This is a genomic window from Nocardia fodinahabitans, from assembly GCF_052983615.1.
Genome location: NZ_JBRJJC010000001.1, coordinates 4226521 through 4284191, shown reverse-complemented (window position 1 = coordinate 4284191; position 57671 = coordinate 4226521). Strand labels below are relative to the sequence as shown.

Annotated in this window: 50 protein-coding genes and 1 pseudogene (1 of these 51 running past the window's edge); 23 read left to right on the top strand and 28 right to left on the bottom strand. The window is 70.5% G+C overall.

The genetic code is table 11. From position 1 onward, the window contains the following. Window positions 1-25: 25 nt before the first annotated feature. The 4 genes from NV348_RS20015 to pdxH all read right to left on the bottom strand — a co-directional run bounded on the left by NV348_RS20015 (window position 26) and on the right by pdxH (window position 4049). Window positions 26-385: an FKBP-type peptidyl-prolyl cis-trans isomerase gene (locus tag NV348_RS20015; RefSeq protein WP_447148269.1), complete on the bottom strand. Its 360-nt coding sequence runs from the start codon at window positions 383-385 to the stop codon at window positions 26-28. A 32-nt stretch (window positions 386-417) separates the two neighbouring features. Next, entirely contained in the window at window positions 418-1731 is a 1314-nt protein-coding gene (locus tag NV348_RS20010; RefSeq protein ID WP_218716908.1) for a citrate synthase, read from the bottom strand. A 270-nt stretch (window positions 1732-2001) separates the two neighbouring features. Then, window positions 2002-3285 (bottom strand): MFS transporter, encoded by a 1284-nt coding sequence (locus NV348_RS20005; protein WP_447148268.1) that lies wholly within the window; start codon window positions 3283-3285, stop codon window positions 2002-2004. Between the two features lie 68 nt (window positions 3286-3353). Continuing rightward, on the bottom strand, window positions 3354-4049 hold the full coding sequence (gene pdxH / locus NV348_RS20000; protein WP_447148267.1) for a pyridoxamine 5'-phosphate oxidase: 696 nt from the start codon (window positions 4047-4049) through the stop codon (window positions 3354-3356). Between the two features lie 128 nt (window positions 4050-4177). On the opposite strand from pdxH, the gene NV348_RS19995 reads away from it, so the two are divergent. Together NV348_RS19995 and NV348_RS19990 are read left to right on the top strand one after the other, a co-directional pair. Then, window positions 4178-5278, top strand: a complete 1101-nt coding sequence (locus NV348_RS19995; protein ID WP_447148266.1) for a citrate synthase 2 — start codon at window positions 4178-4180, stop codon at window positions 5276-5278. Between the two features lie 402 nt (window positions 5279-5680). Further along, on the top strand, window positions 5681-6412 hold the full coding sequence (locus tag NV348_RS19990; protein WP_447148265.1) for a polysaccharide deacetylase family protein: 732 nt from the start codon (window positions 5681-5683) through the stop codon (window positions 6410-6412). A gap of 81 nt (window positions 6413-6493) precedes the next feature. Here NV348_RS19990 and NV348_RS19985 read toward each other — a convergent pair whose 3' ends face one another. Next, window positions 6494-7129 carry a hypothetical protein gene (locus NV348_RS19985; RefSeq protein ID WP_447148264.1) on the bottom strand — a complete coding sequence of 212 codons (636 nt, stop codon included), beginning with the start codon at window positions 7127-7129 and terminating at the stop codon, window positions 6494-6496. A 292-nt stretch (window positions 7130-7421) separates the two neighbouring features. On the opposite strand from NV348_RS19985, the gene serC reads away from it, so the two are divergent. The 3 genes from serC (at window position 7422) to NV348_RS19970 (ending at window position 10747) form a co-directional block, all read left to right on the top strand. Then, entirely contained in the window at window positions 7422-8543 is a 1122-nt protein-coding gene (gene serC / locus NV348_RS19980; protein ID WP_447148263.1) for a phosphoserine transaminase, read from the top strand. Between the two features lie 313 nt (window positions 8544-8856). After that, entirely contained in the window at window positions 8857-9846 is a 990-nt protein-coding gene (gene sepH / locus NV348_RS19975) for a septation protein SepH (protein WP_447148262.1), read from the top strand. Between the two features lie 160 nt (window positions 9847-10006). Next, window positions 10007-10747, top strand: coding sequence for a DUF6928 family protein (locus NV348_RS19970; protein ID WP_447148261.1), 741 nt, complete (start codon window positions 10007-10009; stop codon window positions 10745-10747). 6 nt (window positions 10748-10753) lie between these two features. On the opposite strand, the gene NV348_RS19965 is transcribed toward NV348_RS19970, so the two are convergent. Then, on the bottom strand, window positions 10754-11053 hold the full coding sequence (locus NV348_RS19965; protein ID WP_447148260.1) for a DUF2537 domain-containing protein: 300 nt from the start codon (window positions 11051-11053) through the stop codon (window positions 10754-10756). Continuing rightward, window positions 11050-11853, bottom strand: a complete 804-nt coding sequence (locus NV348_RS19960) for a TrmH family RNA methyltransferase (RefSeq protein ID WP_447148259.1) — start codon at window positions 11851-11853, stop codon at window positions 11050-11052. Before NV348_RS19960 ends, NV348_RS19965 begins: the two co-directional genes overlap by 4 nt. Before the next feature lie 25 nt (window positions 11854-11878). Between NV348_RS19960 and NV348_RS19955 the strand changes: the two genes are divergently transcribed. After that, window positions 11879-12271: a YccF domain-containing protein gene (locus NV348_RS19955; protein WP_447148258.1), complete on the top strand. Its 393-nt coding sequence runs from the start codon at window positions 11879-11881 to the stop codon at window positions 12269-12271. Here NV348_RS19955 and NV348_RS19950 read toward each other — a convergent pair whose 3' ends face one another. Next, a complete protein-coding gene (locus NV348_RS19950; protein WP_447148257.1) occupies window positions 12272-12709 on the bottom strand; it encodes a MarR family winged helix-turn-helix transcriptional regulator in 438 nt (145 codons plus the stop codon). 62 nt (window positions 12710-12771) lie between these two features. Here NV348_RS19950 and NV348_RS19945 point away from each other — a divergent pair, with 62 nt between their 5' ends. Further along, a complete protein-coding gene (locus tag NV348_RS19945; RefSeq protein ID WP_447148256.1) occupies window positions 12772-13032 on the top strand; it encodes a DUF2530 domain-containing protein in 261 nt (86 codons plus the stop codon). On the opposite strand, the gene NV348_RS19940 is transcribed toward NV348_RS19945, so the two are convergent. Further along, window positions 13029-13502: an SRPBCC family protein gene (locus NV348_RS19940; protein WP_447148255.1), complete on the bottom strand. Its 474-nt coding sequence runs from the start codon at window positions 13500-13502 to the stop codon at window positions 13029-13031. The two genes, NV348_RS19945 and NV348_RS19940, sit on opposite strands and share 4 nt — an antisense overlap. Before the next feature lie 136 nt (window positions 13503-13638). Next, the gene (locus tag NV348_RS19935) at window positions 13639-15702 is read right to left on the bottom strand and encodes a neutral/alkaline ceramidase (RefSeq protein WP_447148254.1); all 2064 of its coding nucleotides are present in this window, start codon (window positions 15700-15702) and stop codon (window positions 13639-13641) included. 119 nt (window positions 15703-15821) lie between these two features. Between NV348_RS19935 and NV348_RS19930 the strand changes: the two genes are divergently transcribed. Next, a complete protein-coding gene (locus NV348_RS19930; protein WP_447148253.1) occupies window positions 15822-16448 on the top strand; it encodes a TetR/AcrR family transcriptional regulator in 627 nt (208 codons plus the stop codon). Here the strand turns inward: NV348_RS19930 and NV348_RS19925 are convergent. Next, on the bottom strand, window positions 16445-19300 hold the full coding sequence (locus NV348_RS19925; RefSeq protein WP_447148252.1) for a sacsin N-terminal ATP-binding-like domain-containing protein: 2856 nt from the start codon (window positions 19298-19300) through the stop codon (window positions 16445-16447). The genes NV348_RS19930 and NV348_RS19925 overlap by 4 nt on opposite strands. A gap of 743 nt (window positions 19301-20043) precedes the next feature. Next, window positions 20044-20790 (bottom strand): annotated as a pseudogene (locus tag NV348_RS19920) (DUF3027 domain-containing protein); the annotation flags it as partial. Window positions 20791-20798: 8 nt separating this feature from the next. On the opposite strand from NV348_RS19920, the gene NV348_RS19915 reads away from it, so the two are divergent. The 3 genes from NV348_RS19915 to NV348_RS19905 all read left to right on the top strand — a co-directional run bounded on the left by NV348_RS19915 (window position 20799) and on the right by NV348_RS19905 (window position 23973). Further along, window positions 20799-21575: a glutaminyl-peptide cyclotransferase gene (locus tag NV348_RS19915; protein ID WP_447148251.1), complete on the top strand. Its 777-nt coding sequence runs from the start codon at window positions 20799-20801 to the stop codon at window positions 21573-21575. 68 nt (window positions 21576-21643) lie between these two features. Next, window positions 21644-23461 (top strand): MFS transporter, encoded by a 1818-nt coding sequence (locus tag NV348_RS19910; protein WP_447148250.1) that lies wholly within the window; start codon window positions 21644-21646, stop codon window positions 23459-23461. Beyond that, entirely contained in the window at window positions 23458-23973 is a 516-nt protein-coding gene (locus tag NV348_RS19905) for a DUF2771 domain-containing protein (protein ID WP_447148249.1), read from the top strand. The genes NV348_RS19910 and NV348_RS19905 overlap by 4 nt, the downstream gene beginning before the upstream one ends. 293 nt (window positions 23974-24266) lie before the next feature. On the opposite strand, the gene NV348_RS19900 is transcribed toward NV348_RS19905, so the two are convergent. Then, on the bottom strand, window positions 24267-24686 hold the full coding sequence (locus NV348_RS19900) for a cold-shock protein (RefSeq protein WP_447151099.1): 420 nt from the start codon (window positions 24684-24686) through the stop codon (window positions 24267-24269). A 158-nt stretch (window positions 24687-24844) separates the two neighbouring features. Between NV348_RS19900 and NV348_RS19895 the strand changes: the two genes are divergently transcribed. Together NV348_RS19895 and NV348_RS19890 are read left to right on the top strand one after the other, a co-directional pair. Then, complete coding sequence (locus tag NV348_RS19895) at window positions 24845-25093, top strand: hypothetical protein (protein WP_447148248.1); 249 nt, start codon at window positions 24845-24847, stop codon at window positions 25091-25093. A gap of 373 nt (window positions 25094-25466) precedes the next feature. Further along, on the top strand, window positions 25467-26075 hold the full coding sequence (locus NV348_RS19890; protein WP_447148247.1) for a resuscitation-promoting factor Rpf1 domain-containing protein: 609 nt from the start codon (window positions 25467-25469) through the stop codon (window positions 26073-26075). A gap of 65 nt (window positions 26076-26140) precedes the next feature. Here NV348_RS19890 and NV348_RS19885 read toward each other — a convergent pair whose 3' ends face one another. After that, the gene (locus NV348_RS19885; RefSeq protein ID WP_447148246.1) at window positions 26141-26332 is read right to left on the bottom strand and encodes a hypothetical protein; all 192 of its coding nucleotides are present in this window, start codon (window positions 26330-26332) and stop codon (window positions 26141-26143) included. Between the two features lie 83 nt (window positions 26333-26415). Here NV348_RS19885 and NV348_RS19880 point away from each other — a divergent pair, with 83 nt between their 5' ends. Further along, entirely contained in the window at window positions 26416-28716 is a 2301-nt protein-coding gene (locus tag NV348_RS19880; RefSeq protein WP_447148245.1) for a helicase-associated domain-containing protein, read from the top strand. Window positions 28717-28949: 233 nt separating this feature from the next. Here the strand turns inward: NV348_RS19880 and NV348_RS19875 are convergent, their stop codons facing one another. Continuing rightward, on the bottom strand, window positions 28950-29411 hold the full coding sequence (locus NV348_RS19875) for an LppU/SCO3897 family protein (RefSeq protein ID WP_447148244.1): 462 nt from the start codon (window positions 29409-29411) through the stop codon (window positions 28950-28952). Window positions 29412-29567: 156 nt separating this feature from the next. On the opposite strand from NV348_RS19875, the gene NV348_RS19870 reads away from it, so the two are divergent. Continuing rightward, a complete protein-coding gene (locus NV348_RS19870) occupies window positions 29568-30425 on the top strand; it encodes a hypothetical protein (protein WP_447148243.1) in 858 nt (285 codons plus the stop codon). A 39-nt stretch (window positions 30426-30464) separates the two neighbouring features. Here NV348_RS19870 and NV348_RS19865 read toward each other — a convergent pair whose 3' ends face one another. From NV348_RS19865 to NV348_RS19855, 3 genes are all read right to left on the bottom strand, one after another. Further along, a complete protein-coding gene (locus tag NV348_RS19865) occupies window positions 30465-31856 on the bottom strand; it encodes a M1 family metallopeptidase (RefSeq protein ID WP_447148242.1) in 1392 nt (463 codons plus the stop codon). A gap of 110 nt (window positions 31857-31966) precedes the next feature. After that, window positions 31967-32632 carry a DUF3239 domain-containing protein gene (locus NV348_RS19860; RefSeq protein ID WP_447148241.1) on the bottom strand — a complete coding sequence of 222 codons (666 nt, stop codon included), beginning with the start codon at window positions 32630-32632 and terminating at the stop codon, window positions 31967-31969. 94 nt (window positions 32633-32726) lie between these two features. Next, window positions 32727-34394 (bottom strand): DNA repair helicase XPB, encoded by a 1668-nt coding sequence (locus tag NV348_RS19855; protein WP_447148240.1) that lies wholly within the window; start codon window positions 34392-34394, stop codon window positions 32727-32729. 328 nt (window positions 34395-34722) lie between these two features. Here NV348_RS19855 and NV348_RS19850 point away from each other — a divergent pair, with 328 nt between their 5' ends. Both NV348_RS19850 and NV348_RS19845 read left to right on the top strand, forming a co-directional pair. Next, window positions 34723-35364 (top strand): LysE family translocator, encoded by a 642-nt coding sequence (locus NV348_RS19850; protein WP_447151098.1) that lies wholly within the window; start codon window positions 34723-34725, stop codon window positions 35362-35364. A gap of 263 nt (window positions 35365-35627) precedes the next feature. Continuing rightward, on the top strand, window positions 35628-36221 hold the full coding sequence (locus NV348_RS19845) for a trimeric intracellular cation channel family protein (RefSeq protein WP_447151097.1): 594 nt from the start codon (window positions 35628-35630) through the stop codon (window positions 36219-36221). An 8-nt stretch (window positions 36222-36229) separates the two neighbouring features. On the opposite strand, the gene NV348_RS19840 is transcribed toward NV348_RS19845, so the two are convergent. Next, entirely contained in the window at window positions 36230-37408 is a 1179-nt protein-coding gene (locus NV348_RS19840; protein ID WP_447148239.1) for a pyridoxal phosphate-dependent aminotransferase, read from the bottom strand. A 261-nt stretch (window positions 37409-37669) separates the two neighbouring features. Between NV348_RS19840 and NV348_RS19835 the strand changes: the two genes are divergently transcribed. Beyond that, entirely contained in the window at window positions 37670-37798 is a 129-nt protein-coding gene (locus NV348_RS19835) for a hypothetical protein (protein ID WP_365010348.1), read from the top strand. Between the two features lie 48 nt (window positions 37799-37846). Here the strand turns inward: NV348_RS19835 and sigJ are convergent, their stop codons facing one another. After that, entirely contained in the window at window positions 37847-38740 is an 894-nt protein-coding gene (gene sigJ, locus NV348_RS19830; RefSeq protein WP_447148238.1) for an RNA polymerase sigma factor SigJ, read from the bottom strand. 67 nt (window positions 38741-38807) lie between these two features. On the opposite strand from sigJ, the gene NV348_RS19825 reads away from it, so the two are divergent. Continuing rightward, on the top strand, window positions 38808-39386 hold the full coding sequence (locus tag NV348_RS19825) for a GNAT family N-acetyltransferase (RefSeq protein WP_447148237.1): 579 nt from the start codon (window positions 38808-38810) through the stop codon (window positions 39384-39386). Between the two features lie 116 nt (window positions 39387-39502). Further along, window positions 39503-40042 (top strand): SAM-dependent methyltransferase, encoded by a 540-nt coding sequence (locus NV348_RS19820; protein WP_447148236.1) that lies wholly within the window; start codon window positions 39503-39505, stop codon window positions 40040-40042. A 105-nt stretch (window positions 40043-40147) separates the two neighbouring features. Here NV348_RS19820 and NV348_RS19815 read toward each other — a convergent pair whose 3' ends face one another. The 7 genes from NV348_RS19815 to NV348_RS19785 form a co-directional block, all read right to left on the bottom strand. After that, window positions 40148-40516, bottom strand: a complete 369-nt coding sequence (locus NV348_RS19815) for an ATP-dependent helicase C-terminal domain-containing protein (RefSeq protein ID WP_447148235.1) — start codon at window positions 40514-40516, stop codon at window positions 40148-40150. Next, complete coding sequence (locus NV348_RS19810) at window positions 40405-42957, bottom strand: ATP-dependent RNA helicase (protein ID WP_447148234.1); 2553 nt, start codon at window positions 42955-42957, stop codon at window positions 40405-40407. The genes NV348_RS19815 and NV348_RS19810 overlap by 112 nt, the downstream gene beginning before the upstream one ends. Window positions 42958-43041: 84 nt before the next feature. Then, window positions 43042-44034, bottom strand: coding sequence for an Rpn family recombination-promoting nuclease/putative transposase (locus tag NV348_RS19805; protein ID WP_447148233.1), 993 nt, complete (start codon window positions 44032-44034; stop codon window positions 43042-43044). 57 nt (window positions 44035-44091) lie between these two features. Continuing rightward, window positions 44092-45180 (bottom strand): 3-deoxy-7-phosphoheptulonate synthase, encoded by a 1089-nt coding sequence (locus NV348_RS19800; protein ID WP_447148232.1) that lies wholly within the window; start codon window positions 45178-45180, stop codon window positions 44092-44094. A 319-nt stretch (window positions 45181-45499) separates the two neighbouring features. Further along, window positions 45500-45970, bottom strand: coding sequence for a carboxymuconolactone decarboxylase family protein (locus NV348_RS19795; RefSeq protein ID WP_447148231.1), 471 nt, complete (start codon window positions 45968-45970; stop codon window positions 45500-45502). A gap of 94 nt (window positions 45971-46064) precedes the next feature. Continuing rightward, complete coding sequence (locus NV348_RS19790; protein WP_447148230.1) at window positions 46065-46928, bottom strand: oxidoreductase; 864 nt, start codon at window positions 46926-46928, stop codon at window positions 46065-46067. A gap of 75 nt (window positions 46929-47003) precedes the next feature. Continuing rightward, window positions 47004-50684 (bottom strand): non-ribosomal peptide synthetase, encoded by a 3681-nt coding sequence (locus tag NV348_RS19785; RefSeq protein WP_447148229.1) that lies wholly within the window; start codon window positions 50682-50684, stop codon window positions 47004-47006. A gap of 160 nt (window positions 50685-50844) precedes the next feature. Here NV348_RS19785 and NV348_RS19780 point away from each other — a divergent pair, with 160 nt between their 5' ends. Beyond that, window positions 50845-52464, top strand: a complete 1620-nt coding sequence (locus NV348_RS19780; protein WP_447148228.1) for a (2,3-dihydroxybenzoyl)adenylate synthase — start codon at window positions 50845-50847, stop codon at window positions 52462-52464. A gap of 173 nt (window positions 52465-52637) precedes the next feature. Here the strand turns inward: NV348_RS19780 and NV348_RS19775 are convergent, their stop codons facing one another. Beyond that, window positions 52638-53894 (bottom strand): salicylate synthase, encoded by a 1257-nt coding sequence (locus NV348_RS19775; protein ID WP_447148227.1) that lies wholly within the window; start codon window positions 53892-53894, stop codon window positions 52638-52640. Window positions 53895-54118: 224 nt separating this feature from the next. Here NV348_RS19775 and NV348_RS19770 point away from each other — a divergent pair, with 224 nt between their 5' ends. Together NV348_RS19770 and NV348_RS19765 are read left to right on the top strand one after the other, a co-directional pair. Continuing rightward, complete coding sequence (locus NV348_RS19770) at window positions 54119-56548, top strand: glycerol-3-phosphate 1-O-acyltransferase (RefSeq protein ID WP_447148226.1); 2430 nt, start codon at window positions 54119-54121, stop codon at window positions 56546-56548. Then, window positions 56548-57671, top strand: the 5' portion of a protein-coding gene (locus tag NV348_RS19765; protein ID WP_447148225.1) for an HAD-IB family hydrolase. The gene runs 295 nt beyond the window's last position; 1124 of the gene's 1419 nt are visible here — the first part of the coding sequence; the start codon lies at window positions 56548-56550; its stop codon lies off the right edge, out of view. The genes NV348_RS19770 and NV348_RS19765 overlap by 1 nt, the downstream gene beginning before the upstream one ends.

Sequence of the window (57671 nt, the reverse complement as noted above, 5' to 3'; positions counted from 1 at the left end):
CGGCCACAGTGTGTTGTTCAGCTGGTCAGTTCGCGTTGAGCAGGTCGATCACGAAGACCAGGGTCTTGCCGGAGAGGTGGTGGCCCGCGCCGGCGGGGCCGTAGGCGAGCTCCGGCGGGATGGTCAGCTGGCGGCGGCCGCCGACCTTCATGCCGGGGATACCTTCCTGCCAGCCCTGGATCAGGCCGCGCAGCGGGAAGGTGATGGACTCGCCACGGTCCCACGAAGAGTCGAACTGCTCGCCGCTGGTGAACTCGACGCCGACGTAGTGCACCTCGACGGTGCCACCGGGCACCGCTTCCTTGCCTTCGCCCTCGACGAGGTCCTTGATCACGAGCTCGGTGGGCGCGGGGCCCTCCTGGAATTCGATCTCCGGCTTGGTCATTCGGCTATCCCCTTCGATAGTTTCAGTTCGGACTAACGGCCAGCGATGTCGCGGTAGTCACGCTCACCGTAGCCGGTGTAGATCTGGCGCGGACGGCCGATCTTGAGCGGCTCGGAGTGCATCTCGCGCCAGTGGGCGATCCAGCCGGGCAGGCGGCCCATGGCGAAGAGCACGGTGAACATGCGGGTCGGGAAGCCCATGGCCCGGTAGATGACGCCGGTGTAGAAGTCGACGTTCGGGTACAGGCGACGCGAGACGAAGTAGTCGTCGGTGAGGGCGGCCTCTTCGAGCTGCTTGGCGATGTCGAGCAGCTGGTCGTCGCCACCGATCTTCGACAGGATCTTGTCGGCGGCCTGCTTGACCAGGGTGGCGCGCGGGTCGTAGTTGCGGTAGACGCGGTGCCCGAAGCCCATGAGCTTCACGCCGTCTTCCTTGTTCTTGACCTTGCGGATGAACTCCTTGACGTCACCGCCGTTGGCCTTGATCTCGTCGAGCATCTCGAGCACGGCCTGGTTGGCGCCGCCGTGCAGCGGGCCCCACAGCGCGTTGATGCCACCGGACACCGAGGTGAACAGGTTGGCGTCCGAGGAGCCGACGAGGCGCACGGTCGAGGTGGAGCAGTTCTGCTCGTGGTCGGCGTGCAGGATCAGCAGCATGTCGAGCGCGGCGGCGATCTCGGGGTCGACCTCGTAGGGCTCGGCCGGGAAGCCGAAGGTCATCCGCAGGAAGTTCTCCACCAGCGACAGCGAGTTGTCCGGGTAGAGGAACGGCTGGCCGACCGACTTCTTGTACGAGTAGGCCGCGATGGTGGGCAGCTTGGCCAGCAGGCGGATGGTGGACAGCTCGACCTGCTCGGGGTCGCGCGGGTCCAGCGAGTCCTGGTAGTACGCCGACAGCGCGTTCACCGCGGACGACAGCACCGGCATCGGGTGCGCGTTGCGCGGGAAGCCGTCGAAGAACCGCTTCAGGTCCTCGTGCAGCAGGGTGTGGCGGCGGATGCGATCGGTGAAGTCGTCGAGCTGGGCCTGGGTCGGCAGCTCGCCGTAGATGAGCAGGTAGCTGACCTCGATGAAGGTCGAGCGGCCCGCCAGCTGGTCGATCGGGTAGCCGCGGTAACGCAGGATGCCCGCTTCACCGTCGATGTAGGTGATGGCCGACTTGGTCGACGCGGTGTTCATGAAACCGGGGTCGTAGGTGACGTAACCGGTGCTGGCCAGCAGCTTGCCCAAGTCGAGTCCGTCGTTGCCCTCTGCGGCCTTGGTGACCGAAATCGGGAACTCGCCACCGGGGTACTGCAGTACCGCCTTGGCGTCATCGGCGACGTTGGTGATGTTCTCAGCGGGCACGGAAGGATCCCTCTCAGGCTAGAACCGTAGGCACCGATGCGGTCGGCACGCGGTGCACTTGCGCTAACGCTAGCTGTTGTTCGGTCGAGACGAGCAATCAGGGTTGTCCTGCGCCGTTCTCACACCGGAGCCGATCGGCGGTGAGGTCGGCGCATACCTGCCGACCTGCGCCGATCCCAGTTCGCCGACGTCGCGGACCGGTGCCGCGCACGGCGGCGGCGACCCGGTCACACGGATCGGCGATGACCATGTATTCCCTTCTCGCACAACTCAATCGACCAGCGAATCGGAGTGCGCGCGGGTCACCCGGTAGCGGACGAAGGCGGGGAAGGCCAGTGCGGCGAGCACCACCCCGATGACGACCAGAACACCGCCACCCGCGGCAGCTACAGCGGTACCCAGGCTCGCCGCGGCGAAACCGTGGGCAACATCACCGATCCGCGGCCCACCTGCGACAACCACGATGAACACGCCCTGCAGCCGGCCACGCATCTCGTCGGTGGAGACGTTGAGCAACATCGCCGTGCGCAGCGCCGCCGAGATCATGTCGACCGCGCCGCCCAGGGCCAGGAAGGCCACCGCGATCCACAGCCACACCCCCAGCCCGAACAGGTGCCCGGCCAGCCCCACCGCCAGTCCGAACCCGATCATCGCCACACCCCAGATCACGATGCAGACGATCACCGCCAGGCCCTGTCTGCGGATGCGCGGCACCCAGCCGGAGAACACCCCACCCAGCACCGCGCCCGCCGAGATGGCCGCGAACAGCAGGCCGAGCGCGACACCGCCCTCGACCGGGTCGTGGAAGGTCTCGTGCGCGATCTGCGGGAACAGCGCGCGCGGCATGCCGAACACCATCGCGATGATGTCGACGACGAACGAGGCGAGCAGGATGCGCTGCCCGGTCAGGTAGCGGAAACCGTCGACAACCGCGCGCAGCCCGGCCCGGCGCTGATCGCCGGTCGGCGGGAAGGCGGGTAGTTTCCACACCGCCCACACCGTCGCGAGCAGGGCGATCGCGTCGATCAGGTACAGCGTCGGCAAGCCGAGCACCGGGATGAGCAGGCCTGCCAGCACCGGGCCCGCGATCATGCCGACGTTCTGCACCGTCATGCTCAGCGAGCTGGCCGCGGCGATCTGCTCCGGCGGCAGCAGCCGGGCGATGGCCGCGCCACGGGTGGGCTGATTGACCGCGAAGAACGCCTGCTGGGCGGCGAACAGGCCGAGCACCAGCCACACGTTGTTCATCCCGAGCGCGGCCTGCGCCCAGAACGCCACCGCCGTCACCCCGGTGCCCGCCGTGGTGATGATCAGCAACGTGCGCCGGTCCATGACGTCGGCCAGCGCGCCGCCCCACAGCCCGAACACGATCAGCGGGATCAGACCGAACAGTCCGGCCAGGCCGACGTACCCGGAGCTGCCGGTGATCTGGAAGATCTGCTGCGGAACCGCGACCACCGAGAGCTGCGCACCGATGACGGTGACGATGTTGGTGGTCCAGAGCCTGCGGTAATCGGGATGACGCAGCGGTTCGGTGTCGGCGAGCAGCTTCACTCGCCGCAGGTTAGCCAGTGCCGAGCGATGGGAGAACGGATGCGCTCGGTGACATTGCCCACCGCTCGTTAGGGCTGCAAACGTTCCACGGTTGTGCCTGCTTCCCCGATCCGCATGACGATCCGGTTGTGCAGCCGGCCCCGCCTGCCCTGCCAGAACTCCACCTCGTCGGGCCGCAGCAGATACCCGCCCCAGAACGGCGGGACCGGGATGTCGTCGACGTCGGCGAAGCGAGCCGTGGTCTCGGCCAGCGACCGATCCACCTCGGCGCGCGAGGCGGCGGGGCGCGACTGCTGGGAGGCCCACGCGCCCAGCCGCGAGTCGCGCGGGCGGCTGTGCCAGTAGGCCTCGGTCACCTCGGCCGGCACCCGCTCGGCGATCCCGCGCAGGTGGACCTGCCGGGCCAGCGCGGGCCAGACGAAGGTCGCCGCGGCGTACGGGTCGGCGGCGAGCTGATTGCCCTTGGCCGATTCGTAGTTCGAGTAGAAGGAGACGCCCTCGGGCGAGAGTCCCTTGCACAGGACGGTGCGCGTGACCGGGCGCGGAGCCGGGCCGGTCAGCGACACCGTGGCCAGCACCATCGCGTTGGGTTCGGCGATGCCGAGACCGCGCGCCTGCTCGATCCAGCGGCGCAGCAACGGTTCCCAGCCGCCGGCCACCCAGGTCTCGTCGAGATCGGTTTCCTCCGGTACCGACAGCGGGTCGCCGTAGTCGACGCGCATGGCGGCGAGGTCGGCCGCGGTAGCGGGTTCGTGGTCAACCATGAGGACAGACGGTACGCCGGGGCGCGGGCCGGGACAGGGTCCAGGTCTGGTCAGGGGCGACGTTACTACCCGGTATCCCCAGGGCTATGGTTCAGAAAGATCGGCATGCCCCTGCAAGGAGAGTCACCATGACTACCAGCTCGGTACCACAGGATTTCGTCAGCGGATTGGAAGGCGTGGTGGCCTTCACCACCGACATCGCCGAGCCGGACAAGGATGGTGGCGCGCTCCGTTATCGCGGCGTCGACATCGAGGATCTGGTCGCCAATCGAGTCACCTTCGGTGACGTGTGGGCTCTGCTGGTCGACGGCCAGTTCGGCCGCGGCCTCCCGCCCGCCGAACCGTTCCCGCTGCCGGTGCACACCGGCGACGTGCGCGTCGACGTGCAGGCCGGCCTGGCCATGCTCGCCCCGATCTGGGGCTACGAGCCGCTGCTCGACATCGACGACGAGACCGCCCGCGAGAACCTGGCCCGCGCCTCGGTGATGGCGCTGTCCTACGTGGCGCAGTCCGCCCGCGGCATCTATCAGCCCGCCGTTCCGCAGCGCAAGATCGACGAGTGCACCACGGTCACCGAGCGATTCATGACCCGTTGGAAGGGCGACCCGGACCCGCGCCACACCGAGGCGATCGACGCCTACTGGGTGTCGGCGGCCGAGCACGGCATGAACGCCTCCACCTTCACCGCCCGCGTCATCGCCTCCACCGGCGCCGACGTGGCGGCGTCGCTGTCGGGCGCGATCGGCGCCATGTCCGGCCCGCTGCACGGTGGCGCGCCCGCCCGCGTGCTCCCGATGATCGAGGCCGTCGAGCAGAGCGGCGACGCCCGCGCGCTGGTCAAGGGCATCCTGGACCGCAAAGAGAAGCTGATGGGCTTCGGTCACCGCGTCTACCGTGCCGAGGACCCGCGCGCCCGCGTGCTGCGCGCCACCGCCGAGCGCCTCGGCGCCCCGCGCTTCGAGGTCGCCGCCGCACTGGAACAGGCCGCCCTCGCCGAACTCCGCGAGCGCCGCCCCGACCGCGCCATCGAGACCAATGTCGAGTTCTGGGCCGCGGTCATCCTCGACTTCGCCGAGGTCCCCGCGCACATGATGCCCGCCATGTTCACCTGCGGCCGGACCGCCGGCTGGTGCGCGCACATCCTGGAGCAGAAGCAGCTCGGCAAGCTCGTCCGCCCGGCCGCCATCTACACCGGCCCCGGCCCCCGCACCCCCGAAGAGGTCGCTTAGCTGGTCCACCATCGCCGGCTGACCCACCCCGCATCGCCCGACCGGGCGTCGACGGCCACCCCGGCCGCCGACGCCCGGTCGTTTCGGATCTACCGGCTGTTCTTCGACGCGCAACCCGGCGCCGACATGATCGGCTCGCGGAACGTGGCAGGTAGACGGCCTGTTCGGCACGGTGGATGTGCTCGGCGGCGGTAATGTTCAGCCGACCTGAACGACAAGGGTGGGCTGTGCGGAACGAGGGTTTCTCCCGGCGTGGGCTTTTCGGCGCGGGGGCCGCGTTGGCGGCGAGTGTGCTTGCCGAACGGCTGTGCTGCCGCGCAGGGTGATTCGGCCGCGCCCGAGGTGGCAGGCGGTTCGTCCGGTGCGGCGCCGATTGCCGGCAGTCCGTCCAGCGCCGCGCCGGTGTCCGCGCGACCGATCTCGACTGTGCTCGCGCCGCCCGCGGTCTCCCCCGCCGCCGTCGCCGCCCGGCACGCGGGCGCGCGGCCACACGCGTGGGGTGTCGATCTGCCGGGCATCACCAGCGGTTTCCCGGCTGCGGGCAAGCAGCTGGCGCTCACCTTCGACGCCTGCGGCGGACCGGGCAACAGCGACATCGACCAGGCGCTGATCGACGTGCTGGTCGCCGAACGGATTCCGGCGACGCTGTTTCTCAACAAACGCTGGATCGACGCCGATCCAGGCAGGGTGCAGCGGCTGGCCGCGAACCCGCTGTTCGAGCTGGCCAGCCACGGTGTCGCGCACAAACCGCTCTCGATGACCGGGCGGGCGGCCTACAACATCGCGGGCACCGCGTCAGCGGACGAAGCGGTGCACGAGGTGTGGGCCAATCACGAACGCCTGCTCGAGCTGACCGGACGGGCGCCGCGATTCTTCCGCGCGGGCACCGCCCACTACGACGATGTCGCGGTCGCCATCGTCAACGAGCTGGGCGAGACCCCGCTGGGGTTCACGGTCAACGCCGACTTCGGCGCCACCGCGTCGGCGGCCCAGGTGCAGCGCGCCATGAGCGCGGCCGCACCGGGCGGCATCGTGCTCGCCCATATGCACCGGCCGAAGTCGGGCACCGCGGCGGGCATGGCCGCCGCGATTCCGGCACTGCGCGCGTCCGGGTTCACCTTCGTCCACCTGTAGTCGCGGCGCCGATCGGGAGACGACACGCACTCGGTGTGGACCGAGCGCGGGGCACAGCCCGGCGCGGTAGGCCCGGGCGATTCAGGTCAGGCTGGTGAAGTCGATGGCGACGGACGCGCCGCGATCGACGGTGAAGAAGGCGGCGTCGAGGCGGGTGCCGAGCTCGATGAGACCGACCGCGGCCAGGGGGACCGGCTGGATCAGGCGGACCCGCCACGGGGTGGGCTCGTCCCAGGCGCGCAGCTCCAGGTCGAGGCGCAGGACCGGGTCGTCGCGGCCGGTGTAGTCGGCGGCGACCGGGGCGACGGCGAGGACCGTGGCCTCGGCGCGGCGGCCGTTGGCCAGGATCTTGGCGGCCGCGCTGCGGCCCGACTGGGGCACCTCGGGGACGAACAGCACCACGCGTTCGCGGTCGCCCGGATCGACCCGGCAGCCGACGGCGTCGCCGGGCTGCATCCATTCCAGGTCCTGGCTACGGACCCGCTGCCGGACCCGCGCGTCGTAGGCCAGCTCGCCGGGCAGCTGCACCCGCACCGAGAATCGGTAGCCGCCCTCCCCCCGCCGGGACCGCGCCGACAGCACGGTGGCGGTCGCGGGCAACCCCCTGATCAGCAGTTCCCGCCGGGAACTCTCGGCCAGCAATCCCGGCCGCCGCCCGAACGCCCAGGCAAACCGGTCGAGCAGGGTCCGACCCGAGTCGGCCACGGCGAGGCTCATAGCAGAAGAGTAATGCGAACTACCTTCCGGCAGGGGCAAATTCCCCGCACCCGCCCGGCCCGCGCCGTCTGCGCCCGATGACGTCCCGGCGAGGACGAGATCGAGATGCCGTCGCCTCGGGGCGATGGTCAGCCCGAGCGACCCGCGCGCGTTCGGCTCGACCGACTTCCCCGGCCCCATCTCCTGAGCGAGCGTCCAGCCGACCGCGCACCCGAGTGGGCCGCCTCACAGCCGCTTCGCGACCCCGCCCCCGTGCGCGTTCGACCATCGGCGGACCACTAAACTCGCCCCCATGACCAGTGCGTTCCCGACCATTCCCGCCGACCTCAAGCCCGCCGACGGACGGTTCGGCTGCGGCCCGTCCAAGGTCCGCCCGGAGCAGCTGCAGTCCCTGGTGACTGTCGGCGCCTCGGTGTTCGGCACCTCGCATCGCCAGAAGCCGGTCAAGGACGTCGTGGCGCGGGTGCGCAACGGCCTGCGCGAGCTGTTCTCCCTGCCCGAGGGCTACGAAGTGGTGCTCGGCAACGGTGGCACCACCGCGTTCTGGGACGCCGCCGCCTTCGGCCTGATCCGCGAGCGCTCGCTGCACCTGACCAACGGCGAGTTCTCCTCGAAGTTCGCCTCGGTCGCCAAGGGCAACCCGTTCATCGGTGACCCGATCGTCGTGTCGTCGGAGCCGGGCAGCGCGCCCGAGCCCGTCTCGGACCCCTCGGTCGACCTCATCGGCTGGGCCCACAACGAGACCTCGACCGGTGTGTCCATCCCGGTGTCGCGTCCGGTCGGCTCGGAGAACGCCCTGATCGCCATCGACGCCACCTCCGGCGCGGGTGGTCTGCCGGTGAACATCGCCGACTCCGACGTGTACTACTTCGCCCCGCAGAAGTGCTTCGCCGCCGACGGTGGCCTGTGGATCGCGATCATGAGCCCGGCCGCGCTGGCCCGCGTCGAGGAGATCAAGGCCTCGGGCCGCTGGACCCCGGAGTTCCTGTCGCTGCCGATCGCGATCGACAACTCCACCAAGGACCAGACCTACAACACCCCGGCGCTGGCCACCCTGCTGCTGTTCGCCGACCAGATCGAGTGGATGAACGCCAACGGCGGCCTGGACTGGACCGTCAAGCGCACCCTGGACTCGTCCTCGCGCCTGTACTCGTGGGCCGAGTCGAGCTCCTTCGCCACCCCGTACGTCGCCGAGCCGGCGCACCGTTCGCAGGTCGTGGGCACCATCGACTTCGACGACGCGGTCGACGCCGCCCAGGTCGCGAAGATCCTGCGGGCCAACGGCATCGTCGACACCGAGCCGTACCGGAAGCTGGGCCGTAACCAGCTCCGCGTCGGCATGTTCCCGGCGATCGATCCGGACGACGTTTCGCAGCTGACCCGCTCGATCGACTGGGTCGTCGGTCAGCTCTGAGATAAGACCGCAATCAGGGCCGGTGCCCGGTGAACCATTTCCGGTTCATCGAGCACCGGCCCTTTGCATTGGTTCTCCACGGGTTCGCAACATTTGCATTCCGGCACACCCCCGCGGGCCGGTATTTGATGTTGATCAATCACCAAACTCCCTGCACACGACCAGGATTCGTGTGGTGAGCCGATCAGATTAGCGGGACCTGGGGCCCGGGTGCGCGATTTCGGTCGTGCGTGTCTGCTGCCGCGGGCAAGTAATGTGCACTACTGTCTAGGAAAGTGGGCGGTGTCGTAGCCGACGCGATAGGGAGGTAACGGTGCGTGAACTTCGAGTGATCGGGGTGACGCCCGACTCCACGCACATCGTGTGCAGTGACACCGAGTCCGGCACCAAGTTCCGGTTGCCCGCCGACGACAAGCTCCGCGCGGCGGCGCGCGGCGACCTCGCACGATTCGGCCAGATCGAGATCGAAACGGAAGCGTCTATGCGTCCTCGCGATATCCAGGCCCGTATTCGAGCCGGAGCGTCCGTCGAGCAGGTCACGGCGGAGTCCGGGATGCCGGCCACCAAAGTCGAACGTTTCGCCTACCCGGTGTTGCTGGAGCGTGCCCGCGCCGCCGAACTGGCACAGAAAGCGCATCCGGTGCGCCCGGACGGTCCCGCGCTGGAAACGCTGCACGAGATCGTCACCGCGGCCTTCGCCGAACGCGGTCACACCATCGAACAGGCCGAATGGGACGCCTGGAAAGACGAAAAGGGGTTCTGGGTCGCCCAATTGCAGTGGCGGCACGGACACTCCGAGATCGCCGCGCACTGGCGCTACCAGCCGGACGCGCACGGCGGCTCGGTCTCCCCGCTCGACGACCCGGCCAACGACCTGATCGATCCCGATTTCGGGCGCGCGCTGCGTGGCCTGGCCACCATCCTGCCCACCCCGGTGGAGAAGGCACCGCCGGTCGTGGAGCCGCCGATCCCGGTCGAGCCGCGCCCGCGTGAGCAGGTCGCCCCGACCGCACGTCCGACGGCCCGTCCCGCCCAGCCGACACTGGACGAGTACTACGAGCAGCGCGCGGTCGCCGCCGGTGGTGGCGCGGCGGCGATTCCGGCCGCCCCGGCCACGGCGCCGATCCCGGCCGTCCCGGCGACGCCGCCGAGTCAGCCGGTGGCGCAGCAGGACAAGGAGCCCGTCGCGCCGGAGCCGGCACCGGAGAAGCCCGCCGCCAAGCCCGCACGGGCCAAGCGCGGCAAGGCGCCGATGCCGTCCTGGGAAGACGTCCTCCTGGGCGTCCGCAGCTCCGGGCACTAGAGCTGTTCCGTCTCCCCGGAATTCTTGGCCGGACTGAGGCGCGTGGTCGGGTGTGTTGGCGGCCGGTGGTGGTCGGTGGGGTTACGGTAGCCCGTTCCCGGTGAGTTACCCATGTTCTTGCTGGAGCTGGTGATTCGGTCTAGGTGGGAGGTGGTTGTCGGTGCTGTCCGCTTCCACGCTCTGGTATGTCGATACACCGGATCCGGTGGCCGTGCTGCGTGGGCGGCCCGAGCCTGATCCGGCGGCCGCGGCGGCCTTGGCCGGGCAGTTGTACGGCGAGCACGATGTGCGGCCGATCATGATCGGGACGCTCAACGGGTGTGCCGCGCCGGATCGGGACGAGGTGTACATCGGGTGCTATCCGGGGCTGACGGTCGTGTGCACGGCCGAGGCAGCGCTGGTGCGGCCGACGAAGCTGCCGGATCTGCTGGTGCGGCCGCTGGCCTCGGAGCACACCTATCTGGTCTCGTTCGACTCCAAGCTGCACTGGGGAGCGTTCGCGCACTGGGAACGCGGGGAGTTCCGGCGCTCGTTCAGTTCCACCCGGGTCGACATCCTGGAGAACGAGGGCTTGCCGATGGTGTGGGAACGGCCGTTCTGGGCCGGTGATCATCCGGTGCCGTGGCAGGCCGGCGACCATCCCGAACCGCAGTCGCTGCCGTTCGACCCGCCCGCCTTCGCCGACGCCGCCAACGACGAATGGCTGGCGTTCCGCTATCGCACGCCGGCCGCGCCCGGCGGCCTGGCCCCCGGCGACCTGGCGGTCTGCGGCTTCACGCTGTATCCGAAGGGTCAGGCACCGCAGCCACCACCACTGGTGCAGACGGGCAGTCCCGGCGCGGCCACCCGGCGCAAGCGTGGCCTGTTCGGCTGGCTGCACCGGACCGACCGGGTGCTGTGAGACCGCTCAGCTGAGCTGCTCGACGAGCAGTGACAGCCAGCCCAGCACCACCCCGAGCGCCGCACCGGCCAGCACCCAGCGCACCACCGGCGTGAACCGCCAGCGCCACGCGGTCGGCGCCACCCCGACCGCGGCGACCGCGTTCACCGCGACGGCGAGCAGCCAGTGGACGGTGGCCAGCGCGGCACCGAACGCGTACACCGCCACGGCGCCGAGCACCGCGACCAGCACCACCACCGTCACGCCGGCGGCCCACGGCACCGAATCCGGTTGCGCGCGATACGGACCGTCCGGTTCCTGCTTCACGATGTTCGCACCCGCTCGTAGAAGGCCATCGCCGCCGCGGTCGCGACATTGAGCGAGTCGGTGCCGGGCGACATCGGAATTCTCGCGCGAATATCGGTGGCGCGCATGGCTTCTTCGGTCAGGCCGGGTCCTTCCGCGCCGAGCAACAGCGCGACCCGCTCCCCCGTCATCGCCGTCGCCAGGTTCACCGCCGCGGGATCCGGCGTCAGCGCGATGACCTGGAAGCCGCGCTCGCGCAGCAGTTCCAGCCCACCCGGCCACTGCGGCAGCTGCGCGAACGGCACCCGCAGCACGTGCCCCATCGAGACGCGCACCGCGCGCCGGTAGAGCGGATCAGCGCAACGGTCACCGAAGAGCACCGCGTCCGCGCCGAGCCCGGCCGCGTTGCGGAACATCGAACCCAGGTTCTCGTGATCGTTGACGCCCTCGAGCACCGCCACCGTGCGGGCGCCGTCGAGCACCTCGTCGACCGACAGCTCGGCGGGCCGCGGCGCCACCGCGAGCACGCCCCGGTTGAGATGGAAGCCGACCACCTCGGCCATCACCTCGGCACTGGCCCGGTAGTACGGGATGTCCCGATCGGCCAGATCCTCGGCCAGCGCCGCGTAGCGCTTCCCGACGCCGAGCAGCGCGCTGGGGGTGAACCTGGAGTCGAGCATCCGCTGCACGACCACGACGCCCTCCGCGATGACCAGGCCCTTGCGGCCCGGCAGGTCGGGCCTGCGGTCGGCGGAGGACAGGTCACGGAAGTCGTCGACGCGCGGGTCGGCGGGGTCGTCGATATCGATCACGTCAGCCACTGGATAATCCTGGCATGATGAATGTATGAAGCTCGTACAGTTGATCTTGAACATCCTGTGGGTGGTGCTGTGCGGTTTCTGGATGGCCCTCGGCTACCTGCTCGCGGCACTGATCTGCTTCATCCTGATCATCACCATCCCGTTCGGTATCGCGTCACTGCGGATCGCCGGCTACGTCCTGTGGCCGTTCGGCCGCAGCGTGGTCGACAAACCGAGCGCGGGCGCCGGTTCGCTGATCGGCAACATCATCTGGTTCATCTTCGCGGGCTGGTGGCTGGCGATCGGTCACATCGCGACCAGCATCGCGCTGGCGGTGACGATCATCGGTCTGCCCTTCGCCTGGGCGAACCTCAAGCTGGTGCCGCTGTCGCTGTTCCCGCTGGGCCACGAGGTCGTCGACTCGGACGAGGCGCGCTGATCACTCGGATTCGGCGACGATCTGGTTCATGATCTCGACCGCCCGGTCCAGGATCGCGATCTGCTCGGGTTGCAGGCGCGCGAGCTGATCGGTCATCCAGGCCTCACGGGCGCTGGTCTCGTCGGCCACCAGCGCGCGCCCGGCCGGGGACAGCGAGACGATGATCTGCCTGCCGTCGGTCGGATGCGGCCGACGCTGGACCAGGTTCAGGTCCGACAACGAGGCGATGACACGCGTCATCGACGGCGGCTGCACCCGTTCTTTGCCCGCCAGCGCCCCGGGTGTCATGGCACCATCACGCGCCAGCGTCGCCAGCGCCGACAGCTGGGTGAGCGAGATCTGGGCGTCGGCACGGCGACCGCGCAGATGTCGCGTGAGCCGTACGACGGCCAGTGAGAGGTCACCGGCCAGGGCACGGACGTCCGATGGCGTTGTCACAGTGCAGAACTCTACGGTACGTCCGCGCCACCTGATGAGTTTCACGCGGCTACTGTTTGGGTATGGATAACGGTCACGTCAGCTCCGCGGTCCCCGAACTGCCTCGAAGCCTGGTCGACCCGCGTCCGGTGGTGGTGGCCGGATTCGTCGCCTGGCTCGTCGCGACCGCGCTGGTGTGGCTGAATCCGGCCTGGTCGGAGGCTCGGTCGGTGTGCCTGATGGGATTGCTGGTCGGGGTGCTCGGCGTCTCGATCTACCTGGCCCAGCTCCGCTCCGCTCGTCGCGGTGACAAGGGCGCGCAGGTGGGTCTGTCGGCCGACTAGTGTGCGGCACCTGTCGCAGATTCCTCGAGTATCGTTTTGATGTCGGCCAGGCGCTCGACCAGATGCGGCCGTAATCTGCGTTCGATCCACGGTGTCAGCCACCGGAGCAGGGTGCGTGGTCGAAGGGTTTCCCGGTGGTGCAGGATGGTTCCTTCTGCCGTCGGTTCGAGGTCATAGGTCAAGTGCCCGGCGAACCATGCGGAATGGAACTCGATGCGGAGCCGGTGCGGCTCCCACACTTCCGAGACGGCGTTCTCGATATGGAGCCGGCATCCGCGCGCCACCGTCACCCACTCGTGCCAGCGTGTACCGGGCGTCGTCGGGCCGACCGGCTCCTTGACCAGGCGCACCGTAGCCCTCCGGGGGATCGGCTCGAAGTCCTGAATATCGGCTAGAAACGCGAACACCGCGGCCGGTGAGCGTCGAATCACGACAGCCAGATCGAAGTTCGCCAGTCCGGTCGTCCACACCGGCGCGCTGCCGGAATGTGGTCCTTCCATATGACCAGGGTCGGCGTGTTATCGGTGGCGGTCGCGGGTCGTAAGACCCTTCTTGGACAGCCGAAAGTCGCTCGAGGTCGCCAGGCGGGCACCGCCATCGTCATCCTCAGCCGTGCCGGGCGGCGGTCACCTCGAACTCCGCGCTGGTACCGGTCACCGGGCGCAGCACGCCGTCGGCGCCCAGTGCGTCGACGTAGTGCACGAACCGGTGCGTGCCTACCGCGGCCGCCGCCGGGACATCCCAGGTGAAGCGGGCGATCGAGACCGCGTCGCCCGCCTTGCGCCAGTGGAACCGCACATCCCACTCCCCCTCGTTGGCCACCCGCACCCATTCGCCTGCACCGGTGCGGCGCTGGACCACCAGGAAGGTGTCACCGCGGCGCGGATTGTGCTTGGGGTGCGCCGAGACGAATTCGACGGCGACCCGCTCACCCTGCGCGCACTGCGCGGGCGGCTGCACCAGGACGTCACCGAAGCCGCGGCCCAGCGGTGTCGCGTCCGGGCCCGGCGCACCGGCGAAGTTCGGCTGCAGCGCGGAGACATCACGGGGCGCCGGACCGCGCCCGATCGCCCCGCCCGCGACGAACGTCGTGGCCAGCCGGGTGAACTCCTGCTGATACGCGCACAGCGTGTAGCGGCCGAACAGCGTCGAGGCGCCCTCGTACTGCTGCGCGTCGTACTCCTCCGGCGTGGTGACGTACTCGTGGTAGGAGTTCGCGTACCCCTGCAGCAGCACGTGTTCGGGCTCGACGCCGAGCACCGCCGCCACCGCGCGCCGCACCCGCAGCCCGGCGACGATGGTGAATTCCGCACCGGCGGCGGCCAGATAGAGCCCGCCGATCCGGATCAGCTGGATCGGCACCACGTTCGGCACCCACGGCACCGGCGGCAGCAGGCCCAGCGGCACCGCGATGGCCTTGGGCGCCTGGGCATCCGCCAGCCAGGCCGGGTGCGGATGATCGATCCCGCCGAGGAAATCCACCATCGGATTGCGCACGCCCTCGGGAATCGGCCCGCCGGGCAGGCCCGGCCCGTCCTCGACGCTGCCCGCGATCAGCGAAACACCCGCGGCGGCAGGCGAAGTGCGCCGCGGGGCGCCGTCCGGGGTGAACCGGCCGTCCACCGCGATATCGGCCAGGTCGATGTAGCACAGCGTCGACGCGACCGGACCGGACATCGATACCGCCTGCGCGGCGGCCGCGATGGACGCGGCGTGCTGGCGCTCGCCGAGGATCCTGGTGTTGTCGAACTCGTCGGTGGTCGGCCCGTCGCCCGGCCGCAGATTCAGGTTGGGCGACATGTCACCGGCGTTGGTCTGCGCGAACGCCGCGATGTAGGACGGCGCGCCGTCGAGATGGCGTACGCCGTGCTCGATGTGCTCGGCGGCGAAGCTGGCGTAGCCCTTGTTGTCCGAACTGATCAGCCGGTTGGCGTTGGTCATCGAGGTGTTGTGGGTGGCGAACCAGGTCAGCGCGCCGACCTCACGACCCGCCCTGGTGAAGACCAGCGTGGTCACGGCCGGGTCGATGGCGTCGGGGAACACCGCGCGGTCGGCCTCGGGATTGCGCTCGAAGGCGACGCGGGACCGGTTCACGCTGGCGTCGTGCAGCGTGGCGCTGCCCAGCGCGATGGCGCCGGGCCCGAAATCGGCGTCGGCGGCGACGATCGCCTCGACGATGCCGTTCACCTCGGCGTCGTAGACCTGCTGCTGAAATCCCAGCGTCGCCAGCGTATAGGCGTAGTCGTGCGCGGAACCGCCACAACTGGCATGGGTGTGGGTGGAGGTGAGCACGACATTTCGCTCGGTATAGCGATCACCGAAACGTTGTGCGAGAGCGAGCAGTACACCGCGATGGACCGAGCCGAACACCGCACCGTTCTCCACCGCGACGTAAGCGATGCGATTTCCGTTCGCGCCGATCACGAACGCGCGCGCCCGGGGCCGCAGATGAATTCCCGCGGTCGCCTGATCGAGTTGCGAGTAGCCCATCATGCCGCATTCCGCGGCCGGACCGGTGAGATCGGCGATGCCGAGCCCGAATTCGAATCCGTCCGGTTTCGGATCCGCGCGGGCAGCGGGCGTCGCGGCGCCGGTGAGCGCCGAGACTGCGGGCACGGCGGCCACACCCAGGGCCGAGGCGGCCAGGACGGTACGGCGGGACACGGACATCAGGCGACTCCTTCGCAACTTCCGTTTCGGAGACAACCACATCAACTGGTCAGATGTCCAGGATTTTCTCGCGGACCGGCGAATTGACTGTTTGCCACGCGGGCGCTTAACTCGCACACGTGTCCTCCCGATTGAGCGTCGAAGAACGACGAGCCCACCTGATCGAGGCTGCGATCGGTCTCGCCGAGAAAAAAGGCGTCGCGGGCGTGACCACGCGCGATGTCGCACAAGCAGCGGGCGTCTCACTCGGTGTGGTGCATTACTGTTTCGAAAACAAGGACGCGCTGATGACCGAGCTGGTCAAAGCGTTGGCCATGGAATTGCGCGATTCCGTCGATGCCGATGATTCGCTGTGGGCGGATGCCGGAACCGGAAAAGAAGCGCTTCAGAAATTGGTGCGTTCCGGTTTGGAACTGATGTGGCGCAACATCGAAGCCACCCCGGAACGTCAGCTGCTCACCTACGAGACGACCACCTACGCTCTGCGCGAGGGCGAGGCGACGCCGGCCAAGATCGCGATCGCCCGCGAGCAGTACGCGTTCAACGACACCACCGTCGCCGACGTCATGGACCACTTCCGGGAAGCCACCGAGACCACCTGGACCACGCCCGTCACCGAGCTGAGCCGGTTCATCCTCAGCGTCATCGACGGGGTGGTGCTGCGCTGGCTCGTCGACGACGACAGCGAAGCCGTGCAGACCCAGCTCGACCTGCTCGCCGCGATGGTGGCCGCGCACGCGCGCTAGCCGCGCGGCACCTGCACGTGCACCGCGTCCTCGGTGTGCCACCACGGCACCCGCACCGTGCCCGTCAGCGCACCGCGCAGATGCACCTCGAGCGTCTCGTGCAGGACCAGCGCGCCCGAGGTGTCTCGCGGTGACCACAACTGACGCAGCACCACACCCAGCGCATCCGTGGCCCAGGTGGTCCGCCTGCCGGTGTCGAGCACCTCGGCGCTGACCTCCTCCGAGACCAGCGGCAGGTCCAGCAGCGTCGCCAGCGCCTCGGCGCCGTCGGTATCCCCGGCCACCAGCCGTTCCGGCGGGACGACCAGGCCGAAGCACGGCTGGTCCAGGACCATGACGGTGCTCGCGTCGACGACCGCGCCGGACAGGGCGCGCACCTGATCGGGCAGATCCAGCTCGCGCGGGTCCAGCGCACCGGACTCGACGGCGGCGGCCAGCCGGGCATGGGTATGCGCGATGACCTCGGGCGCGGGGGTTTTCGACGGGTCGGCGAGTGCGTCGAGGAGCTCCTCGGCCAGTTCGGCCGACATCACGTCCGGGCGGACCAGCAGCGGGCGCAGCACGTCCAGGTCGGGGCCGGTGATGCCGTCGACCTCGAAAGCCGGGAGCAGGCCCGCGAATTCGTCGTCGTCGGGATGCCGCAGGCGGCCGAGGGCGATATCGCCGATGTGCGCGTGCCGATGCAGCCACCAGGCGGTGTAGCCGTCGCGGTCGGCGAGCAGTGCGCGGGTGCGCGGCTCCGACAGCAGCTGACGTAGAGCGGCGGGCCAGCGGCTCTCGTCGACCAGATCGAGGTCGCGGACGGCGGCCAGCTCCCGGGGGTCCTCGGAAAGGCCGTCCCACCAGGTGTGTTCGTCGTCGAGGTCGTGATCGGGGCCGACCGGATCGGGATCGGTGACCACCGCGAAGTCCCAGCCGACACCGATCGCGCGCAGGGCCTTGGCGCCGTATTCGGCGACCGTGGCGTCGGCGACGGTGCCGAACGGTGAGTCGTCGACCAGGACGGCGGCCAGTGGCGCGCCGGGGAGCAGCAGTTCGTCGGCGGAGCGCAATTCGCCGGTGTCGTCGGGCAATTCGAGCAGGCCGAGCCAGGACGGGAGCAGTTCCGGGGTCGCGAAGGGCGCCAGCCGCAGGACCGCGTCGACGGTGTCGGGGTCGGCCGGGTCCTGCTCGAGCAGGTCGTGCAGGCCCGGGTCGGTGAGCAGGTCCTCCGCGGTGGCGCTGCGAGCACCGAGCCGGGCCAGCAGCGCATGCGTGGCGTCGGGGTGCACCAGGCGGGCCCAGTGCACCGGGACGGCCACCGTGAGCTGATCGTCGAGGACGACGGTGCGCGGGCCGGTGACGAGCCTGCCGTCGGCCAGCGGCACCGCGAGCGCGCCGAACTCCTCGGCGGTCACGGTGTCGACCACGAACGGTTCGAGCGCGGCGTAGAACCGCTGCCACCAGTGCGGCTCCCGATCCAGGCCGCTCGACAGATCGGCCAACGATGCCGGGCCGAGGCGGTGCACGTCGAGGACGGACAGCTTCTCCTGCTGGGCGCGGCCGGACAGCTCCGGGATCAGCAGGGGGCCGGTGATGTCGGCGAGCAGAACCGCCAATTCCGGTGTGAGGTCGGGGAATACGCTCGCGCGGGTCGGGGTGCTCACGCGGTCGGCGGTCGCTTCGGGTCGCACGGCCGAGCCCCTGGCGGCGGGCACCGTCGAGACCGAGCGGCCGAAGTCGTCGATGGCGTGCGCTGACAGCGCCGGCTCCGATGGCCGGGACTCGGTGGCCTGCTCGACCGGGTCGTCGATGCGGGCGGCGCAGACCGGCAGCCAGGGGTGGGTGCGGAGTTCGGTGGTGACGGCTTCGCGGAGGAGTCCGTCGGCCTCGCTGCGGGCGAAACCGGGGGCCGGGACGAGGACGAGGCGGTCGCGGGGCGGGAGGGCGCGGGCGAAATCGGCATAGCCGGTGGCCAGTTCGGCGAGGCGGGCGCCGGGCAGGAGGCGGCGGCGATCGGGCTGCATGGCGATGTCGGCCACCAGGATCGCGGGCAGGGACAGTTCCTCGTCGGAGCGGGTGGGGGCGCGCAGGACATCCGGGGCGGCGGCCACGGGTCGGCCGTCGCGCAGTGGGAGCAGCCAGCGGGCTCTGGGGGTGCGGTACTGCCACCAGCGCCGGGTGACGCCCTCCGGCTGGGTGACGGCCAGTTCGGTCAGGCCGCTGGCGCCGAGAGCGGTGACGGTGCTGGTGAATTCGTCGGTGCCGATCCGGATGCGGTGCAGGGCGGGCAGTTCCAGCAGCAGGGCGGTGGCTTCCGCGCGCAGGGCGGCGAGCAGGGCGTCCGCGTCGATGTCGGCGCGCAGGTGCACGACGACCTCGGTGTCGGCGCCGGCGACCGGGGTGGTCGGGACGGGCCAAGCGAGGCGCAGGACCGGCGGCTCGATCGTCGCCAGGTCTTCGGGGATCTCGATGCCGATGTCGTGCAACGCGTTCCGGGTCGCGGTCCGGGAGAACCGGATCGATCCGGTGGTGGACCGGACCTCGATCTCGTCGCCGACGGACCGCACCGCCGTGAAGCCGACGCCGAACCGCCCGACCTGCTCCGCCTCGGTCTTCCCGGACGCACGCAGCGCGGTGAGCGCGTGCACGCCGGAAACACTCAGCGGCACGCCGGTATTCGCGACATGCAGCCGCCCGTCGAGCACCCGGACACTCAACTCGCCCGGAACACCCGCCTTCGCCGCCGCGTCGGCCGCGTTCTGGGCCAGCTCGGTGAGCACCCGATCCCGGTAGCCCGCGGCCACCAGATCCGCCTCACTCGCACTGTCCTCCCGCAACCTGGTCGGCGAATCCCGCCAGGCGGCAAGCACTCCGGCACGCAGCTCCGCGGTGCCGAAGGGATCCGCCGATCCGTTCAGCGCGCCACCGACGATCCGTGCTCGTCGGCCGCATCACCCTCGGCCGCGTCGGCGACATCGCCCTCGGCAACCGCTGCACCCGAAGCGGTTTCGGTCGCGGCGTCGGCTCCGGTGGACGAACTCCCTGCCGCCGCATCGGCGACGGAAGCCGCGTCGTCTGCCACCTCGGCACCGGCGGCCTGCGCTTCCTCAGTGGCTTCGGTCGGATCAGCCACGGTCTGTGACGCAGGTTCGGCCGCATCCGATGCAGCGGCCTGCGCTGTCGCGGCCTGAGCATCCGCAGCAGCCGACGCGGCGGCAGCGCCCTGATCGCCGGTAGCAGCCTCGGTCGCATCGGTCATCGGCTCGGCCACCGAGGCAGCGACCACGTCACCCTGATCGCCGGTGACGGTTTCCGCCGCGGTGTCGGCCGCCTCGACAGCCTCGGCTACCTGGGCGGGCTCGGCCACAGTCTCGGCGGCCGAAGCAAGCTCGGCCCCGGGGGCCAGTTCGGCGGCGACGACCTCATCGGCCGACTCGGGCTGCGCACCCTCGACGAGCGCTTCGCGGGCGGCAGCGGCCGCGTCGGCGGCTTCGGCCTCGGCGGTCTCCTGCTGCTCGGTCTCGACCGCGGTGGCACCCGCGCCGGATGCCTCGGCATCGGCAGTGTCCACGGCGGACGTGGCCGCATCGGCGGTGCCGTTCGTGCGCACGATCTCGACGAGATCCACGGCGTGGTCGTCGAACGCCTCGTAGCGCGGCGAACCGTTGCCCGAGGGGGCGGTCACGTCGGAGTGGGCGCCGCAGCCGTATTCGATGTGGACGACGTGGCCGTCCGCGCCCATCGCGTTACCGCAGACGCCGAAGGATTCGCGCAGGGCGCCGGCCAGCGGCAGGAAGAAGCCACAGAGGCCGCAGGTGGACGGGGCGGCCTTGGCCATCTCGGTGTCGGGGCCGAACTCGGTATACCAGCGCTGGGCCGCCTCGACGCGGCCCTCGAGGCTGAGCACCTGGGTGCGGCCGAGGCCGATCTCGTGACACACCTCGTCGACGGCGGGATCGCCGGTCGCGATGTAGCCGGGGACGAGGCGGGGATCGTCGGCGGGCGGGGCGAGCAGATCGCCGGGGCCGAGGTCGCCGGGACGGACCCGCTGCTCCCACGGGACGAAGTCGGGGGCGATCAGGGCGTCGGGGCCCGGCAGCAGCGCCGACTCGCTGACCGTGGCGTATGTCGCCTCCGGCGGCGCGGCGACCACCACGGCCCACTGCCAGCCCCGGTAGCCGGGCAGGGTCGCCTCGAACCGGTGGGTGGCTGCCGTCTCGTCCTCGGCACTCACCCCCAGATGGACTCCTACCCCGTCGGGCTCCAACTCGACGAGCGCACGACGTGCGACTTCGGCCGCATCGGCCAGAACAGGACGCACGCCGGACTCCGAAACAGATACTGCGCTCACGGCATACATTTTGCCGTATGAAGTGCAATCGGAGTTCGTTGGCCGTCGCAGTGCTGGTCAGCCTGCTCGGCGTGGGGGCTTGCGGGGGCCAGGAAGAGCCCGGGCCGCCCCGCCTGCGCGTCGAGGTGATCGGCTCGTCACCGCACGATCCGCGGGCTTTCACGCAGGGTCTCGAGGTGGTCGACGGCGTCCGCTACGAAAGCACCGGCATGTGGGGCGTGTCGAGCGCGCGCGCCGCCGATCAGGCGACCGGCGCCGAGACCGCGCGCGTCGACCTGCCCGCGCCGCTGTTCGCCGAGGGCATGACCAAGGCGGGCGGGATCGTCTGGCAGATCACCTGGCAGGACCACATCGCCATCGCCCGCGACCCGGTCACCCTGGCCGAGACCGGCCGCGCCGAATACGAGGGCGAGGGGTGGGGCGTGTGCGCGCAACCCCAGCGCCTGGTGATGAGCGACGGCACGCCCACCCTCACCTTCCGCGACCCGGTGACCTTCGCGAAGACCGGTTCGGTGACGGTCACCGGCTACCCGTCCCTCCAGCCGAACGAACTCGACTGCGCCCCCGACGGCACGGTCTACGCCAACAACTACCCCTCCGACGAGATCCTGCGGATCGACCCGGAGACCGGCCGGGTGCTCGCGGTGATCGACGCGGGCGGACTGCTCACCGCCACCGAGCGCGCGGGCACCGATGTCCTCAACGGCATCGCCCACCTGCCCGGCACCGACCGGTTCCTGCTCACCGGCAAGTACTGGCCGCGCATGTTCGAGGTGCGGTTCGTCCCCCGATGAGTGAGCTGTGGCGAACACTGCCGCGCCGCGAGTGAACGCGGCGAGCCCGCGTGGGCCAGAATTGGACTGTGACTACTCCCCGCGATCCCTCCGGTCCCGACCGTGGTCGCCGGGACGGTAACCCCGCGGGCAGGCATCCCGGCTTCGGGCAGTACCCGCCGCGCGCGGGGGCGGGTCGCGACGAGCAGCGCAGGCCCACCGCACCGCGCAAGGTCTTCCCCCGCCCCGACTCGCCGACGATCCGGTCGAAGAACCCGTTCCGGCGCGGACGGTCCGAGCCCGACGCCGCCCCGACCACGCCCTTACCCGGCGCGCCCGCGCCTCGCGAACGCGCCAGGCCGGTGCCGCCGCCCGAGAAGGACCTGGGTCCGCCGGCCACGCGTCCGCTCCCCCGTGCCGACGAACCCGTCGACGACGAGGTCAAGCAGCGGGTGCCGCGCAAGCTCACCGTCACCCGGGTCGCCGCCATGCGCAGCCGCGAACTCACCGAGCGCGGATTCGCGACCTTCCAGCGCGCCGCCAAGGCCGACGGCGCCGACCAGTCGGGCCTGACCGCGCTCACCTACGCCACGATGGCCAACTTCGCGCTCGATGCCGCGATCGCCGTCTCGCTGGCCAACACCCTGTTCTTCGCCAGCGCCACCGCCGAGTCCAAGACCAAGGTGGCGCTGTACCTGCTGATCACCATCGCCCCGTTCGCCATCATCGCGCCGCTGATCGGGCCGCTGCTCGACCGCTTGCAGCGCGGTCGCAGGCTGGCGCTGGCGACGACGTTCGGGCTGCGCGCGGTCTTCGCGCTGCTGCTGATCATCGAGATCGACACGTGGGGGCTGTATCCGCTGGCCCTGTGCATGATGGTCGGCTCGAAATCTTTCGCGGTTCTCAAGAGCGCGGTCACCCCGAGGGTGCTCCCACCGGACATCGATCTGGTCCGCACCAACTCACGGCTGACGGTGTTCGGCCTGGTCGGCGGCACCATCGGGGCCGGCGCGCTGGCCGCGCTGGCCGCGCTGATCGCCGGGTCGACCGGCGCGCTGGTGCTGGCCACCGGCATCGCGGTGGCCGGTGCGTACCTGAGCCTGCGGATTCCGTCGTGGGTGGAGGTGACCGAGGGCGAGGTGCCGGCGACGCTGAGCTATCACGGCCCCGACGCGCACACCGAGGTGCTCGAGCCCGGCACGGAATCCTCGGTGCCCGCCCGGAAACGACGGCAGCCGCTGGGCCGGGCTGTGGTCACCGGACTGTGGGGCAACAGCTCCATCCGCGTGCTCACCGGCTTCCTGACCTTCTACATCGCCTTCGTCGCCAAGGGCTCGGGCGGCAGTCCGACCGAGCAGGCGGCCATGCTCGCGGTGGTCGGCGCCGCGGCGGGCATCGGCAACTTCGGCGGCAACGCGACCGGTGCCAGGCTGCCACTCGGCAGGCCGTCGCTGGTGGTGCTCGGTTGCACCGCCGCGGGCGCCGCGGTCGCGCTGTTCGCGATGTTCACCGGCAACCTGTTCGGCGCGGCGTTCGCGGCGCTGGTCGCGTCGGCGGCGAGCGCGCTGGCGAAGGTGTCGCTGGACGCGGCGATCCAGGACGACCTGCCGCCGGAGTCGATCGCGTCCGGTTTCGGCCGGTCGGAGACGGTGCTGCAATTGAGCTGGGTGATCGGCGGCGCGGCCGGTGTGCTGTTGCCGATCGAATTCTGGAAGGGTTTCGCGGTGATCAGCGTGATCCTGGTGATCGGCCTGATCCAGACGTTCGTCAGCTACACCGGACATTCGCTGCTGCCCGGCCTGGGCGGCAACCGTCCGCAGCACGCCGAGCAGGAAGTGCCCAACACCCATCCGCATCGGGCAGGCCCCGGTGCGGTTCCGCGAGGGACAGGAGACCCCATCCGGTGAGCAAGCTCAACGTCCGCACGATCGTCGCACTGGTCGCGGCCGGACTCTTCGCCGTCGCCGCGGTGACCGCGGGCCTGGTGGCCTACGGCGTCTCGCAGGCACCCGAGCACGACCCGCAGATCACCGCGTTCGCGCGCGGCACCACCGTCACCGTCGACCCGTTCCTGTACTGCACCGTCACCATGCAGGACTGCCGGTACGGCGAGACCACCGAACTGACGACGACGACCGGCCGCCCGGTGCAGCTGTCGCTGCCGAACACGATCGCCGAGTCACCGTGGCTGGTCCAGCTGATCTACCAGCGCCCCTCCGGCGAGCAGGTCGACCGGGTGCTGAGCTTCGCCGACTTCCCCTCGGGCGCACGCGCGCTCACCATCGACACCAAGCCCGAACCCGACCTGCGCCTGGCGGGCATCGAGGTCCAGCTCCCGATCCTGGCCCGCGACACCGTGACCGGCCGCGAGACCTACATCCCGCACGCCGCCTGGTCGATCAGCACCCCCGAGGCGTAACCGACCTCAACCGGCCAACCACGCCTAACCCCGAGGAGAGGCAGGCCGCGCAGCGGCCGACACGTCCGCCCCGCCAGCCACGCGCCGATACACACACGACGAAGAAACACGCGGTACCGAACCAACAAGACCAGAACAGCCCCGACCCCGAGGAGGGGCAGGCCGACGAAGTCGGCCGTCGCGGCCGTCCCGCCGATCAGGCGCCGTTGCGCAAGCGACGAAGGAGCAAGCAACGGCGCCTGATCGGCGGGACCAAGGGGCCGCGACCCCGAGCGCGCCAGCGCTCCAAGAACTCAGTGGTCGAGTTCGCGGGCGACGGCCCGCACGACCTCGGAGATCCGCTGGGACAGCTTGCGATCCGGGTACTTGCCGCGCCGCAGATCCGGCTGCACCTTGGTCTCGAGCAGCGTGATCATGTCCTCGACGAGGCCGTGCAGTTCGTCGGGCGACTTGCGCGGGCCCGCGTCCTTACGGGCGGGCTGCTGAGTCTGGTTGCCGCGCACCGTCGGCGGCGCTTCGAGCAGCTTCAGGCTGAGCGCCTGCGGGCCACGACGGCCGGCGGCCATACCGAATTCGACGCGCTGTCCGGGCTTGAGGCCTTCGACGCCCTCGGGCAGCGCGGAGGAACGGACGTAGACGTCCTCGCCCTCGTCTTGGGAAAGGAAGCCGAAGCCCTTTTCGACGTCGTACCACTTCACCCGGCCGGTCGGCACTGCGCTCACCCGTTCATCATTCGATACCCGAACCCTTGTGGCCCGGGTTACATCTGCTTGTCGCGAAAAGAACGCGCCCCACAACAAGGCAGGACGCGATGTGCTCAGAGTCTACCCCGGTTGCTATAACGCGAGCACATCAGTTTTACGGTGCACCGGTGACCAACTCACCTCCGCCCGCCGCCACTCCGCCGGAGCGCGACCCCCGCAGGCCCAGCGATCGGCTGCTGCAACTCGCTGTCGCGCTGTTCGGCATCGGGATCCTGGCCGTGGTCGCCATCTTCGTGACATCGATCGTGTCGGACTCGTCGCCGGGGTTGTGGCTGTACCTGCTGGCGATGCTCGCACCGGTCGGCTTCCTGCTCGGCCTGGTGTTCGCGCTGTGGTCGGGGCGACGCGCGCGTTGACGCGTCAACTGGTTACCCCCGCGAATCGATACCCAGACAGCAGTGTGATCCTCGTCACATAACAGGTAGGTCACGAACTGAGCGTGCAACCGTCGCGCACACCGGACACCGCGATTACCTGCGCGGACGCCTCGGGGATCACCCTGAGACCACCCCGAGACCCACCCGTACACGCCGGTTACCAAATAGTGACTTTCCCCGCTGTCCGTCGTACCGTTTCTCTCAGCCGGGGCAACCCCCGGAACCACCGGCCCGCCGCACCGAACCTCACCCCGCGGGTACCGGACCCCGATTGGAATCAGGGGTGAGGGCGGACCGGGAGACCTCTCAGTCCGGGCCACATGCAGGTGCGCACGAGAGGAAGAAACCCGATATGAGTGGACGCCACCGCAAGCCGACTTCCACCGGCCGCACTGTCGCCAAGGTCGCCGTCACCGGCGCGATCATCGGCACCGCCAGTGCAGCTTTCGCCGGAAACGCCAGCGCGGCCCCCGACTCCGACTGGGATCGCCTCGCGCAGTGTGAAGCCGGCGGCAACTGGGGCATCAACACCGGCAACGGCTACCAGGGTGGGCTGCAGTTCTCGCCCTCCACCTGGAACGCGCACGGTGGTGGCGAGTACGCCGCCACGGCCAACCAGGCCACCCGCGAACAGCAGATCGTGGTCGCCGAAAAGGTTCTCGCTTCCCAGGGTTGGGGTGCTTGGCCCTCGTGCTCGTCCCAGCTGGGTCTGAGCAGCGGCCCGACCGAGCGGATCGCGCCCTCCTCCCCGAGCTGGGCCCCGCAGGTGACCGTCCCGCAGGTGCAGGATCCGAGCCAGGAAGTCTTCCAGGCCGTCGATCGCGCCCTCTCCGTCGTGCAGCAGCAGGGTGTCGCCGTGCCGCAGCAGGCGCTCGATTTCTTCAACGCCGCCAAGGGCACTCAGCTCGACCCGGCCGTGATCGACTTCTTCGAGGCGAACAAGGGCCTGCTGCCCTCCTGATCGCCCGCGTAGACAACTAGAGCCCGCATCCCTAGGGATGCGGGCTCTTGTCTTTCCCGTCCGAACTACACCCGGTTGATAACCGTCTGCGGGTGGACGTACGGCAGCTTCGATGCCGGGACGGGAAACTCGGTGTCCTCACCGAAGGGCGAGAGGTTACCGGCGCGGGTCGACGACAGTTCGGTCACGGCGTGCTCGCCGTCGGCCACCTGCGGCCAGCCGTTGTCGACGTAGGGTTTCTTCGATTTGTTCACCACGGGCTCATTCTGGCATACGCACAACGGTGCTCGATCGCGGCTGGCGCCGCAGGTTCTCGGCCCAGAACTGTAGGCTGGATCGGATGATCGCGACGGACTCCCTCGCCGATTGGCTCGGTGCGCGCACCGACCCCCAGCTGGTGAAACTGCTGCAGTTGCGGCCCGATCTGGCGGTGCCGCTACCCGCGTCGATGTCGGTGCTCGCGGTGCGTGCCCAGCAGCGGGCCTCGGTGCTGCGCGCCGCCGACGATCTCGACACCCTCGAATTCGCGATCATCGAAGCGCTCACGGCCAACGAGGACGCCCGCACGATTGGCACCGAGGTCACCCCGCTGACCCGGACCACCCTGCACGCGCAGCTGAAGGACCGGGTCACCAAGACCGCGTTCACCGCCGCGCTGACCCGTCTGCTCGACCGCGCGCTGGTCTGGCAGACCGGCGACGGCCTGCACCTGGCCCCGAGCGCCGCCGAGGCCCTCCCCTGGCCGCTGGGCGCCACGACGGCGCTGCCCGACGCGCTGACCGAGCCCGAGGTGGCCGCCGCGCTCGCGCAGGCGAGCCCGGCCGAGCGGGCGCTGCTCGACAAACTGGCCGCCACCGGCCCGCGTGGCCGCACCAGGGATGCCGCACCCGGTACGGCGCCGGATCGTCCGGTACCGCGGCTGCTGGCGGCCCGGCTGCTGCACCGCATCGACGACGAGACGGTCGAACTGCCGGTGACGGTCGGCCAGGTGCTGCGCGGCGACCCGGTGACCGACCCGCACGCCCTCGCCCCGCCCAAGCCCACACTGACCAAGCACGCGCCCGCCGAGGTGAACGCGGTCGGCGCGGGCGAAGTCGGTGAGCTGCTGCGCGATTGCGCCGACCTGCTCGACGCGCTGGGCCGCCTGCCCGCCCCCGCCCTGCGCGCGGGCGGGCTCGGCGTGCGCGAGTTGCGCAGGCTCGCCAAGCAGACCGGGATCGACGAGCAGCGCGCCGGCCTGCTGCTGGAGCTGCTGGCGGCCGCGAAGCTCGTCGAGAAGGGTCTGCCCGAGCCGGTGCCGGAAGTGGACTCCACCGACGACTTCTGGGCCCCGACCCCCGCCGCCGACGCCTGGCTGGACGCACCGCCAGCGACCCGCTGGGTGTTGATCGCGCTGGCCTGGCTCGACCTGGACCGGATGCCGTGGATGATCGGCCTGCGCGACGCCGCCGACAAGCCGATCGCCGCGCTCTCGGCGGAGCTGCGCATCCCACACGCGGTGCGCGACCGGCAGGCCATCCTCGGCCTGCTCGCCGAGTACCCGAGCGGCACCGCGCTGACCGCCGCCGATATCGGCAAGCTGCTGGCCTGGCGGATGCCGCGCAGGCGCAGGCACTTCCGGCTCGACGCGGTGACCGCGACGCTGGCCGAGGCCGCCGTCCTCGGCCTGCTCGGCCGCGGCGCGCTCGATTCCGCGGCCAGGGCCCTGCTGCACGGCGCGGACACCAGCGTCGCCGACGCCGAGGCGGAGATGGCCGCGGCGCTGCCGGAGCCGGTCGATCACGTCCTCGTCCAGGCCGACCTGACGGTGATCGCCCCCGGCCCGCTGGTGCCCGAGTTACGTGGCCGGATCGCGCTGGTCGCCGATGTGGAGTCGGCGGGCGCGGCCACCGTCTACCGGGTCGGTGACGCCTCGGTGCGCCGCGCGCTGGACGCCGGGATGACCGCCGCCGAACTGCACGCGCTGTTCGCCAACCACTCCCGCACGCCGGTCCCCCAGTCGCTGACCTATCTCATCGACGACGTCGCCCGCCGCCACGGCCAGCTGCGCGCGGGCATGGCGCAGTCGTTCCTGCGCAGCGACGACCCCGCGCTGCTCGCCCAGGTGCTGGCCGCGCCGGTCGCCGACACGCTGGCGCTGCGCGCGATCGCGCCCACCGTCGCCATCGCCCTCGCCCCGCTGGGCGAACTGCTCGAACAGCTGCGCGCGGCCGGTTTCGCCCCCGCCGGTGAGGATTCCGCGGGCGCGATCGTCGACCTGCGCCCGCGCGGCGCCCGCATCGCGGTCCGCCCGCTGGCCCGCAAGCCCTATCGCCCGAGCCCACCCAGCGACGAACAGCTCGCCCTGCTGGTCACCGAACTCCGCGCGGGCGAACGCGCCGCAGGCGCCCGCACCGGACAGTCGGTGCGCGCCGACGGCACCCGCACCGGCACCGCCGCGACCCTGGCCCTGCTCCAGCTGGCCGCCAGGGTCGGCCGCCCGGTGAACATCGGCTACGTCGACGCCCAGGGCGTCGCCAGCCAGCGCGTGGTCGAGCCCCTCCGCGTCGGCAACGGCCAACTAGACGCCGTAGACCCCGTCACCGGCGCGACCCGCCACTTCACTTTGCACCGAATAGCCTCGGTCGCCCTCCTGGACTGACCCGCAGGAAACCGCCGCCCCGATCGCACGCCCCGACCCCGAGGAGGGGCAAGCCGACACACCCGACCGTCAGCGCCACACCCCGACCCCGAGGAGGGGCAGGCCGACGAAGTCGGCCGTCGGCGGCCGTCCCGCCGATCAGGCGCCGTGGCGCAAGCGACGAAGGAGCAAGCCACGGTGCCTGATCGGCGGGACCAAGGGGCCGCCGACTCGAGCGCGCCAGCGCTCCAATATCACGGCCTAGCCATGCAGAAAGTGGCCTTGGGGTCGGACACCGTGCGGAACTGGGTGGCGTCGGCGCCGCACTGGAGTTCGTCGGCTACGCCGTCGATGCGCTTGACGACCTTGAACGTGGCCTCGGGGGCGGTGCAGGCCACGGTTTCGGCGGGGCGCTTGCCCGCGTCGGCGTAGCAGCTGCCCTGGGCGAAGTTGGGGGCGAGGCAGAGGCCGGTCTTGGTGTCACCGACCGTGCCGTTGAAGGTGGCGTCGGAGACATCGCAGGTCAGCGGGGCCGTGCCGACCTGCACGATCCGGTAGTTCGACGTCGTGGCGGAGCAGTCTCCGAGCGTGCCGACCATCGCGTCGGCCGCGTTGTCGGTGACCTCGATGCACGCGCCCTTGGCGAGCGAGCTGCCCGCCGGGTCGCTGTCCGACGAACAGGCGGCGACCGCCCCGACCAGTGCGACCGTCGCCACGGGGGCGAGCACAACCCGTGCCAGCAGTCGCTTTCCTGGGAAAAACACTGAAAACCTCACTCACCGAACGGTTCAGGCGAACATGACCGCCGGTGACGATACCCAAGTCGGCCGCGCCCGCGCTCGGCCCCGTCGAACCTGGCTACCATCACAAAGATGACCCTCGACGATGTCGCAGGCGAGCTGTACGGCCTCGACCCCGGCGACTTCGTGTCGACCCGCACCGAGCGGGCCGCCCAGGCCCGTGCCGACGGCGACCGCGAGCTGGCCAAGGCCATCACCGCGCTGCGCAAACCGACGGTCGCGGCGTGGACGGTCAACCTGCTGGCCCGGCACGCGCCGCAGGAGATCGCGGCCCTGCTCGACCTCGGCGAGGCGCTGCGCTCGGCCCAGCGTCAGCTCTCCGGCGACACCCTGCGCGCCCTCGGCACCCAACGCCAGCAGGTGGTCAACGCCATGACCAAGCGGGCGGGCGAACTGGCCGCCGCGCACGACCGCCCGGCGAGCGAACAGGTGCTGCGCGAGGTCGGCCAGACCCTGACCGCCGCGCTGGCCGATCCCGGCGTCGCCGAGCAGGTCCGCGCCGGCCTGCTGCCGGCCACCGTCACCTACGACGGCTTCGGCCCGGCCGGACTGGTCGCGATCACCGGCGGCAAGGCCGCCGCACCGGCGAAACGCGCGACCCGCCGGGCGACCACCACACCGGAGGACGCCGAGACCGCGCGCCGGGCCGAGGCGAAGCAGGAACTCGACGATGCCGAATCCGCGCTCGAGACCGCCCGTTCCGCCCGTGACGAGGCTGAAGCCGCTGCCGCACAGGCCAAAACCGCGCTGGATGAGATCGAATCCCGCATCGACGAGCTGCGCTCGGAACTCGAGCACGCCGAGCAGCAACGCCATTTCGCCCGCACCGCAGACCACCGGGCCAGAGGCGAAGTGACCTCGGCACGTAGCCAATTCGAGCGAATGCAACGGTGGGCCGATCGAGCCCGCGCCCGGATGGACGAGGATTGATCTCCCGCACCATCCGTCACCCCAGGCCCACAAGGCGATTCAGCGGCGCAGTGTGCCCGGGTAGAGGAACGCCTCACGTGGCGGCGTGGTCGCATCCAGCCACTCGGCCAGGAAGTCACCGAGCGGCAGCGAGGTCCGACTCTGCAGGAACTCCCGGAACTCCGGCATCGAGGCGTTGCCATCGCGGTGCGCGTTCACGAAATCGTGGATGGCGGTGAAGAAAACGTCCTCGCCGAGCAGTTTGCGCACCGCGTGCAGGAACAGCGGGCCGCGGTAGTAGACCGAGGTGAACTCGTTGCCCGCGCCGGGACTCGCGAGCGCGACCTCCCAGAACTCCGGTTCGTCACGGTATTTCGCGATCTTCTCGCGGTACTTGGTGTCGACGTCGGCGTGGTCGATTCGTTCCGGCCACAGGTAGTCGGCGGTGTAGCTGGCGAAGCATTCGTTGAGGCAGATGTCGGACCACTGCCGCACCGACATCGTGTCACCCCACCATTGATGCGCCAGTTCGTGCACGACCGTGTTCAGGTCGGTCCACGGCGCGTAGGTGGGTCGGGTCTGGGTCTCCAGCGAGAACGGGAGCTCGGCGTCGACGTAGATGCCGCCCGCGACGTCGAACGGGTAGGGGCCGTAGAGGTTTTCGAGGAAGGCGAGGATCTCCGGCAGGCGCTGCTCGTCGTCGCGATTGCTCGCCGACTCCGGTGCGAAGGCGCTGAGCACGGGCGTGCCGTCGGGCGTGCGCTGTTCGAGGAAGGTGAAGTGGTCGACCGCGATCGTGGTCAGGTACCCGATCACGGGTTGCCTCGTCTCCCAGGTGGTGTGCAGGCGGCCGTCGCGCACCTCGTGCCGGGTGCGATCGCCGGTCGACATCACCTCCCATTCGGCGGGCACCGAGGCGTGCAGGGTGAAGGTCGCCTTGTCCAGCGGGGTGTCGTTGAGCGGGTACCAGGTGCTCGCGCTGTGCGGCTGGCCGACGGCGAACGCGCCGCCGCTGGGCGCGTGGGTCCAACCCTCGCCCTCGGTGTCGGCGGCCGGGCCCGCGTAGTCGACGACGACGCGCATCGGCAGGCCGGGCGGCAGCGGCAGCAGCGGCGTGACGACCAGCTCCTGGTCCCCGTCGCGGGTGAAGCCCGCGGGCTGCCCGTTGATCGTCACCATCAGCACCTCGGGGCCGCGGTAGTCGAGATCGAACTGGGCCAGTGGCTGGGTCGCGCGGGCGTCGATGGTCGCGGTGCCGCGCAGGACGTAGGTGGCCGGGTCGTAGTCGACCGACACGTCGTAGTGGGCGACGTCGTAGCCGCCGTTGCCGTCGAGCGGGTAGTACGGATCACCGAGACCGGGCGCCCCGATCAGTCCGGGGTCGGCGCCGACCGGGCGCACGCTCAGCGCCAGCACGGCGAGCACCGCGCACATTCCGGCCGACCATCGCATCCTGGACTGACACCTTTCGCCTGCTCTGGCTCGGATACCGCGGACACCCTCTATCGTCGCAGCCGCACCGCGCGGGTCCCAATACGCCTGACCCGTGGGAGCCCGCGCGCTCAGCCGAGGTCGCCGGGCAGCTGCTGTGGGTCGAGCAGCAGCCGCTTGGTCGCGGTCCGCTTCACCCGCGCGGCCAGCGCCAGGTTCTCGGCGAGCAATCGCCATTCCAGCTCGGTGATGGCATCGCGGGCCCGCTCGATCACCACGCGATCACGCGTTCCCCACGCGATCGGCATGGCCGTGACCAGTTGCCACCGTTCGCCGACCTGCCGCGGCGCGCGATCGGTGCGGACCGCCACGGCGGGCACCCGTTCCCCCGGCTCGGGCCGATGCCCGGGCAGCGTGCGCACCTTGCGGGTGATCAGCGCCCAGGTGCGGGTCGGCGCGGCCGGCTCGGCGATGTCGACGAGGGCGAGCAGCACGATGCCGGAGCCCTCGGCCTCGGTGACCACGGCCGGCACCAAAGCGCCGTCCTGGTAGAGCTTTTCGATACTGGAGCGATGCGGCGTCCACAGCGCGACCCACAGTGCGATCGCCGCGACCAGCACGCACACGACGGCGAGCAGAAACCCCCAGGCCTGCCCGCTCCACAGCAGCGCGGCCGTGACCGCGACGGCGAGCCCGGCCACCAGCAGGGCGACCACCCGCAACCTGCGTAACCCGGTGAACGTCTCGTTGACCGCATGAGCGTGCTCACGGTCGACCACGAATTCGAAGCGGCGCACGGTTCCTTCCTAGCACAAGTTGCGGAGGAGTTGCCTCCACTTATCTGCCGAGGACTTCACCGCACGGTACCGCGTTCCGACCGGCCGATCGTGTCTACGCGCCGTCACCGATCGGCGGTCCGAGCAGATCGTCGGCGTCGGTGATGCGGTAGGCGTAGCCCTGCTCGGCGAGGAAGCGCTGCCGGTGCGCGGCGTACTCGGCGTCGAGGGTGTCGCGGGCGACCACCGAATAGAAATGCGCCTGTCCCCCATCCTGTTTCGGCCGCAGCAGCCGGCCGAGGCGCTGCGCCTCCTCCTGCCGGGAGCCGAAGGTGCCCGAAACCTGTACCGCCACCGAGGCTTCCGGCAGATCGATGGAGAAGTTCGCCACCTTGCTCACCACCAGCACCGGGACCTCGCCGGACCGGAACGCGTCGAAGAGCGCCTCGCGCTCCTTGTTCTTGGTGGCGCCGGTGATGACCGGCGCGTTCAGGTCGACGCCCAGCTCCTCGAGCTGGTCCAGGTACGCCCCGATCACCAGCGTCGGCGCGTCCTTGTGCTTGGCCAGAATGGACTCGACCACCGGGATCTTGGTGCGCGCGGTGGAACACAGCTTGTAGCGCTCCTCCGGTTCGGCGGTGGCGTAGGCCATCCGCTCGGCGTCGGTGAGCGTCACCCGTACCTCGACGCAGTCGGCGGGCGCGATCCAGCCCTGCGCCTCGATGTCCTTCCACGGCGCGTCGTAGCGCTTCGGGCCGATCAGCGAGAAGACGTCGCCCTCGCGGCCGTCCTCGCGCACGAGCGTGGCGGTCAGGCCGAGCCTGCGCCGCGATTGCAGGTCGGCGGTCATCCGGAACACCGGCGCGGGCAGCAGGTGCACCTCGTCGTAGATCACCAAGCCCCAGTCACGGCTGTCGAACAGCTCCAGGTGCTTGTACTCGCCCTTGGTCTTGCGGGTGATCACCTGGTACGTGGCGATGGTGACCGGGCGGATCTCCTTGCGCTCGCCGGAGTACTCGCCGATCTCCTCCTCGGTCAGCGTGGTCCGCGCCAGCAGCTCGCGCCGCCACTGCCTGCCCGCGACGGTGTTGGTGACCAGGATCAGCGTCGTCGCCTTGGCCTTGGCCATGGCCGCCGCGCCGACCATCGTCTTGCCCGCGCCACACGGCAGCACGACCACGCCGGAGCCGCCTGCCCAGAACGAGTCGGCGGCCATCTCCTGGTAGTCGCGCAGGTGCCATTTGCCCTCGGTGTAGTCCAGGCCGATGTCGTGCGCCTCGCCGTCGACGTAGCCGGCCAGATCCTCGGCGGGCCAGCCGATCTTGAGCAGCATCTGCTTGATGTGACCGCGCTCGGACGGGTGCACGATCACCGTGTCGTCGTCGATCCGGGCACCGAGCATGGGCGCGATCTTCTTGTGCCGCAGCACTTCCTCGAGCACCGCGCGATCCAGGCTCACCAGGCACAACCCGTGCGCCGGATGCTTGACCAGCTGCAGCCTGCCGTAGCGGCCCATCGTGTCGACGATGTCCACCAGCAGCGGCTGCGGCACCGCGTAGCGCGAGAAGTTCACCAGCGCGTCGACGACCTGCTCGGCGTCGTGCCCGGCCGCGCGGGCGTTCCACAACGCCAGCGGCGTGATCCGGTAGGTGTGCACGTGTTCGGGCGCGCGCTCGAGCTCCGCGAACGGCGCGATGGCCTGCCGCGCGTTGCCCGCCAGCTCGTGGTCGACCTCGAGCAGCAGGGTCTTGTCGCTCTGCACGATCAGCGGACCGTCGGTCACTGTGCTCCTCGGCGGCCGGGGCCGCGGGTTCGGGGCCTCGTGACCCCTCGATCGAGCGCTCGAGACTCGCGCCTGCGGCGCATGCGCTTCGAGCGCTCGATCGAGGGGCGGCCCCGAACGGGCTCGTCGAGCTCGCCCTGTGCGGGGTGCGTTGGGCCGGGATTGGTTCTGTGTTTGGTGCTGCCTCGGGGTTGATCGGTTCGGCAGCCTTTGTCGATTGTACGGAACCGGGCCGACACGACCTGGGGCGAAGCGGGCGGCGTGCGGTCCAGCTGGTGGCGACTGGACCGCGACAAGGCCCGGCTGACCAGGTCAGACTCGATGCGTGATGCAGACGACGGCGGTTCTCGGGGTTGGTGCGGCGGCGCTCGGCATGGTGCTCACGCCGGGGCCGAACATGATGTATCTCGTGTCACGGACGGTGGCGCAGGGACGGCGCGCGGGGTTGATCTCACTGGCCGGGGTCGCGGCGGGGTTCGGGGTGTATCTGCTGGCCGCGGCCGCCGGGATCACCGCGGTGTTCGCGGTCGTTCCGGGTCTCTACCTGGGGCTCAAGCTCGCCGGCGCCGGCTATCTGCTGTGGCTGGCCTGGCAGGCGGTGCGCCCGGGTGGGGTGTCGGTCTTCGCGCCTGCCGACCTGCCCGTCGATCCGGCGCGACGGCTGTTCACCATGGGATTGGTCACCAATCTGCTCAATCCCAAGATCGCGATCATGTACATGGCGCTGATCCCGCAGTTCGTCGACCCCGAGCGCGGCGCGCTGTGGTTGCAGAGCCTGTCGCTCGGTGCGATCCAGATCACCGTCGCCCTCACCGTCAACGGCCTGATCGTGCTCGGCGCGGCCGGGCTGGCCGGTTTCCTCACCGCGCGCCCGCTCTGGCTGCGCACCCAGCGGTACCTGATGGGGACCACGCTCGGCGGGATCGCGATCATGCTCGCCACCGACCGCGCCCGCCCGGCCCCGGCGTGACCGGCGTCGGCCGGTCGACCGTGATGCCTCTCGGCGTGTTCACAGCCGCTCCCGGCGGTCGTCCCGCGAGCCGATCGACGTGGGTGCGCGACATCTGAGGCCGGGTCCCCATCGCCGCACTCCGCCGTGTCACGCTGCTGTGTGGTTCGGGCGAGAAGGAGTGAGCGGTGAGTGTTGGGGTGCTGGTGGCGATAGTCGCGGCCGGGCCGTCGGCGACGGAGCTGGATTCGGCGCTGACCGCCGTGCATCGCAGCGGCGAGCTGATGGGTGTCATCTCGTTCGCGGCGTCGGGCGCGCTGGTCGCGGTGCGCAAACGGCTCGACCTGTTCGGCATGGCGATCCTGGCCACCGCGACCGCGCTGGGCGGCGGCATCGTGCGCGACCTGCTCATCGGTCGCACGCCGCCGGGCGCGTTCACCGACCTGACCTACCTGTCGGCGTCGCTGCTGACCGCTTTGGTCCTGTACTTCATCGCGCCGTCGCGCCGGCTCACCAAGGGGCCGCTCGAGATCGCCGACGCGATCGGGCTCGGCCTGTTCTGCGTCACCGGCACGGTCATCGCGTACTCGGCCGGGGTGAGCGCGCCGACCGCCGCGCTGCTCGGTATGACGACGGCGATCGGCGGCGGTGTCCTGCGCGATGTGCTCAGCGGCGAGGTGCCCAGCGTGCTGCGCCCCGACCAGGACCTCTACGCGATCCCGGCGCTGTTCGGCGCGGCCGCCACCGCCACCCTGCTGCACTTCGACCTCTACCGGTCGTGGACCGGCTTGCTCGCCGCCGTCGGCGCCATCGGCTTCCGCCTGCTGGCCCGCCACTACCAGTGGCACGCGCCGCTGGCCCGGCACGCCCGCGACTGAGCGCGTCCTCAGCGCACCGGCATGCCCGCGCGCAGGCGGCGCACGCCCTCGTCGATCGTCTCGTCGCGCTTGCTGAAGGTGAAGCGCACCAGGTGTTTCCAGTCGTCGGCGTGGTCGGCGAACACGCTCACCGGCACCGCGGCGACGCCGAGCCGCGCGGGCAGTTCCCGGCAGAACGTCATCCCGTCCTCGGCGCCGAGCGGGCGGATATCCGCGCACACGAAGTACCCGCCGGAACTGGCCGCGACGCCGAACCCGGTCTCGCGCAGCGCGGCCGACAGGCGCAGGCGCTTGTCGGACAGGCTGTCGCGCAGGGTGTGCACCCAGTCGATCTCGGCATTGATCGCGTGCGCGACCGCAGGCTGGAACGGCCCGCCGCCGACGAAAGTGAGGAACTGCTTGGCCGCGAGGACACCGTCGAGCAGCGGCGCGGGCGCGCACACCCAGCCGATCTTCCAGCCGGTGACATTGAACGTCTTCGCCGCGCTCGACACCACGATCGTGCGCTCGCGCATGCCGGGCAGGGTGGAAATGCTGATGTGCTCGACACCGTCGTAGACCAGGTGCTCGTACACCTCGTCGGCCAGCACCAGCAGGTCGTGCTCGCGCGCCAGCGCCGCGATGGCGGTGAGGTCGGCGCGATCGAGCACCGCGCCGGTGGGGTTGTGCGGTGAATTGATCACCAGCATGCGGGTTTTCGGGGTGATCGCGGCGCGCAGGCTGTCCAGGTCGAGGACGAAACGATCGCCGTCGGCGACCAGGCGCGCGGTGCGCCGCTGCGCACCGGCCAGGGCGACCGCGGCGGCGTAGGAGTCGTAGTACGGCTCGATCAGGGCCACCTCCTGCCCCGGTTCGACCAACCCGAGCACCGCGGCGCTGATCGCCTCGGTGGCGCCCACGGTCACCAGTACCTCGGTGGCCGGGTCGTACGCCGTGCCGTAGCGGCGGGCGCGGTCCTCGGCGATCGCCTGCCGCAGCACCGGCATGCCACGGCCCGGCGGGTACTGGTTGAGACCGTCCGAGATGGCGGCCTTGGCGACCTCGAGCATGCCCGCGGGCCCGTCGGTGTCCGGAAATCCCTGCCCCAGATTCACCGCGTCATGACGGACGGCCAGTTCGGTCATCTCGGCGAAGATGGTCGATCCGAACGGGCGCAAACGGGAGACGGTGGGCGGCGCAGACGACATCTCCGCAGCGTATCCCACTTTTCGCTACCGTTGCCGACCGATAGCGAACACGCATGTTTCACAAACGTTTTGCGGTGTTGACCTGCACTATTGTGCGATCACCCAGGCTGAGCTAGCCTCGCCGTGTTCTACCTCACACACCACAGCGTGGTGGCATATCGAAAGGGGCTCCTTATGGCCTCACCCTTGCTCGATTTCATTGTCGGCCCGGCTGCGTCGGAGGTTGCCGGTTCGGCTCTGCGGTTCATCCACGATCACCTGATGGGCAGCCCCATCGTCGACTACTTCACCGGCTCGGCGACCCCGGACAACAACATGGGTTCCTCGACCGGGGACATGAACCTCGGTTCGTCCACCGGCAACCACCAGTGGGGGTCGACCTACCCGTAGACACTCGGCGCATCGGACCGGATCGCGCGGGTCCGGTCCGATGCGAGGTCAGCGCAGCCGCGCGCCCGACAGCTTCGCCGCATTCGCGAAATCGTAAGCAGCCCAGACTTTTCCCTCGCGCACCGCGAAGCCGAGCACCCGCACCGGCCGCCCGAACGGCGAGTTCGGATCGATGAGTACCAGGCCGGATTGCCCGTTCACCGTGGCTGATCCCAGGTCCAGACCCGGTTCTTCCAGCTGCTTGCGCCACAGGCCGAGCGCCAGGCGCGCGATCTTCTCCGCTCCCGCAACGACATTCAGCGCCGTCTTGGTGGTGCCGCCGGCATCGGCGACGAACGTGGCGTCCGGGTGCAGGGTGGCCGCCACCGCGACGACATCGCCGGTGGCCAGCGCCGCCAGGAACCGCTGCACCGCCGCGTCGTGCACCTCGTCGGCGACCGGTTCCGGCGCCTTCGCCGCCGTCTTGCGAGCGCGCACCGCCAATTGCCGTGCGGCGTCGGCCGATACGCCCAGGATGTCGGCGATCTCGTCGAACGGCACGTCCAGGCTGTCGTGCAGCACCAGCGCGACCCGCTGCTGCGGCGTCAGCGCGTCCAGCACCACCAGCGCCGCCATCCGGCTGTCCTGATGGCGGACCACCACGTCCAGCGGATCGGGGGTGCGGCTCGGGGTGGTGACGATCGGCTCCGGCAGCCACTGCCCCACATAGGTTTCCCGGCGCACCGCCGCGCTGCGGAGGTGGTCCAGGCAGATCCGGCTGACCACGGTCGTCAGCCAGGCCCGCAGGTCGTCGATCTCGGACTGGTGCACGCCGGCCATCCGCAGCCAGCTCTCCTGCACGGCGTCCTCGGCGTCACCGACGCTGCCGGTGAGCCGGTAGGCGACCGAAAGCAGATGCGCTCGATGCGATTCGAACAGGTCGGTGAGAAGCGGGGAAACCATCGCCGCTGATCCTACGGACGGCGAAAACCAGCTGAGAAACCGGGCGCCGACCTGTCAGGATGGCACGATGTACGAGCACACGCTCACCGACGGCATCGTCTGGCTCACCCGCCCGACCGGTGCCGACATCGACCGCATCGTCGAGTGCTGCCAGGACCCCGAGGTAGGCCGCTGGACGACGATCCCCGTCCCCTACGCCCGCTCCGACGCCGAGGAATTCCTCGACAAGCTCGTCGCCCCCAGCTGGGCGGGCAACGCGGCGGTCTGGGCCATTCGCACCGCGCCCGACGGCCCCGTCGAAGGCATGCTCGGCCTGCACACCCGCGGCCCCGGCGTCTGCGAGATCGGCTTCTGGCTCACCGAGAGCCACCGCGGCAAGGGCCTGATGACCCGGGCCATCACACTGGCCTGCGACTTCGCCTTCGCTCCCGACGGGCTCGCCCTCGACCGCGTCACCTGGCGCGCCATGGTCGGCAATCACCCCTCGGCCGCCGCTGTCCGCCGGGTCGGGTTCCACTACGAGGGCCTGGCCCGGCAGGGCGGGATGCAGCGTGGCACCCGCGTGGACGAATGGCACGCGGCGCGCCTCGCGTCCGACCCGGGTGTGTTCGCCGAGGGCTGGCCTGCGGATATCGCGCCGCGCTGAGCTGGTCCACCCCCGGCGGTCTCGGGGCGTCCGGGCGACGTCCAGTGCTACCTGTATCGATTGTCGAGGCAGCGGGACGTGTCAGCATAGATGCATGGGCACTCCGAGGAGTTCCGATGTCTGACGACGCACGGTTCGAGTGGTTCGCCGACACCATGGGTGTGCGGGCGGACGATCGAGTGCTCGAGTTCGGGCCGGGGGCGGGAGCTTCGCTGGTGCGGATCGCGCAGCGGCTGCGGGGCGGGCGGATCGTCGGCCTCGATCGGTCGGCCACCGCGATCGGCCGGGCGAGAGACCGCTGTGCCGCCGAGATCGCGGACGGCCGGGTCCGGCTGGTCGAGGGTGCGGTCGGCCCGGCGTCGACCCGCGAGGTGCTGGCCCAGCTCGACGGGAACCAGCGGTTCGACCTCGTGTTCGCGGTGAACGTCAACCTGTTCTGGACCGGCCCCGCCACCCTGGCGTGGTCGATGATCCGAGAATGCCTGTCCCCCACCGGCCGCCTGTGGCTCTGCTACGGCTACGGCAGCCCCACCGACCCACCGACCAGCCCGAAACCCACCCCCGACCAACTCACCCCCCGCCTCACCACCGCCGGCTTCCACTGCGAAACAACCACGTCCGGCGACCTCCTCGCCGCCCAAGCTCTCCCGCCATAATCCCGCCCCCGCACCACCCACCCACGCGTCACCGAGGTCCGATCAAGATCACCACGCTGTAGTGGCGGCGGCTTCTCGGGCGATGCTGACACCACAGCGTGGTGATCAATCGCCCAGGTGCGTGGCGTTGCGGGCGGTGCCTCGGTGGGCGGTGATGGTGGTGGGGTCTTCGGGCCAGGCGTGTTTGGGGTAGCGGCCGCGGAGGTCGGCGCGGATCTGGGGCCAGCCGTTGTGCCAGAAGGAGGGGAGGTCGGCGGTGACGGCGACGGGGCGCTGGGCTGGGGAGAGCAGGTGGAGAACGATCGATGCGCGGCCGCCGGCGAGGGTGGGTGGGTCGGTCCAGCCGAAGATCTCCTGGACCTTCACCGCCAGGACCGGCGGGTCGGCGCTGTAGTCGAGACGGATGCGGCTGCCGGAAGGGACCTCCAGGCGTTCGGGCGCGAGCTCGTCGAGGCGGGCCGCCGCTTCGACCACGGGAGGAGTCGGCGCAGCGCGGTGCCGGCTTCGACGCGGGCCAGGTCGGAGCGACGGCGGGCGGTGGCCAGTTCGGGGCCCAGCCACAGCTCGAGGTCGGCGAGCAGGGTGTCGTCGTCGACGGCGGGCCAGGGTGCGCCGAGGGTGCGGTGCAAGAAGTCGAGGCGCTGTCGCAGACCGCGGGCGTCCTCGTCCCAGCGCAGCAGATCCAGCCCCTCCGAACGCAGACCCGCACGCACCGCCTCTTCGAGCAACCGCGAATCCGGTTCGCGCAGAGCCTTTTCCGACAGGACGATCGCCCCGAGCCGTTCCACTCGCCGGGCAACCACGTCACCCGACTCCCAGCGCACCTCGTCGACCTGTGTCACCGAACCCGGCGCCGCTGCCCGTGCGAGATCCTCATCAGCGATGGCCGCCAACCGAATCCGCCCCTCGGCCCGCCCCGGATCCCGATCCGCCACCGCCACCGCGAGCCACTCCGCCGCCGCGAGCCCGGACCCCGGCGGCAGGGTCACCGCCGTCCCACCCGCCATCAGATACGACGCCCCGTTGGCCCGCCGCCGAGCCAGCCGCTCCGGATGCGCCAGCGCGATGAGTAGCGCCGCCGAACCCGCTGCGACCACCGACCCCGAACTCACGACACCACGCCGATCATCGCCCGAAACCTCAGCTCCGACATGCCCAGCGGTGGCCGTGCCGGCGTCGACACCACCGGTGGCCGCGGCACCTTCGCCGCCATCAGCCGTTTCCGCGCCCGCGCCGCCGCCGCCAAGCCGGTCCTCAACCGTCGAGCTGCCGGCACGGCCTTCCTCAGGCCGGCCACGGGCAGCCGACTCACGGTTCTCGTCGGAGCCGCCGCTCACGTCGCGTGCGCCGATCAGCCGGACCAGGCGTTGGATCTCTCTGGTCCAGCGGGGCGGTCGTTCGGCGCGCAAGGCGCGCAGGGCCGCGGCCGCGTCCACGCCGGAGGCGAGGGAGTCGTCGTCCATCAGGACCACCATCTCGGCGGCCGCGCGGGCGCCGACGTGGGTGGCTCCGTCGAGCAGAGCGCGGGCGAGGCGGGGGTGCAGGCCGACGGCGGCCATGGCGCGGCCGCGGTCGGTGATGTGGTCGGCGTCGTCGAGTGCGCCGAGGGCACGCAAGACCGCGCGGCCTGCGGCGAGACCACCTTCCGGCGGGGCGTCCCACCAGGTGAGGCCGGTGCCGTCGGGAGTGCCCCAGCACGCCAATTCCAATGCGAGGCGGGTGAGTTCGGCGGTACGAATCTCCGGCTCGGGATAGGCGGGCAAGGTCTGGTGTTCGTATTCGGGCCAGCAACGCCAGGCGTGGCCCGGCGCCTCGCGACCGGCGCGACCCGCGCGCTGCTCGGCCACCGCGGCCGAAACACGCACGGTCGCCAGGCCGGACAGGCCACGCCGGTGATCGATGCGAGGTACCCGCGACAGCCCTGAGTCGACGACCGCGCGAACCCCTGGCACGGTGAGACTGGATTCGGCCACCGCCGTGGACAATACGACGCGCCGCCGGGTTCCCGGCCGCAGCGCGACATCCTGCACCGAGCTACCCAATCGCCCGTGCAGCGGCACCACATCGACACCGTCGAGATCACGCAACAACCCCGCGGTCCGGTTGATCTCGCCAACGCCGGGCAGAAACACCAGCACATCCCCCTCGGTCTCGGCCAGCGCCCGCCGCGTTGCCCGCGCCACCTGCGCCTCCACCCGCTCCCGAGCCAACGCCGGAACATAGCCGACCTCAACCGGATACGCCCGCCCCCGCACTTCGACCACCGGCGCCGCCCCACTCCCCGCAGCGCCGGTCCGGGCCACCGGGTCATCGCCGGTCCAGACCGCTGGGCCGCCATCGAGCGCGGCTACCTCACTACCTGTGGACGGCGCGGCCGAGCCCGGCAGCGCGTCCTCCGAGCCGAGCAGTACCGCGAGGCGGCCGGCCGCGACCGTCGCCGAGGTGGCGAGCACTCGCAGGTCCGGGCGGAGTCCGGAACGGGCGTCGAGGAGCAGTGCCAAGAGGAGGTCGGCGTCCAGGTGTCGCTCGTGGCATTCATCGAGCACCACGGTGCCGACCCCGTCCAGCTCGGGATCACTCTGCAACCGCCGCACCAGCAGCCCCGAGGTCACCACTTCGATCCGCGTCCGCGGCCCGACCTTCCGGTCCCCGCGCACGGAATACCCGACGCTGTCGCCCACCTTCTCGCCGAGCAGCGCCGCCATCCGCGCCGCCGCCGCCCGCGCCGCCAGCCGCCGTGGCTCGGCCACGACGACCTTGCCCTCGGTCCCCGCCACCAACGCCAACGGCACCAGGGTCGTCTTCCCGGTCCCCGGCGGCGCGACCAGTACCGCGACCCCGCGCTCGACCAGCGTCTCCACGATCTCCGCCAACGCGGGCCGCACCGGCAGATCGGGTAATTCAGGCAGCTTCATCAACTACCAGTGTGCAGACCCGAACAAGACGTCCAGCACCCGCCCAAGACAGCTCGCCAACGGCTCCCGCGGGTACGACTTCGATCAGCTGAGTGTTTCCTCGATCGAGTCAGCGGTCAGTATCTGCCCGGCCCACCGATTCAGATCCTCAGGATCGGCAGCACGAATGGTTTCGACAACAGAAGCTGGCACAACCCCGAACTTGAGCCGAAGCTGATTCAGAAGCGTCTTGACCACGCCCCGAACCTCACCTTCGGCACGCCCACGCAACTCCCCCTCGGCACGAAGCCGATCAGCAGCAGTCACGAGCGCCTCCTTCGCTTCCGGTCCGAGCCCATCGAACAGCGGCGTCAACGCCTGCTCTTCGGTCTCACCGACCAGCATAATGTAGCGAACCAGCAGATTCAGTACCCGAAAGGCGTCCACACCATCGGCCACCTCGGCCAGGTCCCCGGCCCATTCGGCGAGTGCGCGATCCAGTCCGGAGTTGTTCGGGGCAGCCTTCATCACATTCAGCATCAGCCGCACCTCCGGCATCAGCGGACGCTCGGCCAGTTCTGCCGAACCGACGGCCGTGATGTCGTCGAGCATGAACCGGAATCGCGGCAGATAGTCACCCACCACGTCGGCAACGCCTGGCGGTAGCTCGAAGAGGTCGGCGAATTGCGTCGAGTGACACCACCGGGCACCCTGTGAGCCGATGTGCACAACCAGCGGAATGATGACGGGCAACCGTCGCGGCCGCGGCTTGGTCTTGCGCAGGTGGCGAGCCCAGATCTGCGTCAGGTACTCGAGCATCCGGAACGGCATCAGCTCGTCGCTGCTGCTCTGATGCTCCATCGCCACGTAGATGAGCGCCGCACCGTCGCGGCTGTCGACCTCGAACAGTAAGTCACCGAACCGAACCCGCATCTCCTCGGTGACGTAGTCGGCGGGCCCCTTGCGCAGCGTCGACCAATCCAGCCAGGCCGATAGGCGTTCGGGCAGCACCGACCGCAACTCGGAAGCCGCGTAGGTCGGCTCGCCCATGATGCCGCGGAACAAGCTGTCGTGTGGGTTGTCTCGGCGCCCGGTCACCGGTGGCGGAAAGCACTGTGGCCCCGGATTTCTCCGGGGCCACAGCACGACAAACGCTCAGCCGCGACGGGATTCGACGGCGGCGGCGAGGCGGTCGAGCTGGGCCGCGGTGACGTCCCAGTCGAGGCACGCGTCGGTGATGGACTGGCCGTAGGTGAGCTCGTCGGCCTTGCCGAGGGTCAGGTCCTGGCGGCCCGCGACGAGGAACGACTCCAGCATCACGCCGACCACGCCCTGCTCACCGGCGGCGAGCCGCTCGGCGATATCGGTGACGACGTCGACCTGGCGGTTGTGGTCCTTGTTGCTGTTGCCGTGGCTGGCGTCGACGACCACGCGCTGGGCCAGCGAGGACTTCTCCAGCCGCAGCTTGGTCTCGGCGACGGAGGCGGCGTCGTAGTTGGTGCCGTTGCTGCCACCGCGCAGGATGACGTGGCAGTCCGGGTTGCCGGTGGTGCGGATCAGCGCGGAGCGGCCGTCGAGGTCGGTGCCGGGGAAGACGTGACTGGCCGCGGCGGCGCGCACACCGTCGACGGCCACCTGCACGTCACCGTCGGTGCCGTTCTTGATGCCGACCGGCATGGACAGCGCCGAGGACAGCTGCCGGTGCACCTGGCTGGCGGCGGTGCGGGCACCGATCGCGCCGTAGGAGACCAGGTCGGCGATGTACTGCGGGGTGATCGGGTCGAGGAACTCACAGGCGACCGGCAGACCGAGCGCGGTGATGTCGACGAGCACCTTGCGGCCGATGCCGAGACCGGTGTTGACATCGAACGAGCCGTCCAGGTGCGGATCGTTGATCAGACCCTTCCAGCCCAGCGTGGTGCGCGGCTTCTCGAAGTACACCCGCATCACCACGTGCAGCCGGTCGTCCAGCTCGGCGGACTTGGCGGCCAGCTTGCGGGCGTAGTCCAGCGCGGCGGCCGGGTCGTGCACCGAGCACGGGCCGACGATCACCATGAGGCGGTCGTCGTCGCCGTTGAGCACGTCGACGGTGGCCTTGCGGCCCGCGCGCACAGTGTCGGCGAGCTCGTCGGTGATGGGGTGGACGGTGCGGACCTCGGCGGGCGAGCGCAGGGGGCTCACGCTCAGGGTGCGCTGATCATCGAGATCGGAATGCCGCGAGTCGACATCGGCTGCGGTGGTCATGTGTGGGTTTCCTATTCTTCGAGGCCGACCCACGGACTTTCGCGAACCCGTCGAGCCGGTCAGTGTCCGGCTCGGGGTGGAAGAGGTCAGCGCGCAGGGTCGCAGACCGGCCCACCCAGGGCCGGCTCGCTAAACCAGAAATATGCGCGCTGCATGCCGTGGACTGTACCACCGGTGAAACGTCAGCGGCCGGGGCATGGTTGCCCGAAGTGCGGACCATCACATCGCCGCGCCCGCGATTCGGCGGGCCGGCACCGGTTCGCGCAGCCCGCCTGAGCGGGACGTCGCCACCAGAGGGGCTGCGCGGGCGGCGGTTCGCTCAGCCCCACTGACCGGGAACGTAGTCGCCCGCTGGGGTGCGGGCGATGGCGTTCATCCGGTTCCAGGCGTTGATCATCGCGATGGCGGCGATCAAGGCGGCGGTCTGGTCGTCGTCGAAGTGCTTGCGCACCTGGTCCCAGGTGTCGTCGGAGACGTGGCCCCCGTCGGCGACGCGGGTCGCCTCCTCGGTCAGCGCCAGGGCGGCCCGCTCGGCCTCGGTGAACACGGTGGCCTCGTGCCAGGCGGCCACCAGGTTCAGCCGCGTCGCGGATTCGCCCGCGTGCACGGCGTCCTTGAAGTGCATGTCGGTGCAGTAGCTACAGCCGTTGATCTGCGAGGCCCGCAGCTTCACCAGCTCGTAGGTCACCTTGTCCAGGGTCGAGTCGTCGATCACCTTGCTCGCCATGGTCAGTCGCTTGGCGAAGCTGGCGGCGACGGGGTTACCGAAGAGGTTGAAGCGCGGTTCCATGATGGCTCCTTCGTCGTTCTGTTGGTTCTACAGAGAGGACGACGGAGCCACCCCGCGGTGTGACATCACCGAAGGTGATGCCGGTCACCACATCTCAGATCAGGCCGCAGAGCTTCTCGGAGAGCTCCCACAGCTCGGCCGCGACCGCGCGGTCCTTCGACGCGGCGGTGCTGCCGCAGCGGGCCGGGTAGCCGCGCAGGCCGAGCAGTCCGTCGGGGCCGTAGAAGGCGCCGGGCACGACGTCCGCGGTGGCGGCGAACAGGGTCGGCAGGGCGCCCTGCTCGGCGCTCTGCGCCAGAGTGCGGCTACCCAGCCACATCACCGCGTCCTGGACGGACTCGGTGTGGGTCATGAGTTCGGTGGCGGCGTAGCCGGGGTGCGCGGCGACCGAGACCACCGCGGCGCCCTCACCGGCCAGCCGGCGCTGCAATTCGTAGGCGAACATCAGATTGGCCAGCTTGGACTGACCGTAGGCCAGCCAGCGGTCGTAGCGGCGGCGCTCCCAGTTGGGGTCGTCCAGATCGATCCGGCCGATGCGGTGCGCGCCGCTGGACACCGTGACCACGCGGTCGGTGACCCGGTCGAGCAGCAGGTTGGTGAGCGCGAAGTGGCCGAGGTGGTTGGTGCCGAACTGCATCTCGAAGCCGTCGGCGGTGCGGCGCAGCGGCAGCGCCATCACACCCGCGTTGTTGATCAGCACGTCGACCCGCTCGATCGAGTCCGCGAACGCGCGCACCGAGTTCAGGTTCGCCAGGTCGAGCTGGCGGACCTCGGTCTCACCCGGCATGCTCGCCGCGACCCGCTCCGCCTTGCCCGTATCTCGACAGGCCAGGATCACCTGGGCGCCCGCGGCGGCGAGCGCCCGCGCGGTAGCGGCGCCTAAGCCGCTGTTGGCTCCGGTGACGACGATGGTGCGGCCGGTCTGGTCGGGCAGGTTCGCGGTAGTCCACTTACTCACCGGCAAAGTCTACTGCGACCTGCGAAAAGCGCGAATCGACAAGAGCCGGTGCGTGGTTCGCACCGGCCGTGGTCATCAGGACTGCGCGAGGATCTCCTCGTCGGTCATCGCGGCGACCTCGAGGTACATCGTGGCGACCGCGTCGAGCCTGCCGGTGGCGCCCGCGTCGGCCTCGCGCTCGAGCATGCGGGCGGCCAGCCCGGCGATGCTGCGCGCGGTGAACAGGTCGGCGACTACGGTGTCGGGCGCGTCGAGCCACTCGCGGACGCGGGCGACGGCGGTGGTGGCCAGCACCGAGTCGCCGCCGAGGGCGAAGAAGTCGTCGGTGACGCCGATCCGCTCGGTCGCGAGCACCTCGCCGATCACCGACGCGAGCGCGCGCTCCAGATCGGTACGCGGCGCTACGAACTCGACCGTGGTCTCGCTCTTCTCCAGCACCGCGCGCACTGCCTTGCGGTCCGGCTTGGCGTTCGAGGTGAGCGGGAGTTCGGCGAGCAGTTCGAGCCGGGTCGGCACCATGTAGGCGGGCACCAGCTCGGCGGTCGCGGCCAGCACGGCGTCGATATCGAGCGCGGTGTCCGGGGTCGCGACAATCGCGGCGACCAGCTTCGGCGCCGCGGCGCCGACCACGGCCGCGACCGCGTGCCGGATGCCGGGAACCGCGCGCAGGGCGCTCTCCACCTCGCCGAGCTCCACCCGGTAGCCCCGGATCTTGACCTGGTGATCGGCGCGACCGAGGAATTCCAGGCCGCCGTCGGGCAGGTAGCGGGCCAGGTCGCCGGTGCGGTACCAGCGCACACCCTCGTGGGTGACGAACCGGTCGGCGGTGCGTTCCGGATCGGCGCGGTATCCGGCGGCGACGCCGTCGCCCCCGATCCACAGCTCACCGGTGACCCAGTCTGGGCAGTCGTTGCCCGCCGGACCGACGACGCGGCACCGCACATTGCGCAGCGGAGTGCCGTAGGGGACCGCGCTCCACTCGGCGGGCACCCGCGCGTCGACGACCTCGCAGATGGTCGAGTGGATCGCGGTCTCGGTGGCGCCGCCGAGACCGGCGAACCGGCACTGCGGCGCGACCGCGGCCAGGCGCGCGGGCAGGGCCACGTCGACCCAGTCGCCGCCGAGGATCACCGTGCGCAGCGACGGCAGCGCCTCGCCCGCCGCGGCGGTGAGCAGCATGTCGAGCAGGCTCGGCACACAGTTGAGCATCGAGACCCGGTGGCGGCGAACGAGTTCTACCCACGTGGCCGGGTCGGCGCGCTGGGTGTCGTCGACGGCGACGACCGCGCCGCCGACGGCGAGCAGGCCGAAGATGTCGTAGACGGACAGGTCGAACTCCAGCGCCGACAGGGCGAGTGCCCGATCGCCGGCGCCGAGGCCGAAGCGCTCGTTGAGGTCGTCGATGGTGTTCATCGCGGCACGATGCGGCACCTCGACACCCTTGGGCTTGCCGGTGGAGCCGGAGGTGAACAGCACGTAGGCGATGTTCTCCGGATCACCGAAGACGGGGCGCGCCAGCGGTTCCGCGTGCCGGCGGGCCTCGGCCAGGTCGATCGCGCGCGCGTCCGGGATCCGCGCGCCACCGACGGTGAGCACCGCGACCACGTCGGCGGTGCGCAGGATCTCCGCGCGCCGGGGGGCGGGCTGGTCGAAGCCGATCGGCACGTACACCGCGCCCGCCGCGAGCACACCGAGCACCGCGACGAGCTGATCCGGCCCCTTCGGCAGCTGCACCGCGACCGAATCACCCGGCGCCACACCGGCTTCGCGCAGCGCACCGGCGACGGCCAGCGCGTCGGCGGCCAGGGCGCCGTAGGTCAGCTGACCGGCGGGCTCCCAGAGCACCGCGGGCGCGGACGGGTTGGTGGCCGCGTTGGCGAAGAAGCCCGTATGCAGCAGCCCCCCGCTGACCGGACCGGCCGTGGCATTGACGCGGGCCCGAGTCGCGGCCTGTTCCACGGGAATTCGCACACCGGCCTCGGCCTGCCACCCGGCACCGCCGACCGCGACGGCAGACCGGCCCCGGCCACCCGGGTCGGCCGCCACCGACGCCGTCGTGTCCGCCACGGGCTCGGCACCACCGGCGACCGGCTCGATGCCGCCGGGCGCCGCACCGGTCATCAGCTCGCCGCCACCTGCCGACGCGGCGCTCACCGGCGCGCCGGCAGGCGCGGAGGTCTGCCCGCCGAGCCGCTCGATCGCATCGATGTAGCGGGCGAACATGGTCTCGACCATGCCCGCGGGGAAGGCGGATTCGCGGATGTCCCAGTTGAGCAGCAGGCCGCCGCGGACCTCGGTGATCTGCGCGTCCAGCAGCACCTGCGGGCCCTGCGAGATGATCCAGACCGGCTCGCCGAAGGTGTCGGTGACGGTGTCGGCGAACAGCTCGCCCAGGTTCAGCGCGCTGGTGTAGACGATGGGGGCGAGCACCGGTTCACCACGGTGACGGCCCAGGTCACGCAGGACCTCGAGCCCCGAGTAGGCCGAGTGCGCGCCCGCCTCGTGCAGCCGCTGCTGCAGGGCGCGGGCCCGGTCGGCGACAGTGGCGGGCTCGGTGACGTCGACCTCGAGCAGCACCGAGGAGGTGAAGTCGCCGACGACGCCGTCGACCTGCGGGTGCACCGGTTCACGGTGGAACAGCGGCAGATTCAGCAGGAACCGGCGCTGCGCCGACCAGCCGCCGATGGTCTCGGCGAACACCGAGGCCAGCGCCATCGCGGGGGTGATGCCGCGCGCGTGAGCGGCGTCGAACACCTGGGCCTTGGCCTGCGGGGACAGCCAGCGGTGCAGGCGGACGGTCCGGCTGGGGTCCGAGAGGTGCTGGGACTGGGGCAGTTCCGGTGAGCCGGGCAGCTCGGACAGGCGGTCGCGCCACCAGGCCCGGTCGCGGGCGTGCTCGTCGCCGGTGCCCGCCGGGTGCTCGGCCAGGTACTGCCGGAAGGTGTAGTCCTGCGGCGGCAGCTGTTCGCCGTGGTAGAGCCGGGCCAGGTCGGTGACGAGGATGCGGTAGCTCATCGCGTCGGCGGCGAGCATGTCGACATCGAGGTGCAGGCGGGTACGGCCGTCGGCCAGGCGGGTCAGCGCGATATCGATCACCTGACCGTCCTGCACCGCCATCCGCTGATGAGTGCGCGCGGTCCGCAGTTCCGCGAGCCGCCGCTCGGCGTCCTCGGCGGAGGATTCGCGCAGGTCGGTAACGCTGCACACGGCGCGACCGGGGCGCTCGAGGGTCTGCTGGGTGCCGTCGGGCAGGAACCGGGTGCGCAGCATGGGATGCCGCGCCAGCAGCTGCTCGACGGCCCGCTCCAGCCGTTCGGGGTCGACATCGGTGCCGTCGAATTCGACGTAGAGGTGGGCGGCGACGCCGCCGAGTTCCTGGGCGTCGGACCGGCCGATCCAGTACGCGTGCTGCATGGGGGCCAGCGCGAACGGGGTGCCGTCGTCGGGCACGATCACGGATTCGCTTGCGGGCGAACCGAAGCCCGGAGCCGCCGCCGCGAGCTCGTCGGGGTCGGCGCCGTTGAGTAAGGCGTACCAGGCGTCGACCGTCGGATGGGCTGCCAGCAGCGCGAAGTTCACCGCGATGCCCCGCTTGCGCCAGCCGCCGGCGAGCTTCATGGTGCGGATCGAGTCCAGGCCGAGCTGGATGAGGTCGGTGGCGTCGGCGACGTCGGAGGGCGCGAGCTCGAGGTGGCGGGCGATCGCGGCACGGATCTCGGCGCGGTCGATCACGACGCCTGCGGGTGCTGTGTCCATCTGCCGGTTCACTCCTTGCTCGCCGTCCGAGGCCGGACGGATTCGGTACTGCTCGGCGGCAGCCTACTCCATTGAGATAGGGTTGCCTAACCTATGCAAGGGTAGCCTGCCATGCGGGCGCCGAACCACCGGATCACCGGCCAGAGCAGCGAGGCAGCACGTGACGTCGACATCAGCCGCAGCAGACCACCGCGAGGGCTACGTCCCCTTCCCCGAGGCCGCCGCACAGCAGTACCGCGCCGACGGCTACTGGACCGGGCGCACCCTCGGCGACCTCCTGCGCAATTCCGCCCGCACCCAGCCGGACCGGCCCGCGATCCTGGCCGACGCGGGCGTGCTCACCTACGCCGACCTCGACGCCGCCGCCGACCGGATGGCGCACGGCCTGCTCGCGCTCGGCATCAATCCCGGCGACCGGGTGGTCGTGCAGCTGCCGAACATCCCCGAGTTCACCACCGCCCTGTTCGGCCTGCTGCGGGCCGGCATCATCCCGGTGCTGACGCTGCCCGCGCATCGTCGCGCCGAGATCGAGCACCTGGCCGCGCTCTCCGGCGCCGTGGCCTACCTGATCCCCGACACCCTGGGCGATTTCGACTACCGCGAGCTCGCCGCCACGGTGCGCCAGGCGGTCCCGAGCCTGCGCCACATCCTCGTCGCCGGCGACCCGGGCGCGTTCACCGCACTGGATTCGATTGCGGCCGAAGGTGCTTCGCTGCCCCCGGTCGACCCGTCCGAGATCGCGCTGATGCTGGTCTCCGGCGGCACCACCGGCCTGCCCAAGCTGATCGCCCGCACCCACGACGACTACGTCTACAACGCCACCGCCAGCGCGCGGGTCTGCGAACTCACCGCCGACGACGTCTACCTGGCGACACTGCCCGCCGCGCACAACTTCCCGCTGGCCTGCCCCGGCATCCTCGGCGTCGTCGCCACCGGCGGCGCGATCGCCTTCACCCTCGACCCGAGCCCGGAGGCGGCCTTCGCCGCGATCGAGAAGCACGGCGTCACCGTCACCGCCGTGGTGCCGCCGCTGGCCCAATTGTGGAGCGCCGCGGTCGAATGGGAGGACGCCGATCTGAGCTCGCTGCGGCTGTTGCAGGTCGGCGGCGCGCGTCTGGCCGAGGTCAACGCCCGCGACGTGGAACCGGCGCTGCGCTGCCGGCTCCAGCAGGTGTTCGGCATGGCCGAGGGCCTGCTCAACTACACCCGCCTCGATGATGACGACGAGCTGGTCTACACCACCCAGGGCCGCCCGCTCTCGCCCGCCGACGAACTGCGCGTCGTCGACGCCGACGGCAACGACGTCGCGCCCGGCGAGGAGGGCGAACTGCTCACCCGCGGCCCGTACACGCTGCGCGGGTACTACCGCGCGCCCGAACACAACGCGCGCGCCTTCACCCCCGACGGCTACTACCGCAGCGGTGACCTGGTGCGGCAGCTGCCCAGCGGGCACCTGGTGGTCAGCGGGCGGATCAAGGACGTGATCAACCGCGGCGGCGAGAACATCTCCTGCGACGAGCTCGAGGAGCACCTGCTCGCCCATCCCGCCGTCCGGCACGCGGCGGCGGTCGGCCTGCCCGACGCCTCGCTCGGCGAGAAGGCATGCGTGGTCCTCGTCGTCACCGGCGAGCTGCCCAGCCTCGGCGAGATCAAGACCTTCCTCACCGAGCGCGGACTGGCCACCTACAAGCTGCCCGACCTGGTGCGCCAAGCGGATTCACTGCCGATCACCGCCGTCGGCAAGATCGACAAGAAAGCCCTACGCGCCGATTTCGCCTGAACCCGCGCACCGATCTCGCATGAACCCGCGCACTGATCTCGCGTGAACATGGGTAACTCACCGGGTACGCCCGGCCCGGGCCGACGGCCACAACCGTCGGCCCGACGCCCAAATCCCGCGCACCCAACGACCGGCAGAATTCGCGGAGAGGCGGACGAGAGAGGCGGACGAGCTCAAGCCTTGACTACGTAGGGCGCGACGCTGCCGAGCTTCTCGCAGGTCTCCTCGAACTCGCGCTCCGGCCGCGACTGCCCGACGATGCCCGCACCGGCACGCAGCCAGGCGCCCTCGCCGGTCTGGTAGATCGCCCGCAGCACCAGGGTCGCCTCGAGCGCGCCCGTCGGTGAGACGCACACCACCGCACCGGAGTACAGGCCGCGCGGGTCGTGGTCGTTGCGGAAGACGGAGTCGACGCCCTCGCGCTTGGGGATGCCGGAAGCTGTCACCGAGGGGAACAGCACCTCGAGCGCGTCCCAGCTGGTCCGGTCGGCGGCGAGGGTCCCGCGCACGGTCGAGGCCAGGTGCTGCACGCTGCCGCGCTCGCGCACCGCCATGAAGTCGGAGACGGCGGGCGTGCCGGGCGCGGCCACCTCGGTGATCTCGGCGAACGAGGTCTGCACCGAGATCGCGTGCTCCACGATCTCCTTCGGGTCGGCGAGCAGTTCGGCGCGGGCCGCGTCGTCGGCCTCGACGCCGAGCCCGAAGGCGCGGGTGCCCGCCAGCGGCTCGGTGGTGACGATGCGATCGTCGTCGACCGAGGCCACCAGCTCCGGGCTGAAACCGGCCGCTTCCAGCCCGCCGAGGCGCAGCAGGAACGAGCGGGCCGGGGTGTTGGCGGCCCGGCCGAGGCGATATGTGCCGGGCACGTCGACCGCGAAGGGCAGCGCGACCTTCCGCGACAGGATGACCTTCTGGTAGCTGCCGGAACGGATCTCGGCCACAGCGTCGGCGACGCGGCGCTGGTAGTCGGTCGGGTCGGGCCGCACGTCGACCGGGTGCGCGACCGGCAGGTCGGTCCCCTGCGACGCGGCGATCAGTTCGTGGATATCGCAGGCCTCACCCGGGGTGGCGCCGCTGATCCGCACACCGGAGGCGTCGATGCGCACCTCGATCCGCGGAATCATCAGGTGCGCCAACGGGGTCCGCTGGTTCAGATAGCGGGTGGCCGCCAGCGCGTACGCGCAGAACTCGAACCCGATCCAGCCGAAGGCGTTGCGGCCGTCGAGCGGCAGCTCGGCCAGCGCGGCGTCGACGACCTGCGCGGGACTGCCCGTCCAGGCGCGCGCGGTGGTCTTGCCGCCCCACATTGTGCGTAGCTCGCCGGCGTCGAGTTCCACGCTGCCGAGCGGATCAGCGGCGAACACCCACTCTCCCGGCTGCTCGTACATCACGTACTCACCGAAACGGTCCGCCGCTGCCAGACGGGACATCGCTGCCGCTGGATCGGTCACATACTCCACCCGTACGGGCTGCTCCGTCGACGACAACGATCCTCCAAGGTAATGCTGACCTAACTTCTTCGGGTTAGGTTAGCATTACCTCGTCAATTGGCCAGCCCAGCATTGGGTAACTTATGCCACCCCGACCGGGCCCACGCAACGCGCTGTAGTCGAAGTTCGGTGCGCCGAGGCGGAACTGCCGCTTGAATGGAGGGATGATCGACATCGGTGGGCGGCGCGGCCCGCGAACGGGATCCGGGGCCGACTCGGTGGTCGCCCTGGTCGACGCGGCCTCCGGCGTCGAACGCGAACTCATCGGCAACTGGATCGCCGAGGGCGGACTGGCCCGCGACATCGGCTCCGAAGCCCCGGTGACGCAGCTCGACCTCGACGCCAAGGCGATCACCAAACGCCTGGTCGGCAGGCACGACGACCCGCTCGTCGTCCCGGTCCGGGTGCTGTGGCTACCGCCCGAGCGCGACGGCGTCCGGCGGGTCACCTTCGCCGACCTCGCCCTGCTCACCAACCCGCGCAAGCCCAATCGGCTGGTCCAGCGCAGGCTGCTGCGCACCGAACCCGACCGGCACCGGGTGCTCGTCGGCGCGCCGGCCCGGCTCAGCGAACTGCGCACCAACAATCCCGAGGCCGCCGCCCTGCTGCGCGCGGGCTCGGCCGACCCGTTCGCGCGGTCGGTGGTGCGCGCGGCGGTGGTGGCGCTGGAGCGAGCCGAGCGCACCGTCATCGGCGACCGCTACAAGGTGCCGCAGCTGGTGGCCGAGGAGATCCTCGACTCCCCCGAATTCCAGCGCAAACTCGACTACATCGCCGAGGAGATCGGCTCCGAGCCCGACCAGGTGTACCGCAACGCGGAGAAGGCGCTGCGCGAACTCGTCGCCGCGCAGAGCCGATTGGTCTCCGACCTGTTCACCCAGGCCATGCGCCCGGTGCACGCCTCGACCTGGAAGGTCGACACCGACCTGCACGGCCTGGACGCGCTGCGCAAGCTCAACCGCAAGTTCCCGCTGGTGTTCCTGCCCTCACACCGGTCCTATGTCGACGCGTTCGTCCTCGGTGACGTGCTGGCGCGCAACGACTTCCCGCCCAATCACGTGATCGGCGGCGCGAACCTGAACTTCTGGCCGATGGGCCCGATCGCCCGGCGCACCGGAACGGTGTTCATCCGCCGCAGTTTCGGCGACGACGAGGTGTACAAGGCCGTCGTCGAGGAGTACTTCGCCTATCTGCTGGCCAAGCGCTTCAACATGGAGTGGTACTTCGAAGGCGGGCGCACCCGCACCGGCAAGCTGCGGCCGCCCCGCTACGGCCTGCTCAATTACCTCGCCGCCGCCGTGCGTTCACGCCGCGTCGAGGACGTGCTGCTGGTGCCGGTGTCGATCACCTACGAGCGGCTCAACGAGCTGGGCGCGATCGCGAGCGAGCAGTCCGGCGGCAAGAAGAAGCCGGAGGGCATCGGCTGGCTCGCCAGATACGTGCGCAGCCAGCAGCATTCGGCCGGGCGCGTGTATGTGCGGTTCGGCGAGCCGCTCTCAGCCCGGGAACGGCTCGGCGCGCACGGTGATCCGCTCGACCAGCGGCCGATGACCATCCCGCTGCGCGACACCGAGACCGGCGCGACCAGTGTCCCCGACGAGTCGGCGCTGGGCGAGACCGAGCGCAAAGCGGTGCAGCGGTTGGCTTTCGATGTCGCCGTCGGAATCAACGCGGTCACTCCGATCACGGTGAACGCGCTGGTCACCCTGGCCCTGCTCGGCGTGCACGAGCGCGCGTTGACCCTCGGTCAGGTCCGCACCGTGGTCGACCCGGTGCTCGGCTATATCGCCCAGCGCGGCCTGCCCAGCGGCGAGTTGTCCACCCTGCGAGACGAACAGGGCCTGCGGGTGGTGCTCGAACAGCTCGCGCTGGCGGGCGTGGTCACCGTGTATCGCGGTGGGCTGGAACCGGTCTACGCGATCGAACCGGGCGCGCATCTGGAGGCCGCGTTCTATCGCAACAGCGCGGTGCACTGGTTCGTCAACCGCGCCATCCTGGAGCTGGCCGCGCTCACCGCCGTCGAGGAACCGGGCGACGACCCGCTGCGCTCGGCGTGGCAGGCCGCCTTCGCGCTGCGCGACATGCTCAAGTTCGAGTTCTTCTTCCCCGAGCGCCAGGAGTTCGCCGAGCAGATCATCGACGAGGTCCGTCTGATCGTGCCGGAATGGGACGAGAACACCCCCGACGACCGGCTGGATCGCCAATTCCTCAGCGCGCTCACCGATTCCGGCTTCGTGATGGCCCATCGCGTGCTGCGCTCGTTCTTCGACGCGCAGCTCGTGGTGGCCGAACGACTGGCCGCGCGCGCCGCCGACGCGACCATCGATCGCAAGGAGTTCATCGACGAGTGCGTCGCCGTCGGCAAACAGATGCTGTTGCAGCAGCGGCTGCACAGCCCCGAATCGGTGTCGACCGAGTTGTTCACCAGCGCCTGGAAACTGGCCGCCAATCACGGGCTCATCGGCCCGGCCGCAGCAGGCACGGAGGACGACTTGACCGCGCGCAGACTGGAATTCGCCGAGCGACTGCGCGATATCGGCGATCGCATCGCCCGCGCGGCCAGCCTCGACCCGTCGAACCGGACCACGATCTGATGGGCACGCTCGCCGAGTCCGTCGCCGCGATCAGGTCGGGCCCGCAGGGACCTGGCGTCGCCGCCGTGTTCGATTTCGGCGGCACCGTCGTCGACGGGCTGCCCCGCCGTGGTCTGGCGAGCCGGGTGCTGCGCCGTGGTGACGTGCGCCGGGCCGCGCTGCTCGGTGGCATCCGGCGCGGCGGTAGCGACGGTGACTTCGGGCGGTTCCTGCAAGCCGTCGAACGGACCTGGGCCGGGATGTCGGAGGCCGAGCTGGAAGAGCTGGGCCGCAGCGCTTTTCGCCGGGAAATCTACGGACGGCTGTTCCCGGAAGCATGGCAGCTCGTGCGCGCGCATCAGCTGGCCGGGCACACCGTGGTGCTGGTCAGCGAGCTCACCCGCTTCCAGGTGCAGCCTGCCGCCGAGCGGCTCGGCATCGACCACGTGCTGTGCACGCAGCTGGCGGTGCGCGACGGGATCGTGACCGGACAGCCGGACGGCGCACCGCTGTGGCGGGTCGAAAAGGCCGAGGCAGTGGCCGAATTCGCCGCTGCCGCCGAGGTGGAGATCGGCTACGCGTACGCCGACAGCATCACCGACCTGACCCTGCTCGATCTGGCCGACATCCCGACCGTCGTCGACCCGGACCCCGAACTCGGCGAGCTCGCCACCGAACGCGGCTGGCCCGCACTGACGTTCCGCCCCCGGCTGGCCCCGCGACCCATCGACTACCTGCGCACCATCGCCGGATTCGCCGCGCTCCTCGGCGGCGCGCTGGTCGGCGTGCTGCGCAAGACCTACACCCGCAAGCGCCAGTCGATGGCCGACGGGCTGATGCACGACGGCACCACCGCGACCCTCGCGGCGATCGATGTGCGGCTGCGGGTCGTCGGCGCCGAGCACGCCCGCGCGCCGCGCCCCGCGGTGTTCCTGTTCAACCATCAGAGCCAGTTCGACGTGATCATCGTGCCCAGAGTGCTCGATGGCGCGGTGACCGGCATCGGCAAGAAAGAACTCGCCAACCATCCCCTGTTCGGCCCGCTCATGCGGTTCGTCGGCGTCACCTTCATCGATCGCGCGAACACCGAGCGCGCCAAAGCCGCGCTCGCGCCGGTGGTCTCGACCCTGCGGGACGGTCTGTC

Bases quoted from the DNA above. Each gene is read 5' to 3' on its own strand.
- NV348_RS19870 (WP_447148243.1), top strand. From the start codon at position 29,568: ATGACCCTCGACGATGTCGCAGGCGAGCTGTACGGCCTCGACCCCGGC.
- NV348_RS19955 (WP_447148258.1), top strand. From the start codon at position 11,879: ATGAAGCTCGTACAGTTGATCTTGAACATCCTGTGGGTGGTGCTGTGC.
- serC (WP_447148263.1), top strand. From the start codon at position 7,422: ATGACCAGTGCGTTCCCGACCATTCCCGCCGACCTCAAGCCCGCCGAC.
- NV348_RS19835 (WP_365010348.1), top strand. From the start codon at position 37,670: ATGGGCAGCCCCATCGTCGACTACTTCACCGGCTCGGCGACCCCGGAC.
- NV348_RS19850 (WP_447151098.1), top strand. From the start codon at position 34,723: ATGCAGACGACGGCGGTTCTCGGGGTTGGTGCGGCGGCGCTCGGCATG.
- NV348_RS19915 (WP_447148251.1), top strand. From the start codon at position 20,799: ATGAAGTGCAATCGGAGTTCGTTGGCCGTCGCAGTGCTGGTCAGCCTG.
- NV348_RS19770 (WP_447148226.1), top strand. From the start codon at position 54,119: ATGATCGACATCGGTGGGCGGCGCGGCCCGCGAACGGGATCCGGGGCC.
- NV348_RS19825 (WP_447148237.1), top strand. From the start codon at position 38,808: ATGTACGAGCACACGCTCACCGACGGCATCGTCTGGCTCACCCGCCCG.
- NV348_RS19775 (WP_447148227.1), bottom strand. From the start codon at position 53,894: ATGTCCCGTCTGGCAGCGGCGGACCGTTTCGGTGAGTACGTGATGTAC.
- NV348_RS19785 (WP_447148229.1), bottom strand. From the start codon at position 50,684: ATGGACACAGCACCCGCAGGCGTCGTGATCGACCGCGCCGAGATCCGT.
- NV348_RS19800 (WP_447148232.1), bottom strand. From the start codon at position 45,180: ATGACCACCGCAGCCGATGTCGACTCGCGGCATTCCGATCTCGATGAT.
- NV348_RS19985 (WP_447148264.1), bottom strand. From the start codon at position 7,129: ATGAGCCTCGCCGTGGCCGACTCGGGTCGGACCCTGCTCGACCGGTTT.
- NV348_RS19810 (WP_447148234.1), bottom strand. From the start codon at position 42,957: ATGAAGCTGCCTGAATTACCCGATCTGCCGGTGCGGCCCGCGTTGGCG.
- NV348_RS19845 (WP_447151097.1), top strand. From the start codon at position 35,628: ATGGGTGTCATCTCGTTCGCGGCGTCGGGCGCGCTGGTCGCGGTGCGC.
- NV348_RS19935 (WP_447148254.1), bottom strand. From the start codon at position 15,702: ATGTCCGTGTCCCGCCGTACCGTCCTGGCCGCCTCGGCCCTGGGTGTG.
- NV348_RS19840 (WP_447148239.1), bottom strand. From the start codon at position 37,408: ATGTCGTCTGCGCCGCCCACCGTCTCCCGTTTGCGCCCGTTCGGATCG.
- NV348_RS19880 (WP_447148245.1), top strand. From the start codon at position 26,416: ATGATCGCGACGGACTCCCTCGCCGATTGGCTCGGTGCGCGCACCGAC.
- NV348_RS19795 (WP_447148231.1), bottom strand. From the start codon at position 45,970: ATGGAACCGCGCTTCAACCTCTTCGGTAACCCCGTCGCCGCCAGCTTC.
- NV348_RS19890 (WP_447148247.1), top strand. From the start codon at position 25,467: ATGAGTGGACGCCACCGCAAGCCGACTTCCACCGGCCGCACTGTCGCC.
- NV348_RS19820 (WP_447148236.1), top strand. From the start codon at position 39,503: ATGTCTGACGACGCACGGTTCGAGTGGTTCGCCGACACCATGGGTGTG.
- NV348_RS19945 (WP_447148256.1), top strand. From the start codon at position 12,772: ATGGATAACGGTCACGTCAGCTCCGCGGTCCCCGAACTGCCTCGAAGC.
- pdxH (WP_447148267.1), bottom strand. From the start codon at position 4,049: ATGGTTGACCACGAACCCGCTACCGCGGCCGACCTCGCCGCCATGCGC.
- NV348_RS20015 (WP_447148269.1), bottom strand. From the start codon at position 385: ATGACCAAGCCGGAGATCGAATTCCAGGAGGGCCCCGCGCCCACCGAG.
- sigJ (WP_447148238.1), bottom strand. From the start codon at position 38,740: ATGGTTTCCCCGCTTCTCACCGACCTGTTCGAATCGCATCGAGCGCAT.
- NV348_RS19865 (WP_447148242.1), bottom strand. From the start codon at position 31,856: ATGCGATGGTCGGCCGGAATGTGCGCGGTGCTCGCCGTGCTGGCGCTG.
- NV348_RS19995 (WP_447148266.1), top strand. From the start codon at position 4,178: ATGACTACCAGCTCGGTACCACAGGATTTCGTCAGCGGATTGGAAGGC.